Origin of the sequence: Natrinema sp. 1APR25-10V2, from assembly GCF_031626495.1 — an archaeon.
Taxonomy (GTDB): Archaea; Halobacteriota; Halobacteria; order Halobacteriales; family Natrialbaceae; genus Natrinema.
In genome coordinates, this window is sequence record NZ_JAMQOJ010000010.1 from 1 (window position 1) to 55,978 (window position 55,978).

Annotated in this window: 57 protein-coding genes, 3 pseudogenes and 1 riboswitch (1 of these 61 cut by a window edge); of the genes and pseudogenes, 21 read left to right on the forward strand and 39 right to left on the reverse strand. The window is 57.8% G+C overall.

What is annotated here, in order from left to right; genetic code table 11:
* A pseudogene (locus NDO75_RS25310) lies at positions 1-2,307 on the forward strand (type II restriction endonuclease subunit M); the annotation flags it as partial.
* Between the two features lie 8 nt (positions 2,308-2,315).
* Here the strand turns inward: NDO75_RS25310 and NDO75_RS25315 are convergent.
* The 4 genes from NDO75_RS25315 to NDO75_RS25325 all read right to left on the reverse strand — a co-directional run bounded on the left by NDO75_RS25315 (position 2,316) and on the right by NDO75_RS25325 (position 8,262).
* On the reverse strand, positions 2,316-6,122 hold the full coding sequence (locus tag NDO75_RS25315) for a helicase-related protein (RefSeq protein WP_310909359.1): 3,807 nt from the start codon (positions 6,120-6,122) through the stop codon (positions 2,316-2,318).
* A gap of 81 nt (positions 6,123-6,203) precedes the next feature.
* Entirely contained in the window at positions 6,204-6,425 is a 222-nt protein-coding gene (locus tag NDO75_RS27835) for a hypothetical protein (protein WP_071401626.1), read from the reverse strand.
* An 11-nt stretch (positions 6,426-6,436) separates the two neighbouring features.
* On the reverse strand, positions 6,437-7,216 hold the full coding sequence (locus tag NDO75_RS25320) for a hypothetical protein (protein WP_310909360.1): 780 nt from the start codon (positions 7,214-7,216) through the stop codon (positions 6,437-6,439).
* Positions 7,217-7,428: 212 nt separating this feature from the next.
* On the reverse strand, positions 7,429-8,262 hold the full coding sequence (locus tag NDO75_RS25325; RefSeq protein WP_310909361.1) for a TIR domain-containing protein: 834 nt from the start codon (positions 8,260-8,262) through the stop codon (positions 7,429-7,431).
* A 224-nt stretch (positions 8,263-8,486) separates the two neighbouring features.
* Between NDO75_RS25325 and NDO75_RS25330 the strand changes: the two genes are divergently transcribed.
* The gene (locus NDO75_RS25330; protein WP_310909362.1) at positions 8,487-9,515 is read left to right on the forward strand and encodes an orc1/cdc6 family replication initiation protein; all 1,029 of its coding nucleotides are present in this window, start codon (positions 8,487-8,489) and stop codon (positions 9,513-9,515) included.
* Between the two features lie 18 nt (positions 9,516-9,533).
* On the opposite strand, the gene NDO75_RS25335 is transcribed toward NDO75_RS25330, so the two are convergent.
* Entirely contained in the window at positions 9,534-10,220 is a 687-nt protein-coding gene (locus NDO75_RS25335) for an SOS response-associated peptidase (RefSeq protein WP_310909363.1), read from the reverse strand.
* Positions 10,221-10,545: 325 nt separating this feature from the next.
* Between NDO75_RS25335 and NDO75_RS25340 the strand changes: the two genes are divergently transcribed.
* From NDO75_RS25340 to NDO75_RS25360, 5 genes are all read left to right on the forward strand, one after another.
* Positions 10,546-12,435, forward strand: coding sequence for a DUF262 domain-containing protein (locus tag NDO75_RS25340; protein ID WP_310909364.1), 1,890 nt, complete (start codon positions 10,546-10,548; stop codon positions 12,433-12,435).
* A 279-nt stretch (positions 12,436-12,714) separates the two neighbouring features.
* Positions 12,715-13,659 (forward strand): hypothetical protein, encoded by a 945-nt coding sequence (locus NDO75_RS25345; RefSeq protein ID WP_310909365.1) that lies wholly within the window; start codon positions 12,715-12,717, stop codon positions 13,657-13,659.
* A 2-nt stretch (positions 13,660-13,661) separates the two neighbouring features.
* A complete protein-coding gene (locus NDO75_RS25350; protein WP_310909366.1) occupies positions 13,662-13,967 on the forward strand; it encodes a hypothetical protein in 306 nt (101 codons plus the stop codon).
* A gap of 2 nt (positions 13,968-13,969) precedes the next feature.
* The gene (locus NDO75_RS25355; RefSeq protein WP_310909367.1) at positions 13,970-16,135 is read left to right on the forward strand and encodes a type B DNA-directed DNA polymerase; all 2,166 of its coding nucleotides are present in this window, start codon (positions 13,970-13,972) and stop codon (positions 16,133-16,135) included.
* A 1,176-nt stretch (positions 16,136-17,311) separates the two neighbouring features.
* On the forward strand, positions 17,312-18,589 hold the full coding sequence (locus NDO75_RS25360) for an orc1/cdc6 family replication initiation protein (RefSeq protein ID WP_092635370.1): 1,278 nt from the start codon (positions 17,312-17,314) through the stop codon (positions 18,587-18,589).
* Positions 18,590-18,814: 225 nt separating this feature from the next.
* Here NDO75_RS25360 and NDO75_RS25365 read toward each other — a convergent pair whose 3' ends face one another.
* Positions 18,815-19,138, reverse strand: a complete 324-nt coding sequence (locus NDO75_RS25365; RefSeq protein WP_310909368.1) for a hypothetical protein — start codon at positions 19,136-19,138, stop codon at positions 18,815-18,817.
* Positions 19,139-19,276: 138 nt separating this feature from the next.
* On the opposite strand from NDO75_RS25365, the gene NDO75_RS25370 reads away from it, so the two are divergent.
* Complete coding sequence (locus NDO75_RS25370; protein WP_310909369.1) at positions 19,277-20,200, forward strand: helix-turn-helix domain-containing protein; 924 nt, start codon at positions 19,277-19,279, stop codon at positions 20,198-20,200.
* Positions 20,201-20,237: 37 nt separating this feature from the next.
* Here NDO75_RS25370 and NDO75_RS25375 read toward each other — a convergent pair whose 3' ends face one another.
* From NDO75_RS25375 to NDO75_RS25385, 3 genes are all read right to left on the reverse strand, one after another.
* The gene (locus tag NDO75_RS25375) at positions 20,238-20,672 is read right to left on the reverse strand and encodes a PIN domain-containing protein (RefSeq protein ID WP_310909370.1); all 435 of its coding nucleotides are present in this window, start codon (positions 20,670-20,672) and stop codon (positions 20,238-20,240) included.
* Entirely contained in the window at positions 20,673-20,924 is a 252-nt protein-coding gene (locus NDO75_RS25380) for an AbrB/MazE/SpoVT family DNA-binding domain-containing protein (protein ID WP_310909371.1), read from the reverse strand.
* A 91-nt stretch (positions 20,925-21,015) separates the two neighbouring features.
* Entirely contained in the window at positions 21,016-21,837 is an 822-nt protein-coding gene (locus NDO75_RS25385) for a hypothetical protein (RefSeq protein WP_310909372.1), read from the reverse strand.
* A gap of 168 nt (positions 21,838-22,005) precedes the next feature.
* Between NDO75_RS25385 and NDO75_RS25390 the strand changes: the two genes are divergently transcribed.
* The gene (locus NDO75_RS25390; RefSeq protein WP_310909373.1) at positions 22,006-22,383 is read left to right on the forward strand and encodes a hypothetical protein; all 378 of its coding nucleotides are present in this window, start codon (positions 22,006-22,008) and stop codon (positions 22,381-22,383) included.
* A gap of 12 nt (positions 22,384-22,395) precedes the next feature.
* Here NDO75_RS25390 and NDO75_RS25395 read toward each other — a convergent pair whose 3' ends face one another.
* Positions 22,396-23,322 carry an ArdC-like ssDNA-binding domain-containing protein gene (locus NDO75_RS25395; RefSeq protein ID WP_310909374.1) on the reverse strand — a complete coding sequence of 309 codons (927 nt, stop codon included), beginning with the start codon at positions 23,320-23,322 and terminating at the stop codon, positions 22,396-22,398.
* Positions 23,323-23,566: 244 nt separating this feature from the next.
* Here NDO75_RS25395 and NDO75_RS25400 point away from each other — a divergent pair, with 244 nt between their 5' ends.
* Positions 23,567-24,574 (forward strand): bile acid:sodium symporter, encoded by a 1,008-nt coding sequence (locus NDO75_RS25400; RefSeq protein ID WP_310909375.1) that lies wholly within the window; start codon positions 23,567-23,569, stop codon positions 24,572-24,574.
* 36 nt (positions 24,575-24,610) lie between these two features.
* Here the strand turns inward: NDO75_RS25400 and NDO75_RS25405 are convergent, their stop codons facing one another.
* Positions 24,611-24,958 (reverse strand): hypothetical protein, encoded by a 348-nt coding sequence (locus NDO75_RS25405; RefSeq protein WP_310909376.1) that lies wholly within the window; start codon positions 24,956-24,958, stop codon positions 24,611-24,613.
* A 183-nt stretch (positions 24,959-25,141) separates the two neighbouring features.
* Positions 25,142-25,206: riboswitch (Fluoride riboswitch) on the forward strand.
* A gap of 8 nt (positions 25,207-25,214) precedes the next feature.
* Between NDO75_RS25405 and NDO75_RS25410 the strand changes: the two genes are divergently transcribed.
* Together NDO75_RS25410 and crcB are read left to right on the forward strand one after the other, a co-directional pair.
* The gene (locus NDO75_RS25410) at positions 25,215-25,628 is read left to right on the forward strand and encodes a CrcB family protein (RefSeq protein WP_345784928.1); all 414 of its coding nucleotides are present in this window, start codon (positions 25,215-25,217) and stop codon (positions 25,626-25,628) included.
* On the forward strand, positions 25,628-25,969 hold the full coding sequence (gene crcB, locus NDO75_RS25415) for a fluoride efflux transporter CrcB (protein ID WP_310909378.1): 342 nt from the start codon (positions 25,628-25,630) through the stop codon (positions 25,967-25,969). The genes NDO75_RS25410 and crcB overlap by 1 nt, the downstream gene beginning before the upstream one ends.
* A 175-nt stretch (positions 25,970-26,144) precedes the next feature.
* On the opposite strand, the gene NDO75_RS25420 is transcribed toward crcB, so the two are convergent.
* The 3 genes from NDO75_RS25420 to NDO75_RS25430 form a co-directional block, all read right to left on the reverse strand.
* Positions 26,145-27,323, reverse strand: a complete 1,179-nt coding sequence (locus NDO75_RS25420) for a hypothetical protein (protein ID WP_310909379.1) — start codon at positions 27,321-27,323, stop codon at positions 26,145-26,147.
* Positions 27,324-27,514: 191 nt separating this feature from the next.
* Positions 27,515-27,736 (reverse strand): hypothetical protein, encoded by a 222-nt coding sequence (locus tag NDO75_RS25425; protein WP_310909380.1) that lies wholly within the window; start codon positions 27,734-27,736, stop codon positions 27,515-27,517.
* Between the two features lie 82 nt (positions 27,737-27,818).
* Positions 27,819-28,652, reverse strand: coding sequence for a hypothetical protein (locus tag NDO75_RS25430; RefSeq protein ID WP_310909381.1), 834 nt, complete (start codon positions 28,650-28,652; stop codon positions 27,819-27,821).
* 103 nt (positions 28,653-28,755) lie between these two features.
* On the opposite strand from NDO75_RS25430, the gene NDO75_RS25435 reads away from it, so the two are divergent.
* Entirely contained in the window at positions 28,756-29,148 is a 393-nt protein-coding gene (locus NDO75_RS25435; RefSeq protein WP_310909382.1) for a ribbon-helix-helix protein, CopG family, read from the forward strand.
* 45 nt (positions 29,149-29,193) lie between these two features.
* Here the strand turns inward: NDO75_RS25435 and lpdA are convergent, their stop codons facing one another.
* Positions 29,194-30,576 carry a dihydrolipoyl dehydrogenase gene (gene lpdA / locus NDO75_RS25440; RefSeq protein WP_310909383.1) on the reverse strand — a complete coding sequence of 461 codons (1,383 nt, stop codon included), beginning with the start codon at positions 30,574-30,576 and terminating at the stop codon, positions 29,194-29,196.
* 115 nt (positions 30,577-30,691) lie between these two features.
* The gene (gene merA / locus NDO75_RS25445) at positions 30,692-32,146 is read right to left on the reverse strand and encodes a mercury(II) reductase (protein WP_310909384.1); all 1,455 of its coding nucleotides are present in this window, start codon (positions 32,144-32,146) and stop codon (positions 30,692-30,694) included.
* A gap of 78 nt (positions 32,147-32,224) precedes the next feature.
* On the opposite strand from merA, the gene NDO75_RS25450 reads away from it, so the two are divergent.
* On the forward strand, positions 32,225-32,569 hold the full coding sequence (locus NDO75_RS25450) for a helix-turn-helix domain-containing protein (protein WP_310909385.1): 345 nt from the start codon (positions 32,225-32,227) through the stop codon (positions 32,567-32,569).
* Positions 32,570-32,587: 18 nt separating this feature from the next.
* Here the strand turns inward: NDO75_RS25450 and NDO75_RS25455 are convergent, their stop codons facing one another.
* The 4 genes from NDO75_RS25455 to NDO75_RS25470 all read right to left on the reverse strand — a co-directional run bounded on the left by NDO75_RS25455 (position 32,588) and on the right by NDO75_RS25470 (position 36,989).
* On the reverse strand, positions 32,588-33,748 hold the full coding sequence (locus tag NDO75_RS25455) for a hypothetical protein (RefSeq protein WP_310909386.1): 1,161 nt from the start codon (positions 33,746-33,748) through the stop codon (positions 32,588-32,590).
* A gap of 359 nt (positions 33,749-34,107) precedes the next feature.
* Positions 34,108-35,169 (reverse strand): ABC transporter ATP-binding protein, encoded by a 1,062-nt coding sequence (locus NDO75_RS25460; protein ID WP_310909387.1) that lies wholly within the window; start codon positions 35,167-35,169, stop codon positions 34,108-34,110.
* Positions 35,160-35,975, reverse strand: coding sequence for an ABC transporter permease (locus NDO75_RS25465; RefSeq protein ID WP_310909388.1), 816 nt, complete (start codon positions 35,973-35,975; stop codon positions 35,160-35,162). The genes NDO75_RS25460 and NDO75_RS25465 overlap by 10 nt, the downstream gene beginning before the upstream one ends.
* On the reverse strand, positions 35,976-36,989 hold the full coding sequence (locus NDO75_RS25470) for an extracellular solute-binding protein (protein WP_310909389.1): 1,014 nt from the start codon (positions 36,987-36,989) through the stop codon (positions 35,976-35,978).
* 63 nt (positions 36,990-37,052) lie between these two features.
* On the opposite strand from NDO75_RS25470, the gene NDO75_RS25475 reads away from it, so the two are divergent.
* Positions 37,053-37,478, forward strand: a complete 426-nt coding sequence (locus NDO75_RS25475) for a Tfx family DNA-binding protein (protein WP_310909390.1) — start codon at positions 37,053-37,055, stop codon at positions 37,476-37,478.
* 275 nt (positions 37,479-37,753) lie between these two features.
* Here NDO75_RS25475 and NDO75_RS25480 read toward each other — a convergent pair whose 3' ends face one another.
* The 5 genes and pseudogenes from NDO75_RS25480 to NDO75_RS27840 all read right to left on the reverse strand — a co-directional run.
* Complete coding sequence (locus tag NDO75_RS25480; protein ID WP_310909391.1) at positions 37,754-38,371, reverse strand: DUF6166 domain-containing protein; 618 nt, start codon at positions 38,369-38,371, stop codon at positions 37,754-37,756.
* Complete coding sequence (locus NDO75_RS25485; protein WP_310909392.1) at positions 38,368-38,853, reverse strand: HNH endonuclease; 486 nt, start codon at positions 38,851-38,853, stop codon at positions 38,368-38,370. Before NDO75_RS25485 ends, NDO75_RS25480 begins: the two co-directional genes overlap by 4 nt.
* Before the next feature lie 127 nt (positions 38,854-38,980).
* On the reverse strand, positions 38,981-39,244 hold the full coding sequence (locus tag NDO75_RS25490) for a type II toxin-antitoxin system RelE/ParE family toxin (protein ID WP_058984726.1): 264 nt from the start codon (positions 39,242-39,244) through the stop codon (positions 38,981-38,983).
* Positions 39,237-39,515 carry a type II toxin-antitoxin system Phd/YefM family antitoxin gene (locus NDO75_RS25495; RefSeq protein ID WP_310909393.1) on the reverse strand — a complete coding sequence of 93 codons (279 nt, stop codon included), beginning with the start codon at positions 39,513-39,515 and terminating at the stop codon, positions 39,237-39,239. The genes NDO75_RS25490 and NDO75_RS25495 overlap by 8 nt, the downstream gene beginning before the upstream one ends.
* A gap of 46 nt (positions 39,516-39,561) precedes the next feature.
* Positions 39,562-39,744, reverse strand: a pseudogene (locus NDO75_RS27840) (hypothetical protein); the annotation flags it as partial.
* 118 nt (positions 39,745-39,862) lie between these two features.
* Here NDO75_RS27840 and NDO75_RS25500 point away from each other — a divergent pair.
* A complete protein-coding gene (locus NDO75_RS25500) occupies positions 39,863-41,227 on the forward strand; it encodes a restriction endonuclease (protein ID WP_310909394.1) in 1,365 nt (454 codons plus the stop codon).
* A gap of 13 nt (positions 41,228-41,240) precedes the next feature.
* Here the strand turns inward: NDO75_RS25500 and NDO75_RS25505 are convergent.
* From NDO75_RS25505 to NDO75_RS25525, 5 genes and pseudogenes are all read right to left on the reverse strand, one after another.
* Positions 41,241-41,737 (reverse strand): annotated as a pseudogene (locus tag NDO75_RS25505) (hypothetical protein).
* A 16-nt stretch (positions 41,738-41,753) separates the two neighbouring features.
* Positions 41,754-43,649 carry an AAA domain-containing protein gene (locus NDO75_RS25510; RefSeq protein WP_310909395.1) on the reverse strand — a complete coding sequence of 632 codons (1,896 nt, stop codon included), beginning with the start codon at positions 43,647-43,649 and terminating at the stop codon, positions 41,754-41,756.
* A 1,215-nt stretch (positions 43,650-44,864) separates the two neighbouring features.
* On the reverse strand, positions 44,865-45,260 hold the full coding sequence (locus tag NDO75_RS25515) for a hypothetical protein (RefSeq protein WP_310909396.1): 396 nt from the start codon (positions 45,258-45,260) through the stop codon (positions 44,865-44,867).
* A 73-nt stretch (positions 45,261-45,333) separates the two neighbouring features.
* Positions 45,334-45,699, reverse strand: coding sequence for a hypothetical protein (locus tag NDO75_RS25520; protein WP_310909397.1), 366 nt, complete (start codon positions 45,697-45,699; stop codon positions 45,334-45,336).
* Positions 45,700-45,702: 3 nt separating this feature from the next.
* Entirely contained in the window at positions 45,703-46,194 is a 492-nt protein-coding gene (locus tag NDO75_RS25525; RefSeq protein ID WP_310909398.1) for a hypothetical protein, read from the reverse strand.
* Between the two features lie 215 nt (positions 46,195-46,409).
* Here NDO75_RS25525 and panB point away from each other — a divergent pair, with 215 nt between their 5' ends.
* Positions 46,410-47,243, forward strand: a complete 834-nt coding sequence (panB, locus tag NDO75_RS25530; RefSeq protein WP_310909399.1) for a 3-methyl-2-oxobutanoate hydroxymethyltransferase — start codon at positions 46,410-46,412, stop codon at positions 47,241-47,243.
* Between the two features lie 200 nt (positions 47,244-47,443).
* Here the strand turns inward: panB and NDO75_RS25535 are convergent, their stop codons facing one another.
* The 4 genes from NDO75_RS25535 to NDO75_RS25550 form a co-directional block, all read right to left on the reverse strand.
* The gene (locus tag NDO75_RS25535; RefSeq protein WP_310909400.1) at positions 47,444-48,706 is read right to left on the reverse strand and encodes a transposase; all 1,263 of its coding nucleotides are present in this window, start codon (positions 48,704-48,706) and stop codon (positions 47,444-47,446) included.
* On the reverse strand, positions 48,706-48,900 hold the full coding sequence (locus NDO75_RS25540) for a hypothetical protein (RefSeq protein ID WP_310909494.1): 195 nt from the start codon (positions 48,898-48,900) through the stop codon (positions 48,706-48,708). Before NDO75_RS25540 ends, NDO75_RS25535 begins: the two co-directional genes overlap by 1 nt.
* A 305-nt stretch (positions 48,901-49,205) precedes the next feature.
* A complete protein-coding gene (locus NDO75_RS25545; RefSeq protein WP_310909401.1) occupies positions 49,206-49,622 on the reverse strand; it encodes a hypothetical protein in 417 nt (138 codons plus the stop codon).
* A gap of 74 nt (positions 49,623-49,696) precedes the next feature.
* The gene (locus NDO75_RS25550; RefSeq protein ID WP_310909402.1) at positions 49,697-50,359 is read right to left on the reverse strand and encodes a DUF6735 family protein; all 663 of its coding nucleotides are present in this window, start codon (positions 50,357-50,359) and stop codon (positions 49,697-49,699) included.
* A gap of 182 nt (positions 50,360-50,541) precedes the next feature.
* On the opposite strand from NDO75_RS25550, the gene NDO75_RS25555 reads away from it, so the two are divergent.
* Positions 50,542-50,859, forward strand: coding sequence for a hypothetical protein (locus NDO75_RS25555; RefSeq protein WP_173862854.1), 318 nt, complete (start codon positions 50,542-50,544; stop codon positions 50,857-50,859).
* 6 nt (positions 50,860-50,865) lie between these two features.
* Here the strand turns inward: NDO75_RS25555 and NDO75_RS25560 are convergent, their stop codons facing one another.
* Positions 50,866-51,705 (reverse strand): hypothetical protein, encoded by an 840-nt coding sequence (locus tag NDO75_RS25560; RefSeq protein WP_310909403.1) that lies wholly within the window; start codon positions 51,703-51,705, stop codon positions 50,866-50,868.
* Positions 51,706-51,811: 106 nt separating this feature from the next.
* Between NDO75_RS25560 and NDO75_RS25565 the strand changes: the two genes are divergently transcribed.
* Complete coding sequence (locus NDO75_RS25565) at positions 51,812-52,579, forward strand: DUF1889 family protein (RefSeq protein ID WP_310909404.1); 768 nt, start codon at positions 51,812-51,814, stop codon at positions 52,577-52,579.
* Positions 52,580-52,717: 138 nt separating this feature from the next.
* Here NDO75_RS25565 and NDO75_RS25570 read toward each other — a convergent pair whose 3' ends face one another.
* The 3 genes from NDO75_RS25570 to NDO75_RS25580 form a co-directional block, all read right to left on the reverse strand.
* Complete coding sequence (locus NDO75_RS25570) at positions 52,718-53,098, reverse strand: hypothetical protein (RefSeq protein ID WP_026046123.1); 381 nt, start codon at positions 53,096-53,098, stop codon at positions 52,718-52,720.
* A 91-nt stretch (positions 53,099-53,189) separates the two neighbouring features.
* A complete protein-coding gene (locus tag NDO75_RS25575) occupies positions 53,190-53,378 on the reverse strand; it encodes a hypothetical protein (protein WP_049908471.1) in 189 nt (62 codons plus the stop codon).
* 137 nt (positions 53,379-53,515) lie between these two features.
* Positions 53,516-54,397: a hypothetical protein gene (locus tag NDO75_RS25580; protein ID WP_310909495.1), complete on the reverse strand. Its 882-nt coding sequence runs from the start codon at positions 54,395-54,397 to the stop codon at positions 53,516-53,518.
* A gap of 136 nt (positions 54,398-54,533) precedes the next feature.
* On the opposite strand from NDO75_RS25580, the gene NDO75_RS25585 reads away from it, so the two are divergent.
* Together NDO75_RS25585 and NDO75_RS25590 are read left to right on the forward strand one after the other, a co-directional pair.
* Positions 54,534-55,085: a hypothetical protein gene (locus NDO75_RS25585; protein WP_310909405.1), complete on the forward strand. Its 552-nt coding sequence runs from the start codon at positions 54,534-54,536 to the stop codon at positions 55,083-55,085.
* Between the two features lie 17 nt (positions 55,086-55,102).
* On the forward strand, positions 55,103-55,591 hold the full coding sequence (locus tag NDO75_RS25590; protein WP_310909406.1) for a hypothetical protein: 489 nt from the start codon (positions 55,103-55,105) through the stop codon (positions 55,589-55,591).
* Here NDO75_RS25590 and NDO75_RS25595 read toward each other — a convergent pair.
* On the reverse strand, positions 55,588-55,978 hold the 3' end of the coding sequence (locus NDO75_RS25595; protein ID WP_310909407.1) for a transcription initiation factor IIB family protein. The gene runs 536 nt beyond the window's last position; the window shows 391 of its 927 coding nt (coding positions 537-927); its start codon lies off the right edge, out of view — the gene reads right to left on this strand; it ends in the stop codon at positions 55,588-55,590. The two genes, NDO75_RS25590 and NDO75_RS25595, sit on opposite strands and share 4 nt — an antisense overlap.

The window sequence follows — 55,978 nt, forward strand, 5'->3', positions numbered from 1 at the left end:
ATGCAATGCATTGAGTATTTCCAGCGGCTCGAAGCTGAAGGGCAAGGATGGGAGCTAGAATCCAGAACGCGAGAAGAGATAGAGGAAATCGAGTCTGGAAAAGGCTCCTCATCACTGTACGCAAAGCGAACGGCCATACTCAACAATTTGTACGGAGTCGATATCGACGAAGGTGCTGTTGAGATTTGCAAGCTCAGGCTCTGGTTGTCGATGGTCGCTGATATCGAGGATGAACCGAGTGAGGTGGAGCCGCTCCCCAACATCGATTTCAACGTACGACAGGGCAACAGCCTAATTGGTCAACTCGATACGGACATCGAGAGTAACGAAGACGGAGACAGCGATCTCGATTCTTGGGAGGTGAAAACTCGTTTTGAGGACGTGAAAGAGGCCATCAAGAAGCACAAGAAAGCGGAAACCAGTGTTGAAGCTCAAGAATGGCGGAAGGAGGCAGAAGACAGAATAGAGGAACACCGGGACAAATTTGACGAAATCCTTCAGCGAGAATTTCAAGACGCTGGCTTTGACGACATAACGATCGAGGAAATTCGGGAGTGGTCCCCCTTCCACTGGCCGTTGGAGTTCGCCGATGTCTTCGAGAAAGGTGGATTCGACGTGTTCATCGGGAACCCGCCGTGGGACATGCTCTACGCGAATCGCGACGACTTCTTCATTCGCTACGATGAGCAGTTCCGTACCTATCCGTCGGAGGAAAAAGACGGTGTGATGGAAGACCTCCTCTCAAGCCCTGAAGTTGCGTGGGAATGGGAGGACTACAAGGAATCGATGGAAACTCAGGCAGACTTTTTCACGCAGGGAGATGTCTACAAGCTCCAATCTCCGGTGGTGGGCGGTCGGACGATGCCGACAAAGAACGAACTTTCGGCTCTTTTTCTAGAGCGGGTCTTCAGACTCTCCAGAGACGGCGTGAAGGTGAGTCTACTTCTCCCGGGGACTATTTTCGGGGGAGTGATGGGGAAAGACCTTCGAACGCATCTACTGGACCATACAGACATAGAGAACCTCATCGGATTCGAAAATAAGGGGATCTTTGAGCAGATACATCGACAGTACCGATTTGCCATTCTGACATTTGAGTATGGTGGTAAGACCAGTCGACTCCGGGGTATTTTTAATCAACGGAGTATGGACGTTGTCTATAATATCGAGGATGTAGCCGCAGAAATCCCACGTCAAGTGCTTCTCAATTATTCTCCTGAGGGTAGAATTTTCCCCTCGATCACATCACAGGTCGAAGCCGACGTCCTCAGCAAGGTTGTCACTCAACCGCCTCTAGATGAAAATATCGAAGGTGCTTGGTCAGTGGATATGTTGACGAAGGAGTTCGTCGAGTCCACCGATAAAGATCGATTGCAAGATTCCCCTGATAATGCTGATTATCCCGTATACGGGGGAGCGAATATCCACCAATTCGAACACGATAATACCCACACAGAGAGTTTGGACAATCCTCGGTATTGGAGTCGGGGGATGTATGATCCACCGAATAGTGCCCAGTACCGTGTTCGAGAGAAGAAATTCAATCGGGGGAACCTCAAGCGAGCAATCTACGACGCCTTTGGAGGTTCAGAGACGAGCAAGTCCCAAGTTCAATTCGTAGATGAACTACTCGAAGAACACCGTGGTCACGGACTTGAGGAAGAAGATGTCTTGCTTGATTGTACTGAATACCGAATCGGCATTCGAGACGTTTCTCGATCCCGGGACGAGCGGACGATAATAGCGACGGTACTTCCGAAGGATGTCATCTGTCTCCACACCATTAACACGTTCAAGCCGTTCGCTATTGAGCCGGAAGAGGAACACCTCACAGAGTCCCCACTCCGGTCACCCTACGTCCGGCGATTTACGGATCAAGAACTCTTCGTGGCAACGGGGCTCCTGAACAGCATTGCGTTCGATTTCCTGATGCGGACCAAAGTCGAGACGCACATCGTCAAGCGCGAGCTACTGGAATCCCAGCTACCACGCCTCACCGACGGAGATGACTGGTTCCATTATATCGCTGAGCGAGCTGCCCGATTGAACTGTTACGGGGAAGAATTCAAAGAAATGCGTGAGCGACTCGGCGGAATCGAGGCAGCAGTAGAAGATCAAGAACGTAGAGAATTACAGGCTGAAATCGACGCGGCCGCATTCCACGCGTATGGCCTGGAACGTCGTGACGTGAAGTTTGTCCTCGACGACTTCCATCGCGTTGAGAATCCGAAGCTGATGGACGAGATGTACTTCGATCTGGTCTTGGAGAAATATGATTTACTGGATCAGAAGGGGCCCCTACCGTAGCTCCCGAATCACTGTCCGACAACCCCCCAGCATACGAGCTTCGCTTGTACATCACTCTCTCCCATCAGTTTCGTCTGGTATTCAGTAGAGGCTTCGACGTTCTCTTCCAAGAACTCCTCAAGCTGACTGAGGAACTCCCCGGTTGGCCACTCTGGGAAAGAGTTGTACTGCTCGTTCTGGCGAAAGATCTCCCGTAGAATTCGGTCTTCATCCGTGTTCGCCAGCTTTACCTCCTGCAGCCGCTCTTCGATGTCGGTAGCCCATTCTCCTATCGTTTCGAACTCTTCGACAGGAGCCGGCTCATCGGCGTGATTTGGCTGAACGTAGTGAATGATGAAATCGAGGATCGTCTCCTGTTCCTTCGAGAAGGCCTCTCCCTGTTTGAAAGCACCCTCAACTTGGCCTTCTCGAATCACCTCCAGTCGCTCGTCAAGCACTACTTGAATCTCACCACGATTCGATAACACCGTATCTGGATTTCCGGTGATCGGTTCGCCGTCAACTGAAGGGTCAATGTTGAGCGTGCTCACGGGCCGCTCTTTGACCTCGTCGGCGAAGGGTTTGTAGTAGAAAGCACGACGGACGCGACCAAGCGGGGACTCGTGGTCATCATCGTCGAACCAGAGGTGGGCAAGGGCGAACACGCCCGGACGGGGGCCGGCATCGTGGTCAGTTACATTTGTGTAGAGGAATTCCCGTTCTTCGGGCGGGTCATCGAAGAAGTCCTCAGCGTACTCGAAGTCTTCCGCAGTTAGGTCATAATCCTCGTTCAGTTCTCGCTTCAGAAGGTACCGCTCGAACGCAGCGTGTTCATTACTCCCAGCATTGCGGAGGAGCGGATTCTTGCTCGTGTCGTCGAGTTCATTCACGTCGTCAATTTCACGGGACTTCTGGAGAGAGTCCTCAATCTCGTCCACCTGTAATTCCCCGATTGTCTTCTCCGTGTCTACACCTGTCTTTTCGAGAATCTGGTCTTCGTTCGGGTCGAGGATATTGTTCTCCTTTCCGACGATGAGCGCGATATCGTTGATCTTTGCCTGCAGGCGTTTCAGAAGCTTAATCGCCGCCTCGATGTCGCCGTCCGGGTAGAAGTTGTGGACGTGTTTCTCGGCGGTACTCCCGATCCGGTCGACTCGCCCGACACGCTGGACAATCCGCATCGGGTTCCACGGCAGGTCGTAATTGACCACCACATGAACGTCCTGGAGATTAACCCCTTCACTCAGCGTGTCAGTGGCCACTACGTACTGTAGCTCTGAGTCCCCCGACTCAGCGAGCGTTTGCTGGTAGCCTGACGCCTCGGGAGCAAAGCGTTGAATGATGTCCTGTTTATTCTCGTCGCCACCCTTGACGACGGCACTGTTCGCCTCTGTGAGTGGTGAATCCTCGTTGTCACAGAGGGTTCGATAGACGTAGTCTGCAGTTGCCCGATACTGCGTGAAGATGAGCACCTTCTGATCGTGGTTAGTGAGGACATCTGCAAGTCGGTCGATCTTCGGGTCGCGGAACTCGCGGAGTGAAAAGACGGCCTCGTAAAAGTCGCGTGTGGCAGGGTCGACTTCACTCAGGTCACTATTCGGGTAGAGAATCGGATTCATCTCTTCTTCAGGAATATCGGGGAGGACACCAGCGTCGTGGTCAGCGAGCCATTGACGCGTGGAAACCGCATAATCGCTCACATCACCCGCATCACGGGCGACATCACCGATGAACTGCGAGAGGAAATACGAGAGAAGGGTGAGATCCTCCCTGATGTACGTCTTCACCTCGCCGATGGTGGCGTCTGCCAGTTCATCTCCCTCGGTATCAGCTCCGTCTTCCGATTGAATAGCGGTGGTATCGAAGCCGAATTCTTCGAGTGTTTGTTCGAGATCTTCAGCAGCGTCGGCTCCTTCGACAAAGTCACCGAGTTCAGAGTCATCCCCCTCCCGAACAGTTCGGAGCATATCAATGTCTTCGTCCTCGGGAAGTTCACCAAGAAGGCCGAGAAGCTGTCGTTCGCTCTGATGCAGCGTCTCGATCGACTGGACGAACGCGTACGTTGAGGACTCAAGCCGTTTGAGGAGGTTCAGCTTGTAGAGAGCTTTCAGCGTGCTCCCTGCTTTCGGGTTTTTGACTGTGATGTGGGGTAGGTGGAGGGCGTCCATCACGTCGGGAAGCATCCGATATATTGGCTGGTAGGCCGCCGGCAGGGAGTACTGTTGCTTGTTGAGTTTCGGCGGCTTGAAGCTCATCTCGAAGTCTTCGCTGTCCTGTATCTGGTCTTTGACGTGCTTGCGCGTCCGGAGAACCATCACTTCGTTAAGGATATTCGATATTTCAGAGGAGTGTCGCTGGAGCTGCTCGGTGATTTCTTGCTGTTCGTCGTCGCCGACTTCCTCTTTCCCGGCTGCGATGCGTTTTCGCGTCTCCGAGAGCTCGATATATTCGTCGAACGCATCAAAGTCGAGTGACGCCTTGTTCCGAAGTTCCTCCGGGCTGGTGAACAAGCTGATGAGGTTCTTCAGGTCGGTAGCGCTGTTATTGATCGGGGTCGCGGTCAGCATTATCATCGTCTTTCCGCGGAGTTGCCTGAGATTCGCGTGTCGTCGCGTCCCCTTGTAGTCGTCATCGTGGTCCGGGTTCGGTCGCCACTTCCCGTAGTTCCGGAACCGGTGAGCCTCGTCGATAAGCAGGACATCGAACTCATCTTTGAGGTCCTGCACCTCGCCGTAGGAAAGATTCTGGAACTTACTGATACTCATCACATCAAGGTGCGTGCCGTCCACCTCTAACCCGAAGTACGGATTGCCGTCTTTGTCAGTGTCGTTCTGGAGTAGGTCTTCCCACTGATCAGTCAGGTTTGCCGGGACAATGAGGAGACAGTGGTCGCCACGTTGGCGGTAGTCGTGGAGGAGTTCACCTCCAATAAATGATTTTCCCAGGCCGACCGAGTCGGAGACGATGCACCCGTTGAACTGTGAGAGCTTTTCCTTTGCACTCTCGTACCCGAGCTTCTGGAAGTAGTACAGTGGGCTGTCACGGATGTTGACGTTCCCACTCAGTTCGTCATAGGCGAGCAGCTTGTAGAGCTCGAACGGTTCGAGATATGTACCCAGCTCCTCGGATGACGTCTCCTTGTCGGACTCGTCCTCCTGCTGTTCCTTCCAGTCCTGGTACTCCTCGCTGTTCTCGATGATTCGGATGATCTCCTCACTGAACTCCTCGGCGTTGGCCCACTGGTTGTCGTACCACTCCTCGAACGCTTCGGCCTTGTGTCGATCCTGACTCGTGAGGTTCAGTTCGATGTTGTTCTGGTGGCCGCTCTTGGTGAAGTTCGAGGAGCCGACAACGGTAGCGCATGGGCGGGTGTCTTCATCCTCGTCTTGTCCCCAATCGTCGTCGTCTTCGAGTGGTGCTCGAAATGATGCACCCTTTGCGTGGAAGTAACCGTTTTCAGGATTTCGCACACGGACGCTCACCTCGCCTTCGGCGATAAAGTCTCGTAGCCGGTCTAGTCGCCCGATCTGAGCGTTATTCAGCTCCGAGATGCTTTCTCTCACCTCTCTTTTGAGCTCCTCTTTGAGATTCTGCCCCTCACCGATTTCGTCAGCAGTTCCCCTATTCGTCTGACGACCCATCAAGATCCGAAGTGGAGCGTGGCCGAGTTCCTCGGGGTCAGCCAGATTTTCAAGGTCTTCCCGGTAGAGGTCGAATCCTGAGAGATAAAAGTAGCCAGTTGCGATACGGCCTTCCTCGATCTGGGGAATAATCCGCTTGTAAGCGTCTTCTAGTGTTCTATTGGCGTTATCGACAAGCGGAGGAAGCGAGAGCATCGTAATGCCGAGATGTATTCAGTACGCTAACTTAGTGTTTAGTGAACTTAGACTACAGAGGTGGCACCAGACAATAGCCAATCAAACTGGCCGAAGATCCCGCCAGCGGACGTCAACGGTGTCACCATTGGCGATTTCAACCCGGAAAAGATAGCCTTCTCGTTGATCACCAGTCACAGTTCCTGCATCGTCTGAGAGGATCTCAACGATTGTTCCTCGACGTCCATGGAGACGCTCGTGATCTGGATCTGTCACGTCCGGGATATCGATTCGGACCGTGTCTCCAATATCGAATCGTTTCATAGTAGGTGTCATCAGCTCCGAATCCAGAATAGCCCTATCGAACCAGCCATAACGGTCGCACCGGTTATTAGCCCGACTGCCGTCGGAGACGGCAGAGAATAGCCTGCATTCGTGAGCAAAGGAGTTAGAATGAACCCGCCAGCGTATCCTCCGACAGTAAGATATCCAGCGGCAAGGAGACGGACAAACCACTGTTCGACAATCGTATGCGAGCGGTGATCTGGGTCGTCATCAGGTCGGGGCTCAACGATTTCCGGATCGGGCTTTTCCCGCTTGAGGTATCGCCATTCATCAAGATACATTCGGGCAGGAAGGGCAGACTCGATTTGGTTGAGAATAGCATATCGGGCCTTGTTCAGCCGGCGATACGACTGTAAACTCTGATACCAAAAGTAACAGATCAGACTTCCAAATCCAGAGGCGAATAGAACGATTGCAGCACTCGTAGTCGTCAAATTTCCTCGGGCGAGAGCGAAGAGTCCGGCTAGTATCGACGTCAAAATCAAGCCGAAAAATCGGTTCATCTGGACCCGCTGATTCGCAGTCTCGATTGCCACCTCTCCATAGTGGATGTATTGATCCATCAAGCGATCCGTCTCTTCGTCGTTCAGATTCGTTAACGGCCCATTCTCTACGGCATTGGGCTCGGCCGATTCGGCCGGATCTCCCCCAGTAACCTCTTCGGGGTGTTCCGGCTCTGTTTCAGGCGTGTCTTTGTCCTCGGTATTTTCGCCAAGATTTGCATTATTCGGCTCGCTCTCGCCAGAGGTCTCGTCAGTTGATTCAGACATATTCCGCTAAGGTGTCGGCGAATGATGCTTTGCGCCATTCTAAGAATAGGGGACCGTAGAAACAGTTCAGATCCAAACGCTGTTCGGTCGCCATTATGCTTTCTGCGTAGTGCCTGTACTGATTGATGAGCGTCTTATCACGCTCTGGCCGTCTGGGTGAAGATCGTGTACTGCCATCCCTCTGTCTTGGGCCATACTCGTCCGAGGGTAGATCATGCATGCTTCGCGATGGCGTTTACGATAGACTTCTGCCGCCAACCGACAATCTCATCGGCTTCCTCCTTTACCACAGCTGGAAGTCGCTCGTTCCCGTTCGGTCGCACACCGATAATAGGTTTCTCGAAATGGTCTGCCATCTCAATCTCCTCCTCGATCCACTCGCTGTGCGAGACGTACATCCCAGCGACGACGACGACCACATTTGCCTGCCCAACCTGCTGGTAGAGCTGCTGACGAAGATCATTCTTATCTTCAAACTCCATCGGATCGTCCTCTGGGACACTGAAGTTCTGCCAGTCCAGCCGATTTTCATCATCGAGGAACTCCTCAATGCGTTCACGCTGCTCGGAGTATTTCCACGAGTGACTCACAAACACCCGATACGGCCGATCTTCCAGAGGGAGACGCGGCTGCGTCGACGTGCCGGTTTCATCTGTTGTTGAACCAGATGAAACTAGGCCACCAAGTCCTTGAGCGCCCTTGTATGTGAAATAGCCTGCCACGGCGGCAGCGATAATGAGTTCAGGGGCGTCGTGCCAAAGGTAACGAAGTGGATCATCGTGTGGATCATGATCAACTTGTCCACCTTTCCAGTCGGCGTATCCGGCGAGGAGGTCTTTTCCGAGATCGACGACATCGGTGTTTTGTTGGTTTGTGGTTGGAACGGATGTCGTATCGGAGCCTCCAGTAGTGTCCTCGAATAGGCCGGCAAACGGATCGTCTTCCCCGTTTGATTTGATAAGGGCATTCACGTCAAGGCTTCCGGTGGGGCTTTGAACCTCGACGGTCGGCACGTTGGTGACAGGGTCGTTTTCGTTTGGTGTCACACGCGATACATCGCAATTTGGATATTTAAACCCAAGGGGATATTTGCTATTCAGGAAGGTTCGTGTTTCCGCGGATTTCCGAAAAGCCACCACGACAGATTCCTCCCGAATCACCACAAAGAGACCCGGTATTCAACCGATGGCCAATTGGTGAGATTTGCTTTCCGGAAACAACCCGGTCACGTATTTATGGTCTGACGCAGAACCAGTCACTCACTAACACAATGATCCGCGATGCTCGCGTTCTACGCGCCGGGTTCGTCCCTCGAGAAGTTGAGCATCGCGACGCCGAAGTCAACCATCTCTCCAGCGTTCTCGAGCCCATCACGAACGGGGAACCCGCCGACACGGCCATCGTCACTGGACCCAGCGGCGCCGGCAAGACCTGCATCTCGAAATTCGTCACGGAACGACTCCGGGAAGAGGTCCTCGACGTCGAGACGACCTACGTCAACTGCTGGCGCAACTACACCCGGTTCCGCACGCTCTACCAGATCCTCGACGACCTCGGCGCGACCATTGACATCCACCGACAGTCGACGCCGCACGACGAACTTGTCGACCGCCTCCAACAACACGACGGCCCGCGAACCGTCGTCATCCTTGACGAGGTCGACCAATTGGAGGACCCCAGCGTCATCTACGACCTCCACAGCCTCCCGCAGTTCGCAATCATCTGCATCGCGAACAAGGAAGAGGAGCTGTTCAGCCGCGTCGACGACCGCCTCGTGAGCCGCCTGCGCTCCAGCGAGCACGTCCGGATGGACAAGTACCACGACGAGCAGCTGTACGACATTCTGAGTGCGCGGGCGAAGTGGGGCCTCGATGAGGACGTCATCACCGACGACCAGCTCTACCGGATCGCCGACGCGGCCGCCGGCGACGCACGCCTCGCAATCGGCATCCTTCGAACGGCCGCCGGCAAGGCCGATCGCGAGAACCACGAGCGCATCACCGACGACATTCTCCTGGACGCCGCCGAGGATGCTCGGGCCCAAATCAAGCAGAAGAGCCTCGATTCACTCACGCCGCACCAGCGCGTCGTCTACGACATCGTTCGCGAGCACGGCCCGGTCGGGCCAAGCGAGATCCACGAGCGCTATACCGAGGACGTCGAAGACCCACGGACGAAACGGACAATCCGCACGTACCTCTCGAAGATGGAGCAGTACAACCTCCTCGAGGCGGAGGGGACGAGTCGGGATCGAGAGTACTCGCTCGTCGATTCAGCGGCGGCGTCGCCGATGCAGTGACCGTAACCCCGTCAGCTATCAGGAACTGAACTCGTCGAGGCCCGATTGCTCGTGGTCTAGCGGCTCGATGACCTGGGGATCGTCGTTGCCTGGGTTGTTGACCCGCGTCGAAATCTCGTAAGCGTCTAGATCGTCCTTCGGATACGGCTGGCACAGTTCCTTGCGGGTGTCCGGGTCTGCGGCGAGCCAGTCAGATTCCGCGTCCTGCGGGAGGACGACCGGCATCCGGTCGTGGATTGAGTTCATCAGGTCGTTCGGCTCTGTCGTAAGAATCGTGACGCACGAGATCGTCTCGTCGTCACCCTCCCAGACGTCCCAGAGTCCGGCCATCGCGAAGGCAGGGTCGTCTTCGCGGTGAATCCGGTAGGGCTGTTTCGACCCGCCGTTCGGCGATTTCCACTCGTAGAACCCTGACGAGAGAACCAGACAGGGGCGGGATTCCCACGCCCGCTCGAAGACGCGTTTCTCGTCGGCAGTCTCGGAGCGAGCGTTGATGATTCCCTCCTCGGGCTCGTCCGCCCAGAACGGAATCAGCCCCCAGTGGTAGGCATCGATCTCGTCTGGAGTCTCGTTCGTGATGATGTAGAGGTCCTCGCCAGGCGCGATGTTGTATCGGGGTGTATACCCGCCGTCTGCGACGACCTCGGCGTCGAAGCGAGCCTCGAGGTCTGCTTGGTCGATAAAGAGCGAGTTTCGGCCACACATACCAGAGGGTTCGGAGGGAGGCATCTTCAACGTGGTCGCACAGGACTTCGTGGCACCGACGTACATAACCAACATACGCCCCGTCATTCATAGAGTGGTGGTTAACGGAGGCAGTACTAGACAAGTCTGATTCTGGAAACTTCACGGAACCGGACGCACGATCCCAAAAATTCGGCGACTAACTCACCCACACCGTAACTCAGCAGCTCAGCCAGGCCTTCGAATTGATCCGGGGCAGAATATACCCGGAATTCGATGGGCGACGACAGAGTATAAATACTCATCTTCCGTTCTGGTGACCATGTCCAGATAGGTCTCGGATTATTTGTCTGAAATAAACGACCATATCTTTCTTCCCGGCCTCCAGCGGGAGTTTGTCTGGAATCCCAGGCAGATTGAGGAACTGTTCGATTCATTGATTCGAGACTATCCAATCGGAGCCATAACTAAATGGAGAGTTCGAGCGGCCAATATTAGCGACTACAACTCGTATAATTTTCTGCGGATGTATGTCGCTGATGACTATCGGCCACCGGATCCAGTTTTGGCAGAATACGACCTCTATAATCAGGAAGTTGAAGACAAAGAACCGGAGATTCTGATCATAGACGGCCAGCAGCGGCTGAACTCACTCTATATCGGGGTCGAGGGCGGAATTACCGTATACAATGGCGGACGAGGGAAGCCCAGTGATCAGCTCCAGTACTGGGAAGGCCAGCGGCTGTGCGTTGACCTATTCGGCCACCCAGAGTACGATCACGACGATACAGCAGGCGACTACGAGTTTGAGTTCAAATCGACAGGGAAGTTTGGAGGAACGGACGATACCGGTTATTCCATGACTGGCGACACGCGACACCTGTGGATGCCGGTCGGGGAGTTATGGAACGGAGGCGACGACGGGGGCTCCGGGAACTCCACGGTGCTTGAGGGAAGAGCACTTAGCGAAGTCGTCGATGAATACGTGGACACCGCCGAATTGAGGGCGGACAACGAAACCCGCTACCAGCTGCGCAGTATTTCGATGGCCGTCGCGAGAGACATTACGAGCAACGTTCTACAGGACGATCTCGAAACAGACAGTACGAACAAGGATAGGTCCGAAATTCCCGAGATATTCACGAGGCTGAACATGGAGGGCTCTGATCCGAAGCCCTACCAGCTCCTCCTCTCAAAACTAATGAGTTATTGGCCGTACGCGGAAGAGGAGGGCGAGCGAATCAATCCTAGGGAGGTCATCCAAGATTGGATTGACGAATTTAAACAGAAGTTCCCTGAGTATGAGCAAGAAATCGACCGGAAGCTGTTTCTCCGATATACAGCATACTTAGTCGGAACAGACCTCCTCCGAAGCAATCTTAGTAGTATCGATGAAGATAGAATGGACGAGATGCGCGAGCGGTGGCTGTATAATGAGCCTGTCGTCGCCGGACGGCGATTCGAGTGGTTCCGGTCATCGCTCGAGAAGGCTTTCCAGACAGTAATTGAGAGCGGGATTCGGAGCTCGGTTATGAACACGATGCCCATTTTCGCACTACTTGGCGTGTTCTATTACCAGAATCCGGACGCTGAGGTCTCCGACGCGAACCGCGAGAGTGTTTTCCAGTTCGTCGCAAGAGCCCTCTTGCTGAACAAATACTACCAGGTTCTGACCTACGGCAAGTGCCGCAATTGGATGCGATACCTTCGCGAATGGGAACCAGAACCCAACGAGCCCATCGTTTTCCCAGGAGAGGAGCTATTTGAATCGGAGAACATCAGCCCATCTGCTGAAGATATCCGTCGAGTCGTAGCCAACGCTCGTTACGAGAGCAGCCCAGGAGAGCCTGTATTTACCGACACAGATGTCACGGCAGTACTCGGCCTCATTGAGGAATCATATACGCAATCGGCGTCCACCAGTATTGGCGACTACTCGGTTGACCACATCTACCCGAAAAGCAGGGCAGAATCCGTATCTGAATCTATAGGAGAGACTGTTGATCTTAATCGAATCGGGAATCTACAGCTGTTGCCACACGAGATGAACGAAGAAATCAAAAGCGACCAGTGGCCCCACGGCTGGTTGGACGACCTCGGCAACGCCGAGTCTGAGCGTATCCAACGTGTAAATCAGTATCCCGATATCGAGCCCACCCCGGAGAACGCACAGGCGTTTATCCAGGCTCGCGAAGAGCGGATTACCGACTACTTGATTGACAAATACGTGAAGTGAAGAGAGAACTGCACGTCGCAGTCCTATAGAATTTTCACAGAAATTAAACTGAGACAACGGGCTACTGAGCTCCTCACGTATTAACCAACAGACCAAGGGAGTATGCATCCAATTGTTGGTTAACGAAGGAGGCGTCTCATATCGGAATTGTTCTCGGAAGTGTCCATTCTAACACGAAAACACGCAAACAGCGACGCCACTTGTTGTATTCAGATCGGTTCCCTGAAACGCGGAAGTGACACGCCGCGGCTTATCGGAAAGGTGGGCATCTAGTTGAGTATGCCTAATCACTCTACATCGACATCGAACCGGTTGTCGATCGACCAGCCGACACGGGGCGCTGACCGCAATCGGTCCCTCGCTGACCAGGCCGATCCGGCTACGGACGAGATGCTGTTACCGCAGCTCGACGACGGCATCACGCTGCTCGACGTCGAGGGTGGCCGCGGCGTCCCGATCCTGCAGTCGCTCGTGCTCGACCATCTCCTCCTGCACGACGGGCCCGCCTTCTGGGTCGACGCAAATGGTCACGCGACAACGACGACACTCGCCCAGATCGCGCCCAGTCAACGGTTGCTCAACCGAATCCACGTCGCACGCGGATTTACCGCGTACCAGCACTACGGCGCCGTCTGTGATCTCCCGACGGCAGTGAACAAGTCGATCCAAATGTCCACCACCGATGCCGGGGCGGCCGGTCGACGGGCACCAAGTCGCGACGAGGACACGTCGCCCCATACCCCCGCCCTCATCGTCGCGCCGGCCGTCGACGCCCAGTACCGCGCCGACGATACCCTTGGCGAGACTCACGCGAAAACCCTCCAGGCCCGAACCCTTGCCCGGTTAGCGACCTACGCCGAGGGGTACGACATCCCGATACTCGTTACGCGAAACGAACGAAACGAATTCACCGAGCCGGTCGCGACGGTCGCCGACCACCATCTGGAGTGCGAGCAAACTCGGATGGGGCCACGGGTCGTCGGCGAGGACTTCGAGACGCTCGTCTATCCCGTCGACGACGGGGCGTACTACCAGACGACGTTCGCGTACTGGCGGCAGCTGCTCGCGGCACGCGCCACGCAGGTCGGCGTGGAACCGACGACGCCAGCGCCGTCGACTCCGGAGGGTGTCGGGACGGGCGTCACAGCTGACGGTGAGACGGTGGCGGCAACCGCGGACCCCTTGCTCGATGCGTGGACGGCGACCGGGACAGGAGGCCGATAGCGATGGGGCGCACGAACCCGACGTACCGAGATGCGCTGCGGGCCATCGAAGAGCGCTGGGCGGAGTTCCGCCGGGCACTGCGGCGTCGCAACCAGCCACGGTTCGACCGGCTGTTCGAGTACGCCCGCGAGCACGCCGACGCGAGCGGGCTGTTGAACCACCAGAACCCGCTGCTACCGGCGCTGTTCAGCATCGATCTCGAACAGGAGGGCCGCCTCGACGACCACGAGGAACGCCTCGAGAAACTAGAAGCCGCGGTCGCAACAGGCGATGACCAGGAGGGCGCTCCACCGGACGCGAACCCGTGACGATGCCGTTCAGTATCGACTTTCTGGACGACGGCCGCGTCCTGGAGTGGGAGGCAACCGCCGACGGCGCCGTCGCAACCGAGCGCGATGACTACACTCCACGCTTCTACGTCGCCGCTCGCGACCCGGCGTCCGACCTCGACCTCACGACGCTCCAGTCCGTGTACGACCAGCACCCGGATGTCGTCGCGGCCGAGTTGGTTGCGCAACGACCGGGCTTTCGACGAGACGAGGAGGCCGTACTCGCGGTCGACGTCGCCCACATCGACCGCGTCACCCCACTCGCCCGGCAGGCACGCCAGTTGTCGGACTATCCAATCGGGGATCTCGCCTGTTTCAACGTCGACTTCTCGCGAGAGTTCCGGTACTGTCTGGAGACCGGCGCCGATCCGACGCCGGCGAGCGAGCTGTCGACGCTTCGGCTCAGCGTCCCAGTGACCGAAACGAGCAACGACGTCTATGGGGAACTGTCTGTCGCCGGCGACACCGTCACCGGCTCGCCGACGGATATCCTGACCGCCGTCCAGGGGGCGCTCGAAGCACACGATCCGGACGTCCTGGTCTGCTCGACGAGCGAGATCGTCCCGACCCTGTACGAGATGGCGACGGACGCCGGCGTCGACGACTTCTCGCTGAGTCGGTGGCCGGACGTCGATTATCAGCAGCTCGCGAGCCGGTCGACGTACTCGAGCTACGGCCGCGTCGGTCACTCCCCGGCGCGGTACAACGTGCCCGGCCGGGCGATCATCGACCAGTCGAACACGTTCTTCTACGGGGAGACGAACCTCGACGGTATCCTCGACCTCGTGTCGCGCTCGAAAAAGCCCGTCCAGGAGCTCGCGTGGGCGTCGATCGGGAACGTGCTCACCGCGATCCAGATCTGCGAGGCCCACGACCGCGGTGTCCTCGTGCCGTGGAACTCCTGGCGCCACGAGTTCTACAAGCCGATGGGGACGCTCCACGACGCCGACCGCGGCGGCTTCATCTTCGTCCCCGAGGTCGGGCTCCACGAGAACGTCCACGAACTCGACTTCTCCTCGTTGTACCCGAACATCATCTGTACCAGAAACGTCTCACCGGACGTCATCCGGTGTGACTGCCACAGCGACCGCGACGACGTCCCCGGCCTCGGGTACTCGATCTGCGACGACCGGGGCTACCTCGTCGACGTGCTGCAGCCGATCATCGACGCTCGCGACGAGATCAAGGCAGCCATCCGTCGCGAGAAGGAACGGGACGACCCCAACGAGGACCGCTTGGCGGAACTCGAGGGGCGGTCGGGAGCGCTGAAGTGGATCCTCGTCGCCTGCTTCGGCTATCAGGGGTTCAGCAACGCCAAATTCGGCCGCATCGAGTGCCACGAGGCAATCAACGCGTTCGCTCGCGAGATTCTGCTGATGGCGAAACAGCGGCTGGAAGCCGGCGGCTGGCGCGTCGTCCACGGCATCGTCGACTCCATCTGGGTGACTCCGGACCCCGACGTCGACGACGAGGACCGCGAGGACCTCCAGACGCTCGCGACGGAGATCACGGAACGCGTCGAGATTCGGCTCGAACACGAGGCCCACTACGACTGGGTGGCGTTCGTGCCACAGCGCGAGAGCGACGCCGGCGCGCTGACCAAGTACTTCGGGAAGGTCGCCGGCGACGACGACTTCAACGTCAGAGGTATCGAAGCCCGGCAGCGTTCGACCCCGCCGTTCATCGAGGACGTCCAGCGGGACTGTCTCGAACGGCTTGATGCGACTCGATCTCCGGACACCGTACTCGACTGTCTTCAGGACGCAATCAAGCGCCTCCACGCTGGAACAGTGCCGGTCGAGCAGCTCGTCGAACGGAATCGTGTCTCCAAGCCGCTGGAGGGATACACGCAGAACACACAGAACGTGGCGGCGCTGAAGCGGGCTCGAGAGCAGGACCTCGCCATCCACCCGGGACAGGACATCGAGTACGTAGTTGTCGACGACGAGAAGAGTTCGCGAGAGCGGGTCGCATTGGCTCACGAAGAGGTAGAGTCGTACGATGCGTCGTACTACGAGACGCAACTCGTCAGAGCTGTCGAGAGTGTGCTGTCACCGCTCGGCTGGGATCGGACGGAGATTCAACGCGAGATCGCGGAAACTCGGGAAACGGACTTGGCCGCCTTCACCGAGATTAAGAGTGGTTAACCAACACCATCGAGGTATCGAGAGATTTGTTGGTTAATACTGAGTGGAGACACGGAAGGGACTGGATATCGCCCACACACCCCTCGTCCAGAGTGAAAACCAATCAGAGGTGTGGGGTGAGGTCCACGGGAAACGAGGGTTCTCGTGGCAGAAGATGAGGAAGAATCACGGGAAGACTGCCTGAGACGGGAGAACACGGAAGAACTGGAATAGCAAACACGAGCAGCGGTTCGAAACCACCCGGACGAATGCCGCCTTCGTCCTCTTACTCGTGCTGAATGCACTTGGGGAGTGGTAGGAGGCAGGTAGTAATAAAACCTCTAGATAATTCTAAGGGAATTGGTATGTTTGGAGGAGATTCGACTGTGTGACGACTGCTGTTCGAGGGATACTCGTCTCACGTCTTGTGATTTCGGCACTTCCCAGCCGACTCGTCGTGTGGTTTCCGCCGGGTCAACCGGGGGACTCTCATAGCGTTTCACTCTGGACGAGGGGTGTGTGGGTTCGATTCCGTCGCCAGTGTATTATGAGACGTTGAAGGAACAATCGTCATCCTGACTATTCGCCAACCAGCTAAGCGGCATCAAAGCCGAAATCGGGATTGGTATCTCCCGATCTCCCTCGTCAACCGTAATCAAGACACAATCCCGACAGTTCCGACTGGTCCCTGCTTTGCTTCGGCTGGAGATCTGGCCTGCGTCTTCACTCTTGATTGGGGGTGCCGACAAACGCCCGTCACCGTCACTCGAGGTTCACACTCCACTCCAGCTCGTCACACCGGCGCTTTCACTCTGGACGAGGGGTGTCTGCCGTGCGTCAGACGCCCAATGCTGTTGTGTCCTCTCATAGAAATGATTGATTACCCGGCTCGGGAGATACACTCTGGACGGGGGGTGTTGCCTCAACCAAGTACTCTGCTCACCGGGTGGAGGGCTATTCACTCTTGACCAGGGGTGTGTCAAACCCGCTCCAGTCCGGCGTTTTCACTCTGGATTGGGGGTGTCGGTCTGCGTCGGTAACTCTCGCTCCGAATCCGATTTCACTCGGGACCGGCTCGATCCTTTGTGAGGATGATACGGCGGCGATAAAACATCAGAAGACGACCATAGCCCGATTTACACTCTGGTCGAGGTAGCCAAATCATTAAGTAGGTCCCATCCGCGATATCTGATATTGATGGCTGAGGAACCATCCCAACTCTCTGACTTCGACGGCCGCTACGAGGATCCCGCTGACGATCCCCTCTTCGACTTTGATGAAGACGACCCCGACCGAGCCAACATTTTCGCTCGCAAGGAGCTGCTGAAGGTTGGCCACGTCCCTGAAAGCGGACGTATCGTCGGCCGAGATGGCGAGATCAAGGCCGTGGCTGCTGAACTCAGGCCAATCGTTCGTGGCGATCCACCCAACAACGTGATTATTTACGGCAAAACGGGAACCGGGAAGTCACTAGTTGCCCGTCACGTCACCGAACGAGCCCGGCGAGCCGCGGAGTCGAACGGTGTGTCCGTCGGCACGGTCTACGTCGACTGCGCGCAGCATAACACACAGACACGCGTCGCGAGGACGGTGACTCGTTCACTCAACGAAACGGACGAGACTGACTTCGATATTCCACGCGCAGGGATTGGCAGCGGTGAATACTACGACTATCTCTGGGAGATTCTGGATACTGCCTACGAGTCAGTCATCATCATTCTCGACGAGGTGGACCGACTCGATGACGATGATATTCTTATGCAGCTCTCGCGGGCTCGCGAATCGGGGAAAGCAGATTGCCACCTGGGCGTCATCGCAGTCAGCAACAAGATCGAGTATCGCGACCAGCTGAACGAACGCGTCAAGTCCAGTCTTCGCGAGGAAGAGTTCGTCTTCCAGCCCTACGATGCGAATCAGCTGCGCGAGATTATGAAGCACCGACGGGACGCGTTCCACGATGGCGTTCTCTCGGATGATGTGATCCCGCTGACCGCGGCACTAGCCGCGCAAGAACACGGTGACGCCAGAAAGGCAATCGAAATTCTTCGTCACGCCGGCGAACTGGCCGAACGAGAAAACGTCGAGACGGTCGTCGAGGAACACGTTCGCGATGCTCAGGAGTGGGCTGAAATCGATCGGTTCGAGGAGCTTCTCCGTGGATCGACGACCCAGGTCAAATTCATCCTCTATTCTCTCGCGCTGCTCACCGAAGAGAATCCGAACGAGGATGGATTCTCGACCAACCGGATTTATGAACGGTATCAGGCGACGACAGAGAAGGCTGACGCGAAGACTCTCAGCGAGCACCGCGTCTATGAGCTGTTGAAAGAGCAGGCGTTCCTCGGTGTCGTTGAATCAACTCGGACCGGTGGTGGCCGAGGTGAAGGCAGTTATCTCGAGCACCGGCTGGTTCAGGATACCGGCATCGTGCTGAAATCTGTCCTCCGGGACAGCCGGCTGGAAGACCTGGCCTAGCTCCCGTTTCGGTCGCTGACCACACCCCTGATCACGAGTGTATCTCTCGACACGTCGGAAACGTAGAGTGGGTATCTTTCCCCCCAACTTTACCCGACCGGGCGGACTTGACCCATTCACACTGAGGGGTATTCGATGGAGTGATGCCATTCACACTCTGGGGAGTGTCATCTGCTACGCACCTAATTGCGCTGATCCAAACAACCAGCTACGGTTCAATCCCCTCTATTCGTCGGGACTGACGGGACCTTTATACTGAGAACGGACCTTCTCTCCTTCTCGCCACTGCCAGTAGTAGTAGCGATTGTCGTTGATCTCCTTGATCGTGATCGTCGCTTTGGCAGGAACGTCATCCGGGAGATCGTCTGGTCGCTCTTCGACCTCTTCTTGATCTGCCGACTCCTCGAGACGGGCCTCTCGTTCCTTGTACTCGGCGAGCGCCTCAGCGTACGTCGCAACGTCTCGGAGCTGTTCCGGGTCCGACTCGTTGAGCGTGTTGACGATCTCCGTCGGGAGGTTCGCTGGTGGGGTCGGGGGTTCGTAGGACATCGGCTATTCTCGTGTTAACCAACACGGCCCACGAATCCATAGTTTTGTTGGTTAAGACGATGGAGACGGTTCTCGCGATTGCTGGCTGTAACACTACTCGAAACTTCTTTTTATAGAAGTTTCGTACTATGTTACACCGTGCTCCGGCGCATCGAACTCGAGGTCCTCGCCACGGTTGACCGCGGCGACACGATCTCCGAGCTCGCGACGAAGCTCGACCACAGCGAGAGCTACCTCTCCCGTGCCGTCGCCGACCTCGTCGAGAAAGGGCTCGTCTACACGGAACGCGACGGTCGCCGAAAACGAGTCGTCCCGTCTGATGCTCGCGCCGTCGAACTCTACCAGGACCTCGTCCGCCAGCACTCCCACATCGACTTCCCCGAACTGCTGACCGGCAAGGCACTCGAGGTGCTGTACTACCTCAACCAGCCGCGAACTGTCTCCGAGATTGCCGACCAGAGCGACAACTACCGCAACACGGTCAACCGGGTCCTCAAGCGGTTTCGCGACCGGGGTCTCGCCGGGACCGTCGACGGCCACTACGAGTTCAACGCCGACTTCGACCGCCTCCACGAGTTCGCCCGTGAACTCGCACACCATCTGCATCGCCAGCGCCTCGAAGCCGTTGCCCCGAAGGGTACGATTCTTTGGGAGGACTACGACGAATTCCTCGCCCAGACCGAGACGGAGATCGACGCGGAGGCGTTCCATGAGACCGGCCTCGCTCGGTTCGCAGCCTTCGACCTCCAGTTCCTGCTTACCGGCCATCGCTACTACGTATACTCCGAGGAACTTGACGAAGTCTCGCCGGCGGAGCTCTGCTGTCACACGCTGCTGATCGACGACGGCAGCCGCCACCGCTCGTACTGTCTCCTCCTGCTCAGCCACGTCGACGTCGACGAGGCGGACCTCCGAGAGCGGGCGGCGAAGTATGGCCTCGAAGACGAGATCGACGCCTTGCTCCGCTACCTCGAGACGCACGGCGAGGTCGACGACGACCGGCTCCCGGAGTGGGACGATTTCCGGGAGCTGGCGGCTGACTACGAGGGGCGACTATCCTGAGACCGAACATCGTCACCAGCCGTGCCGTCTGCCAGCGTCAGTTCGGATCGTAGGGATTCGTTGCTGTATCGAGTCGATAGACATCCTCGACAGCGTCAAAATCGTCATCAAACGCATACATGTAGCCGAGCCCCTCGGTTTGCATATACGCGACAATGCAGGCATCGACGAAGGAGAGCGGTTCGTGTTGGCGAAAGAGGGCCTTCCCTGTCGCGAGAGCATCGGTGGTGAGTGAGCCGATGTGGAAGCGGGCGTTTTCTTCGATGCGATCGAGGAGATCCACGGCTGCGTCGTGGCCGGCATGGGTCGTGAGGCCGTTGAGCGTTTCAGCGAGTACGTAGTCGAGGACGACTGCCTCCGGGAGCGTTCCATTGTCGATGCCCTGGAGCACGGGAAGCGCGGCATCGTGGGATCCATCCCGCCGGTATGCGGCGGCAAAGAGGACTGTCGTATCGATTAGTGCCCGAGGCATTTACTCGACGTCGACGCCCCAGGCGTCGTGATCGCTCGTGACATCGGTCGGCTCCTCACCAGCGTAGCCGTCGAAGTCGGCGAACGTGCCCGTTTGCTGTTGGATCACTTGGACCCGAATGCTCCCATCGTCTTCGAGATGCCAACGAAGGTGATCACCATCGTCGATATCGAGTTCCCGGCGAATCCGGGCGGGGATATTCGCTTGGTTTCCAGACACCTTGCTTTCGGCGTCAATTCTGTCGCTGCTCATACCTCCCGGTATGTGGCCGACCGTAAAAAGCCTAGTGTGCCGTCACACTACCCAGTACCAGAAGAGCGATTCCGACGAAGAGGATAGTGATCTACCCTGGGGTTGTTGGGAGCCGGCCGTCTGGTCGGGGAACGCGGCCCTGTTTGATCTCGTGATCGACGCGCCGCAGGTGTTTGCAGCCGCCTCCGGGTGAGCGCTGTTGCCAGTCGGGACAGGTACACGACTCGTCGATGACGTCGACTTCGTACCGGTTCCCGGACGCAGACTGCACCTCGTAGCGGCCACCTTTCGAAAGGAGCGAGACATCCATCGCTTCAGCGACGGCACGCTTCGTGCGGGGCTCGAGATCGTCCCGTGACTGTGCGTTCTCGTCGACGACCAGCCGGTCGCGAACGTCGCCGGTTCGGCCACCGTCCGGAGCGACGGCTTCCGCAGGGCCACTGAGCCGCTCGTGGAGCACTTCCTCCACCGGATGGCCTTCCGGCCACAGGTAGTGGACCTCGCGGCGCTCCCGGTGGTCGTAGGAGCCGCACACGGCTGCGCTCCCAGTCCAGACGCGCCAGGCCCCGAGCGCGGCCATCACGTCGACGATGTCGCGGGGAACCGTCTGGTGGTCGTCCGGGAAGAACACCCGGAAGCGGGTATAGGCTTCTTGCGGCGGGACGGTCTCCCACCAGTCTTCGCTCGAGCTCCAGCTATCGAACATCGCCTCGTCGCTCCCGTAGCCGACGGTCACGCCGCCGGTCGGTGTCCAGTCTGCTGGGAGGTGTTCCGCCTCGCCTTCGAGCACCCGGAGGACGGCGTATCGGAGGTATTCGTGAGCTTGGTTCTCTGTCGTTCGAGCTACCTGGTCGTGCTGCTCGGCAACGTGCTCGGCTTCCTCAAGAACCGTCATGAGATAGGGATCTGTCATCATTCGACGGAGGTCAGAACGCGCCTCCGCCCCTCCGCGGGCGCAGAAAAACATCCAGCAGCTGGAAGCCGGCTTTCTTAGCTCAGAACTGCCGTCGCATATCTCCCACCCGGCATCTAACATAGAGGAGCGAAATTTAATGCGGTACTGGTTACAATATCATACAAGATGCTCCGGGGACTAATCGCGCTTCTGGCATCGCTGTATACCGAGGTCGTGAAGGTTGCAAAATGGCCATTCAACCCAACGAACGGTGCGGGGCAGTACGTCACCCCCTCAAACCGTCATTTTCTGACGGGCAAGGCGAATCTCGTAGTGACTATTGGATACCGTCTGGGTCAAGCAGGGGTAAATTTCGGCAAGGCGCTTGTTTTCGATGTATTGGCTCCATTAGTTGATGCGATAATTGGGATTGCGAGTGATCTCTACCACTCAAATCCAAACTATACTCGAATGGCGCTCCGTGGAGGGTTTTCAGCGGTTCAAACAATCTTCGCGGTAGGAGCAGCTGGTCTAATGCTACTCGTCGGCCTGTTCCGAAAGTGAGTGGCGAGAGGTTTAGTGCTCCAGAACGTCGATGAGTTCTTCCGCTGTCCGACTGACTCGTCCGAGACGCTCGCGAACGACCTCGGGATCGTCCGACTCCCACGCAGCGAGGTAGAACGCCGACCCGCTAGTGTCGAGCCCGCAGTAGCGCCCGACGACGTAGGCGACCGCCTCGGCTTCAACTTCGCGTTTCGCCCGCTCGGTGTCGTCGTCGACGTCGAAGTGGAGCAGGGCGTGCGCGTACTCGTGAATCAGCGTCCGCGCAAGGTCGGCCTCGTTCTCCCGATCACGCACCTCGACGAGCGGCTGAACGTCGACGAGGCTCAGCTGCTCGCAGATGCCCTTCGCTTCGCCGTGGGTCCAGTCTTCGTCGGAAACGATTCGCACCGTCACACCGAGCTCATCAGCGGCGGCAGTCAACTGTTCGACGAGGTCGCCGGCGTCCCCGGTCGCTTCCGTGTCGAGTTCGGGAAGCGGTTCCCCCTCGGTCTGGGAGACGTCGAACACCGGCGCGGGCTTGAACCCGACTAGGTCCTCGGACCACTCCTCGGGCGGCGTCTCGTCGTACTCACAGTCACTGTCCTCGTGGTAGCTCGGCGAGTTCTCGCACTCCGGGCACTGCTTGGTGATGATCGGCGCCCAAATCCAGATGGCCGCCTCGCCCTCCTTGACGTGGCGGTCGAACTCCTCCTGCCACGTCCGGTAGCCTGCTACCCGGGTCGCCTCGGGACACTGCCGCTTGATGAGAAGCGTGTTCCGGTAGGAGTAGTCGTGGAACCGACTCTGGACATCCAGCCACTCCTGGAACTCCGCGCTGGCCTGCGCGTCGTCAACGCCGGCGATGAGGTCGTCGATCCACTGCTCGATGGTACTGTTCATCTCGTCGGATCGCGTGTCGGTCTGCTCGAAGGAGACCGACGAGTCTCTGGTCGTAGCCATTGTGTTCACCGAATCGAGTTCACGGCGACTGCGGCAGTTCAGAATGCGCCGCACCCCTCAGGGGCGTCTAAAAAACATATCTCCACAGCCCAACTAACAGGTTTTAGCGGCTCTGCGGGGGAACACTCAAAGAACTGTTACGACAGGTCGGCCACCGATGGGGACTTACGACTGCTCCCACCATCTCTACAAAACGAGGGCCCAAATTGATCGACGTTGCTACTGGTTCCCCTTCCACTCATCTATGACCATACTCTCGAAACAGTGGATTCAGCACAATCAGGTCGCGATCTACGCCGTCGCCGTCCTCCTGGCGATTGGGGTCGGGCTCGGGCTTCCTGGTGGGAGGTCGGTGCTGGAACCGCTCATCAATCCCGTGTTGGCCGTGCTGTTGTACGTCACGTTCCTCGAGATCCCGTTCGTCCGGATTCGGCGGGCCTTCCGGAACGGCCGGTTCATGGCGGCTGCGCTGGGAATGAACTTCCTGGTCGTGCCGGTCGTCGTGTTCGGCCTCACGCGGTTCCTCCCGCAGGAGCCGGTGATTCTCGTTGGCGCGTTTATGGTGTTGTTGACACCGTGTATCGACTACGTCATCACGTTCACCGAACTCGCCGGCGGTGACGCCGAACAGATCACGGCCGCGACGCCGGCGCTAATGCTCATCCAGCTGTTGTTGCTCCCGCTGTACCTCTGGCTGTTCATGGGCCAGCAGGTCGCCGAGTTCATCGAAGCCGGGCCGTTCATCGAGGCGTTCGTCGTCATCATCGCGCTGCCACTGACGCTCGCGTGGGCGACTGAGTACTGGGCAGAGCGCTCCGAGCGCGGCGCTCAGTGGCAGAATACGATGGGGTGGTTGCCGGTTCCGATGATGGGGGCGACGCTGTTCGTCGTGATTGCCTCCCAACTGCCGCGCGTGCAGGATTCGATCGGACAGATCGCGTCTGTCGTTCCCGTCTACGTGGCGTTCTTGGTCATAATGCCGTTGCTCGGCCGATTCGTAGCGGGAGTACTCGGGATGGAAGCTGGCGAGAGCCGGGCGCTCGTCTTCACCTCCGTCACCCGGAACTCGCTGGTCATACTTCCGCTGGCGCTCGCGCTCCCGTCGGGCTACGCACTCGCACCAGCGGTCGTCGTCACCCAGACGCTCGTCGAACTGACGGGGATGGTCGTCCTCACGCGAGTCGTCCCAGCGTGGTTAGTGCCGGAGTCGCCCAACGCACTTCTTGATCTTGATGTTGGGCAGAGTGATTGAGCTACGTTCTCCCGCGATCCAGACTATGTACTTCGGTCAGCGGAGCTTGTGTCGTTCGTCTGCAAAGCCAACCGAGACGAGGTACTCAAGGAACTCGTCAAACCGCTCGACATCGCCAGGCGTGTCGGTCGCAAGGTGACGCGCCCACTCGATGGCCCACTGAAAGGCGGGATCCGTGCCGCCCTTGCCGTGAATGTACCACCACCGGGCCGCTTTGAGAACCACTATGGGATTCGTCGGCGGGTGCTCACTGGCGAGGCCACGGGTGATGGACTCGATTTCGTCAGGGACGTCGGCGGGATCGATCTCCGCTGATTGCGTGTTGTCGATATCGACTGGAATGTCGTCGATCGAGACGTTGTCGGGACTCTGTTGTTGACTCACTGGAAGTCACCTCTGAGGGCTATCGAAGGAGCCCTCGCCCTCTCCGGGGCACGAAAAACAGTCGAACCAGATGCCCTCTACTGTCAACTCCCAACGGTGATTTACGCCGAAATCCTGTTTTCAGCGGTCATTCAATATTCTGGAGAACGGTGCGTTTATTTGTCCGATCGCCGGAGATAGAAGTGAAACACGGGCGATGGAGTCCGCCTTCCCCAACCGCCGATACGGCTGATGACTCCTACTTTTGGCTCATCAGATGCTACGGAGACAACTCATTCGGCACGGGGAAGCGATCGTATTGATTGCACTTGGTGGAATCGTCGGTGCGAACCTTCGATACGCTGTCGGGGCAGCAGCGGGTGACGCACTCCTGGTTACACTCCTCGTCAACACTCTCGGGAGCTTCGGACTTGGATTACTCCTCTTTGATGCTCGAGCAGATGAGTTCCTCACGAAACGGCTGCGTTATGTCTTCGGGACGGGCTTCTTCGCTTCATTTACGACCTACAGCACGTTCGTGGCCGACATTGCGTTGACCGCACCGGAACTTGCAGTCCCCTATATTATCGCCAGTTACGCATCCGGGTTTGGCGGAGTCCTTGTCAGTCGAAAAATCGTGGCCACCACGTCTACAACTGCAATTCAGCCTCCAACGCCGGGTGATGACTAATGGAGATTCTCCTCATCAGTATTGGCGGGGCAGTCGGTGCAGCTCTGCGTTATATGGTCGGGCAGCTGATCGACAACACGTCGTTTCCGTGGGCGACCCTCGTCGTAAACGCACTCGGGAGCTTCATCCTCGGTTCAGTCATTTTTGGGGTAAGTGATTCCGACATCCTCCTCCTGGTGAGTGTGGGATTCTGTGGGGCGTTCACGACATTCTCGTCCTTTAGCTTTCAGACCGTTAGCCTCTGGGAGCAGGGTGATCAGAGAGCTGCATTCTTAAATGCGCTCGGCAATCTAGCTGTCTCTCTGCTTGCATTCGGCGCTGCGTGGGTTCTCAGAGCCTAAGGACTGAGAAATTCCCGCTCACCAGTCGGTTCGGGAAGATCGGGGTGAGAATCGAACCCCCTCTATGTCACGTCGGCGGGAGGTAGACGCTCTGCTCGCCGGCGATCTCCATGTGCTGAACGTGGAACTTCACTTGTTAGTCAACTACCGGTTGGACTGGCAGCCGTTCGAGACGTCAGTGGCACGGGATACAGAGAGTCAGCAGGTTACTCGGCACATCTGCATCGTCGACCGACCGGTCTGGATCGGTGTAGAACCGCCGTCGTGGAATCCGGTGGTGAACCGGAAGATCACGCCCAAATCGGTCTCGGTGCGTTTCACGGTCCATACCGCAACGGAGACAGGATTCGTTGTCACGGTGTATGATTTCCTCGCGAATCTGTGGCCAGTTCGAGCCAAACGGGACTGTCTCAGTATCTGACTGACGGTAGCTTTCTAAATAGTCCGGATTGGCCGCTTGAAGCGCTGTTCGCCACGCTCCGAATTCGCGCTGATACGGATCGATGGTGAACTTCCCGTGTTCGTTCATTTCCGTTGTTGTCGGTGGGTGGCCCAGATCATCCGCGACTGCCCGCAATTCGGCTAATAACTCCTCCCGTGGAATTCGCCACCGCTCATTCGGCTCGAAACCGGCAACTCGTAGAGCTTCATTCCACGAACCGAATCGCTCCTGATAGACTGCTGCACTCCATTTCCCCTGGTTCCGCATCTCATCCTTCCGAGGGACATGGCCTAGCTCCTCGGTGAGACTGTTGAGTTCGGATATCAGATCTGCCTCGCTCACATCCCACACGGAGTGGACTTCCAATTCCGCTTGCCGAAGAGCACGATTCCAGGTCCCAAAAGCTCGCTTGTACGAATTCGAGGTGTAGGGGCCACTCCGGTCCATCTCATCTGTCGTGGGTGGTCGACCCAGTTTCTCAGCGAACCCGTGTAAGGCGGTAATGAGTGTCTCCTCGGAGAGGTTCATTTCGACGTTCGGTTCAAAACCGGCCGCCCGTAGTGCTGAATTCCACCCTCCAAATCGCGTGTAGTATGTGTTTACTGAATACTCTCCGTGAGTACTGTATTCGCGCTCTGACGGAGTTCCCCCTACCATGTCGGCAACTGATTTGAGATCAGTAAGAAGGTCCTCTTCGGCCGTCAGTGGTCGTCCGTTAGGATCGTTCGCTCCGGTTTGAAGTCCGGCAGCTTCGAGTGCGTCATTCCACGACCCGAACCGATTCCCGTACGTCTTCGAAGCATGAGGCCCTGAATCGTCCATCTCACTCTGCGACGGGGGACGACCGAGTTCCTCAGCGAACTTCTGGAGCCGGTTGAGGAGTTCATCGTCTGAGTACAGCTTCTTGCCCATGATTTCTGAGTAGTTGAGTCACTCAGTTTGGTCCCGGCTCGGTATTTGAATGTCCGTTCTGAGGTCTGCGATGCGTCATCCTATCGATGCTGGCTGCCCCGCACCCATTCAGGAGCCCGAAAAACCGAGGCACATTTGATTAACCAACAATAGGGGAAACTCACGCGGAGAGTGTTGGTTAAGAATAGAGCTTACTCTTCGTTCTCACGCAGCTCTTCAGCCTTCCACTTGAGCCGGCGCAGAATCTGCGTTCGATTCTGGTGGGCGTTCTCGTAGGCAACACACTCCTGGAGGGTTTCCATATCCGGAATCGTCGCGATCCCTGCCTTGATCAGGCGCGTGTTCGGTGCTTCTAGCCGTTTCTCCGGTGGAAATTCTGCAGCTGATTCCGATTCATGTGATGGGCCACTCATTCTGGATGCCTCCACCCTTTAGCGGCGCGAAAGACCTCACAGAACACAGGAAGGTGAGAGACCGGAAACTCAACCTCCCGATTCAGAAAATGCCGGCGATGAAGCCGAGTCCCATGACGACGAGAACGGTCGCTGAGAACAGCGGCAGGTACGGTGTGTACTTCTCAACCGTTTCTTCGTACTCCTGATACCCAGCGATCAGGAGCATCGTCAACCCGACGATACCGATGATGACTGTCAGCGCATACGCGGTCATCAGTTCCAGACAGTATGTTGAACCGGCACACAGCCCGATAATCTCGAACTCCTCCTCGTGGGCGAACCCGAGGACGAATGCGAACCAGGCGATTCCAAGAAGTCCGCGGTCGGCGTCTGTAGCTGGATCGCCTCCGTGATCGTGGGAGTGCCCGCCGATTCCTCGAAGACGAGTTTTCACCCGTGTCAGTAACCTATCCGAGGAGTATTCTTGTGTGGATGATGTGGCGTGGTCGTGATGGTCTGACCTTCCCTCCGTCTGTGTATCGTGGTCGTGTCCGTGGCTGTGCCCGTGTTCGTCCTCGTGCTGGTGAGAATGGCCGTGTGTGTACTCACGAATCCCGAGTCCGATGAGTAAAACGCCTGCAACGATACTCACTGGACCGCCGATGGTAATGCCGCCAAAAATCGAGATCGGCTCGTTCACTTGGGTCAGCTCAAAGTAGGATTTCGCGTAGAAGAACACGCCAACCATCGCTAGACTGCTGATGAGGTGGCCAATGCCGATTAGCGAGCTGGCGGCGAATCCGTAGAGCCACTTGTTGGATTGATCGAGTGCATAACTCGCGGCGACCGGCCATCCGTGTCCGGGCTCGATGCCGTGCACGAATCCGAGCGCAATCGCGCCGACCAACAGTGGAAACGCCTCGCCGTGGAGCATTCATCTATCTCTCGATCCTTGCGCCGTATAGCGGTTGTTAAGACTAAATCAGGAATTCCGTAATAATCGAGGGGTCAAGACAGTAGGGGACCAATTGGGGAGTATGCGCACGAGCTTGAACGTGTCTGAGGACATTCTCGAGGAGTTCGATGAGACGTGGCAGGCTGAGGGATTGGACTCCCGCTCGCGGGCGATTCGTGAAGCGATGCAGGAATACATCGAGGGGCACTCACAACTCGAAGAGGTTACGGGTGAAGTCGTCGCTGTACTGGCGTTCGATTACCAGCACCACGAGGTGATTCACGACATCCATTCTGCCCAGCATCAGTTTCAGGACGTCATCGAGACGATGAGCCACACTCATCAGGGGGAGTGGTGTTTGGAGACCGTCTTCTGTCACGGCGATGCGGCGCGGGTTCGGGAACTCGTGTATCGGCTCCGTGACTTCGATGGGGTCGGTCGCGTGAAGACGATGCTCCTCCGACCGGGTACCTGACCTTCCCGGGGACAGCACGACTAATGAAGGTGTAACTCTCGGCTCTCACGAGGGTTTGTGAACTCCACCGGCAGCGGAGTTGATACTTTCAGGGAGCGTGGGGTGAATGTGCATCGTTTCGGCAATCTGTTCCGCAGTTGCGCCGAGTTCGATGGCGAGAACGAGTTCGTGGACGATTTCGGCACCTTGTTCACCGACGACGTGGGCGCCGAGTAGCTCGTCGGTGTCGGCGTCCGTGACGAGTTTGACGAATCCCTCGGTCTCACCGAGCGCCTTCGGCTTGCCCTGGTCGGCGAAGTCCTGGCGGCCGATCCCCACCTCGTACCCCTCGTCCCGGGCTTCCTGTTCGGTTAGCCCGACGTGGCCGACCTGTGGGTCGGTGAACACCGCCCACGGGACAGTTCGGCCCTCAGTGCTGATCTCTTTACCTTTCGCGAGGTGCCGATACAGGAGGTCTGCGTCGTCGCGAGCGGAGTGGGTGAACATCGGCGGCCCACTCACGTCGCCGATGGCGTAAACTCCGTCAGCAGTCGCTCTGAAGCTGTCGTCGGTCTCGACGAATCCCCGATCGTCGAGCGACACGCCGATATCTTCGAGCCGGAGACCGTCCGTATTCGGTGTTCGGCCCGCGGCGAGGGCGACGTCCGAGACGGTGATGGAAACGTCGTCGTCAGCATCGGCGTCGACACGAATACCGTCGTCGGCCTCCGCAAGTGCCGTCACGGGCGCACCGGTCTGAACGGTGATTCCCTCGTTTTCGAAGGCGCTCTCAATGACCCCGCTCACCTCTGGATCTTCTTGTGGAAGGAGGCGCTCACTTCGCTGGAAGACGGTGACGTCAGCGCCGAACCGGCTGTACATCTGGGCGTACTCGCAGCCGACGTAGCCACCGCCGATGACGGCCAGCGAGTCGGGGACTGAGTCGAGGGTGAGCAGGTCGGTGCTGTCGTGGACGTCCACATCCTCAAGGCCGTCAATCGGTGGCTTCGCTGGGCGAGCACCCGTATTGATGACGACCCGTTCGGCTGATAGCGTGCGGTCGTCGACGCAGACCTTGTGTGGAGATTCGAAGACGCCATGGCCCTCGACGAAGTTGATGTTCTCGTTGCCCTCGACGTTCTCATAGGCCCCCTCGCGGATGCTCTCGACGACGTCGTCCTTGCGGTCGACGATTACGTCCATGTCGGCCTCGATGGCGCCGTCGATGTCGATACCGAACTCTTCGCTCCGGCGAGCGAGGTTTGCGACCTCTGCGCTCCGGAGCATCGTCTTCGTCGGGATACATCCACGATTGAGACAGGTGCCGCCGAGGAGGTCTTCCTCGATGAGCGCCGTCTCCATCCCGGAATACGCACACTTCATCGCGACCGGGAGGCCAGCCATCCCGCCGCCGAGGACAAGCAGGTCGTAGTCGTATCCGTTACTCATTGATCTGCCCTCCACAGATGGTGTCGTCGCTAGCCGTTGCTTCTCGGTCTATACACAATGCGGACGTCACTGTATTCTTGGCCTCGGTCATGATTTGGATGATGCTGGTAAGGGGTTACTCGATACAGCAGCTCATCGTGGTCGTGTCCCGGCGGAACGCCTGACAGGCGTGTTTGAACGCCTCGGAGAACGTCGGGAACGGGTGGACGGTGTCGATGATGTCGTCGATGGTGAGGCCGAACTTCACCGCCAGCGTCGCTTCCATGATCATGTCGGCGGCACGGGGGCCGACCATGTGGACGCCGACGATTTCGTCGGTCTCGTGGTGTTTGACGACTTGGACGAGTCCATCCGTGTTCTTGACGGCTTTCGCTCGCGGTACGTCCTCCATCTGGACGGTCCGACAGGAACAGGTGCCGTGTTCGTCCATGTACTCCAGTTCGGTCGTCCCGACGGCTGCGACCTCGGGACTTGTGAAGACGACTGCGGGGACCGCACCGTAGTCGATGCTGACGCCTTCATCGCCGAAGGCGTTCTTGACGGCGTGATTGCCTTCCTTGGCGGCGACCGTCTCCAGTTCGGGCTCGCCGATTACGTCGCCGGCGGCGTACACGTCGGGATTCGTGGTTTGGAAGTGCTCGTCGACGTGGATCGTCCCGTCGTCGTTCGTTTCGACTCCCACTGATTCGAGGCCGATACCCTCGCTGTTGGGCTGAACACCGGTCGCGACGAATAGTGCGTCTCCGGTCACCGTCTGCTCGGCGCCCTCGACAACTGTCTCGACAGCGACGCCCGATTGGATTGCTTCGACCCCGCCGTCAGTTGCTGATGTGCGCACGCGCTGGAAGTCGTTGCCGGTGACCACGTCGATCCCCTCGTCTTCGAATGCGCGCTGCATCTCTCGTCCGAGCTGGCCTTCCATTCCCGAGAGGACACGCTCGGAGCGCTGGAGGATGGTCACGTCGACGCCGACGCGGTGAAGAATCTGCCCCCACTCGAGGGCGATATAGCCGCCTCCGATGATGACGATGCGCTCCGGGAGGTCCCGCTCTTCGAGGATGGTCTCGCTCGTGTAGTACTCGACCTCGTTGAGCCCGTCGATGGACGGCGCCCAGGGCGAACTTCCGGTCGCGACGAGTGCTTTGTTCCCGGTGATTCGGGCTCCTTCGTCGGTTCCTTGGACGACCTCGATGGTTGTGTCGTCGACCAGCTGGCCGTAGCCCTCGTAGATGTCGGTCTCGAAGTGCTCAGCTACGTCGATGTAGTTCTCCTGGCGGAACCGTTCGACGAGTTCGTCGGTTCCGTCGAATGCGTCGGCCCAGTCAACGGTCGGCTCCTCGGGGTATCGAACGGCGTCGAAGGGGTTCTCCGACGCTGCAGCGCCGCTCTCGGCGACGGCAAGCAGATGCTTACTTGGAACACAGCCGACGTTCACGCAGGTCCCACCGATCGGCAGGCCGGTGTTCACCATCGCCGTCGAGAGATCTCGGCGGCTTGCTTCGGTAATCGCGGCGAAGGCTGCGGCACCGCCGCCGAGGATCACGAGATCGTATTGAGAGTCGCTCGTCACGCGTACTATTACTTTACGACGGGAAGGGTTTATACTTCGGAGTCCAAAGCTATGGAGGAAGTTGGAGGCCGCAAAGCTATGGCAGATACCACCTCATCAGCCCCCGTCTGTGACGTCGACGGCACGTGCTATTGTCCGCTTACGGGTGTCATCGACACGTTGAGCCGGAAATACGCGATGCAACTCGTCAGTATCATCGGCGCGCACGACTCACTGCGGTTCGCGGAGATCGAGGACCACCTCCCGACGGCGAGCACGTCCACGATCTCGAAACGCCTCGACGAGTTCGAGGAGGCAGGGCTCGTCTCACGGACGCAGTACAACGAAATTCCGCCGCGTGTCGAATACGCGTTGACTGACGACGGCGACGAGGTTCGAACACGACTGGAACCGTTACTCGAGTGGGCAACTGAAAACAGCTGAGCTCCGACAATTCGAGGTTCAGCCCATCGCGTCTTGGAACCGCTCACGGAGTGCATCCTCCCGCTCCTCGAACTGGTCCACCTTCTCCTGCAGGTCGTCGCTGACGCGCTCGATGCTCGCGAGTGCCCGCTCACCGGCGAGCGACGCCTGCGACCCGTCGTCGCCGTCCGCCTCCAGCTGCTCCTCGTAGGCTCGCTCGACGCGCTCGATGGTGCCCTCCGGGTTGAACAGGATATCGTTGGCCGTGCGGACGTAGCCGTCCAGCGACGCACCCTCCTTGCCCTGAAAGAAGTGGGTCAGCGCGTACGTCGCGCCGGAATGGAGCGTCCACATATCGATCTCGACGGGGGAGACAGCGTTGGCCTCCGCATCGCTCGCGGCACGCTCGGCCAGGTAGTCCGGGAACCCCAGCAGGCTGTAGAACTCTGTGACGGTGAACGGGAGCTCCGAGAAGTCGAGGTCGATGTCCTGGGCATCACGGATGAACTCGAAGAGGTCGTCGGCGACGAGTTCGACCTGTGCGAGGATCTCCTCCCACCAGGTCCGGAAGTTCCGCACGTCGCCGACGTGCTTGATGACCTCCTTGTCGGTGAGCGACCGCATCGTATTCGAACAGTACCCGTCCTGGGCGAATCCCTCCACGTAGACGGCGTGCTCGCCGAAGAAGTCGTAGCCCGACGTGACGCCCATCGTGATCGGGTCCGACCGGCCGGGGAGGCGCACCTCGAGGCCGTCGAACATGATGTCCATGTGGACCTCGCCGCCGCCCCGGTAGCGTCGGATCTCGCCGAACATTACGTCACCGAGTGGCGTCCCTTCGACGGTCTCCTCGCGGAGGACCTCCTCTAGCGGCCCGTAGACATCGACCGGGTTGATGATTGCGTACGAGTCGGTCGGAATATGGAACAAGGAATCCATTTCGGCGTCCTCCTCACGGGCCTGCTCTCGAGCGCGACTCGGCTCGACGAGCGCGTTGAACCGCTCCGTCTCGACCCACTCGTCGGTGTATGGATTCTTGTAGGCCACGGTCGACTCGACGGCCTGCGGGAGGTCACGAATCGCCTCGGCGAAGGTCACGGAGTCGCTGCCCCCGCGACGCTGTCGGTACCACTCGGGCAGTTCGGTGTCGGTACGTCCATCGACGCCAGCGAAGATGGTTCTCGACTCTGGGTCTTTCATTTCGGTCACCTCGACGCAGGAACGCTCATCGACGGCCGCCTGCCTCGTCTCGCGCCCTGCGCCCCTCTGCCGGGCGCAACAACAACACCACGTTAACCAACACTATGTCTTAGGAAGGAGAGAATGTTGGTTAAATAAACGTCCAGTCCAAGATTTTGGCCGCTGAAACAACCCGGTACTAGCCTGTTGAAAGAGGAATTCCGCCGGTGACGTGTTGGGTCAAGTTACGATAGGGCATCGGCGGTACGCTATTGTCGCTCGTTGTACCGCTATGTCCTAAAATCGGCCAGCTCTACACGTGTGGATTTCTCCTCTAAGTGCCCCGTCAAGGGGATGATTCTACGAGTGTTGGCGGGAAACTACTGGCGTTCCGGAATCAAGTGGATCGCCTCTTGCGGAATTAGTACTTGGACCTCTGAGCCGTTTTCGAGCGCCAGCTGCTCGAACGTCGGCGGGCGAACGTTTGCTGTGAGTGTGAGCGCCCCCGCTTCAACCTCGATTTCAACCCGGTACTCACTTCCCTCGTTCAACCACCGAGCAATCGTGCCCGTGACTGTGTTTGTCGCTCCGTCACCGTCGGCAAGAGTGGGCATTTCGACCTCTACCCGTGATGGATGAATACAAACCGTGACGGCCGATGCGGAGATATCTGGCGCAGTCGTCTGGAACTGAATATTCCCGACCTGAACTATCACTCCGTCTCCGCTTCGGTCCGTCACTGTCCCCTCAAAGAGATTCTCGTTCCCAGTAAAGCGAGCGACGAAACGATTTGTAGGCTGCGTGAGTACCGTCGACGGCGAGCCAATCTGTTCGAGGGTACCGTCTCGAACGATGGCGATTCGGTCACCGAGTGCCGTCGCCGTCCGCTGGTCGTGTGTGACATAAAGAACCGGAATCTCGATCGACTTGAACAGGCTGTGTAGTTCGTCCCGGAGCCTCTTCCGGATCGGTGCGTCGAGGCTCGACAGCGGTTCGTCGAGGAGAAGGACGTCCGGGTCGGTCGCTAGCGTTCGTGCGAGGGCGACCCGTTGTCGTTCCCCACCCGAGAGCTTCGGGGGCTTTCTATCAAGGACTTCCTCTAGTTCGAGTAGGATCGCGAGTTCGTCAGCGCGATCGCTGGCTGTAGCTGCGTATTCGATGTTTTCTCGGGCGGTCATGTGGGGGAAAAGCGCTCCCTCTTGGAACACCATCCCCACACGCCGGTCTTCGAGCGACAACCCGACCAGGTTTCGTCCATCGAGTCGAATTGATCCAGACTTCGGAGTAGCAATACCAGCGATCAGCGAGAGCAAGGTTGTTTTCCCACTGCCAGATGGCCCTAGAACGGCGAGCACTTCGTCCTCAACCGCCAAGTCAACGGGACCGAAGTCGAACTGGCCGTAGTCTTTGCGCAATCGAGAGATTTCAAGTGTCATTCCCATGGATTCGAGGCGATAGTATTGAGAATCAATAGTGCCGTGGCAGCGATTAGTACCAAAAGTATCGCTACCGGGTAGGCGTTATCCAGACCGAGTTCGATAAACGCCACCCAGATTTGGACCGGCATCGTCCGGGGATAGTACGCCATCATCATCGTCGCGCCGAACTCGCCGATTGCCCGTGCAAAGGCGAGCGTTACACCGGCAAGAATTCCTGGGCCGGCCAAGGGTAGCGTCACATGGCGAGCGGTCGTCAGTCGGCTTTTCCCCAACGAGCGAGAGGCATATTCGAGTGTTTGATCGACGCTTTCGAATGCCGCTTTTGCTGTCACGACTACGAACGGCGACGCAACAAACGTCTGGGCGAGTATGACCCCAGCGAGCGATCGTGTGAGTGGAAACCCAGCCGTGATCGCGGCTTCCCCGAGAGGTGATCCCGGCCCGAAGACGGTAAGCAAAACGATACCGCCGACTGTAGGGGGAAGTACCAACGGGAGGACCACGACTGCGAGGACGACCTTTGTCACAGCCCCGTCGGTGCGTGCGAGCCAGTATGCGAGTGGCAAACCGAACAGCGTGGCGACGGCTGTGCTAATCGATGCCGACAGAAGCGACGTTGTCGCCGAATCTACGACGGTTGGATTGTTCATCCGAGCAAGGATCTCTCCAGCCGATACCGAGAGAAACAGCGACACCAATGGAACGATGTAGTACAGGAGTAGCACTCCCCCAAGAATGAGCGCAACGCTGAGCCAATCAAGCCCAAACGTATCCGTTGTAGATCGATTTGAGTGTGTGTCTGTTGTCATTCAAATCAGGACAGTGATGTCTGAGACTGTCGACGATAGCTCTTTGTCGGGTCCGCTGAGCTGGGATTGATTCTCGTTAGTTTGGTCAGTAGCCTGCCTGATGCGTTGGGGAACGTCGCCCGAATAGGCAGGGAACTGTTCGCGCAGGAGAAATCCATGTTCTTCGAGATAGTTCCCTGTCGTAAGTGCGTCGAACACGGAAACTGCGGCGTCGCTCATGTGCCGAATGGTTGAGCCATAACTAATGAGCCCACCCTGGATTTCCTGGCCGCTCGGCAGTGTATACGAGGTCGTTGAGTACCAATCCTCGGCGTACTCTGGATTACTCAGATTGATCTGATCCGGTAATTCGATGTATTCGTACTCGCGTTCGACGGCCATATTGCGGTAGGCGAAGGCGGCGTCGATAGAGCCGGTCTCGAACTGGCTGATTAACGACGTTTCGGGATAGATCTGATCTTGCTGGAGGATCCCCTCTCTGAGATCCGTTGCCTCGTTATAGTACCGTGAGGCGAGGTCGAGCATGAAGAGGGTCCGATAACCAAGTGGGTCTTGATCAGGGTCGGTACGGCCGATATTCACGTTCCCGTTGACCATCGGTTCGTACCAGCTTTCGGTTCCGGCCTCGGCCAGGCGTGCCCCACCATCTGTATCTGGATTATACGCGATGACGACTGAGTTGCTGGTAAACACGGAATGCCACGACGGTGAGAGTGGTTCTGCAAAGAGCGCCACGTCGGCGACGGAGACGATATCCGGATCGCGTTGTCCTTCGTCGATCATTCGAGCCACCGTCGCAGAACCATGGGCCTCGACTTCTACTGGGATGTCCACAGCAGGCTTGAGCCCGTTAGCTAGTGCGTTCTGGAGACTTCCAGCTGCGAGGATGGTGACCGGCGTTGATGGGCTCCGATCTCGACTACCCGCACCTGTACAGCCCGAAAAACCAGCGACAGCCGCAGTCCCGGCAGTAAAAAGAACTCGCCGTCGCGTAGTCAGAGATCCATCATTCATCCATACGAGATAGAGAATAGTTTGAGAGAAAAGCCTATCTCAAACACATCTGTTTGACTCTGTATGAGCTCTACTGCATCAACGACATTGACCGACCGGCAGGTGGAGGTACTTGAGCTCCGGGAGCAGGGTCATACGCAACAAGAAGTGGCGGACCAATTGGGGACGACCGATTCGAATATCAGTGCTATCGAACGAGCGGCAGAACAGAACATCGAGAAGGCCCGTCGGACATTGGAACTCGTCCGGACGATCCGGTCGCCGATCCAGTTTTCCGTCTCTCCAGGGACGAGTTTTGATGATTTAGTTGCCAGCGTCTATTCACACGCAGACGAAGCTGGTATCAAAATTGCATACTGTCGTCCGGAACTCTATACACACCTCTATGGGGTCCTCAAAGAGTGTACGAACCAGAATGAACTGAAGACGACCATCGATGTCGGAATTACCAATCAAGGCGAGGTGAGAGTCTTCACTGAGGACTTCTGAGCGGGGTTTGGCCGTTGAATATTGTCGAACTGTCTTCCGCCAAAACCAGAACACTGGTAGAACAATTCTGCTAAGAGCGCAGAATGCAGATATCCCGTCCCGTACGAACCAGAACTACCGCTCTCATTAAGGGCGCCGAGGCCAACGAATTAGGCCCATATAATCGATCCCTTCTCAACAATACTGCTGCCCCATCTCGCGCCCGATTTTCTCGAGCGCCTCGACACCACGTTCGAGGAGCTGGTGGGTGGCTCGCGCCAGTCGAAGCGTCTCCATCAGCACTCCCCCTCCGGCGGCTCGATGAGGTCGTTGCTCTCGTCGGCGAGGTCGCGGATAGCCTGTTCAACGTCGGCATCGACCGGAATCGTCCGAATAGCCAACGGCGCTGGATAGGCGCGGTCTCCCTGACTGCACAGAATGACGAGGCACTCGTCGGTTCCCTCCCCGAGCACGATGTAGTGGTCGCGATCAGCGCGCTGGAAGACCCGCCGGTCGGGACGGGAGACGGTTCGCCAGTTCTCGGGAAGTGTTGGCGACGGACGTCCGCCGTCGGGAAGCGCGACGACGTCGTCGGTAAGGGTCGCCATCGCGGCGTCGATCTCCTCGCCGGGGAGGTGCCAGCACGCCGCAGCACCGTCGCACTCCAGCTGCGAAACCACCTGATTCCGGAACGCGATGTAGTGTTGACGGGCGACCTGCTCATCGTCGTAGTAGTCGAGAAGGAGCGCGCACGCAAGCTGGGCGGGCCCGCTGCCCCGGTACCCGACCTCGAAGCCACTCGGACTGTGGTTGACGAGATCGAGACTGCGGTCGGGCGTGAGTTCTGTGTCCTCGGGACGGCGAGTGATAACGAGCTCTCCTCGTCGACGTCGGCCGACGTATGCCGTCGTCATTTGAATCGCCCCCGTTCGTCCCGCTCGCGATCAGAGACATCCCACTCGTGGTCGGTAGGCTTAATCTCGGACCCGAAGCCGTGTCGTTCGGCGTGTTCGGCGCGACTGAGGAGTTCGAGATTCTCCGGCCTATTGTCGAACCGAATGCCGTTTTTATGATGAACGTGCTTGTCCGCGACGGCGTCGAACCCGCGCTCTGCTACCATTACGAGTCGGTGGATACCGACGGAGTCCGTCGTCCCACGATAGTTCGAGGCGCAGATGACGTAGCCACGGTCGGTGAACACGGCGGGATGCCGTCGCCGGTTCGGGGCCGCTTCTCGTGCGTCTCGACGTGGGATGTCGAATCGCTGCATCCACTTCGAGACCGTCTGTTGTGTACAGTCCAGTTTGTCCGCGATCTCGACCGTGCTCAACTCCTGTTCCCAGTAGAGTTCGTAGAGGAGCGATTCGTCTCGCCAGGGGTACTCTGAATCGGTCATGGATCAATGACGGGGAGTGAATTCCCCCGCACCCCTCTCGGGGGCAATAAACACTACCAACCGGAATCGTACTTGAATTTCAGACCGGGTTCGTCACCGACCTGGGCAGGTCTGTAGACCGCGTGTGTTACGGTGGGAGGTGACGGTCGTAGATATTCCGGCGATGCCCGACCGCCTCAACGATCAGGACATCCTCATCCCGGTCCCACGTGATGATCGCACGGTAGTCGCCAGCACGAAGCTTGTAGTATGGATACCCGGTGAGCTTTTCGAGACGATGAGAGGTCCAGTCTTTCGCCTCGTCGAGTTTCTTCACCAACCGCTCTTGGGCTTCCGATTCGAGTCCCTCCAGCAAATCAAGTGCTTTCGGTGTCCACTCGACCTCAGTCATCGATGCCCAGCCGCTCCTTCACGTCGTCCTGCGACACCGTCTCACCCTGCTCCCGCTGCTTGCGGCTCTCGGCCAGATGTTCCAGCGCTTCCTCGGACAGCTGCGTTGGCGGGTTGACAGCGTCTCGAAGCGCGTCGCGGATGAACTCGGATTTGTTCGCGTAGCCACGCTCCTCCCAGACGTCGTCGACCTGAGCCAGCAGCGACTGTGGCACCCGGACGTTGATCTTCTCCATTTCACCGTCGCCGCCGGCGTCGCTGTCAGTGCTCATATGCTGTGATACGCCTGTATCACGTAAGTAGCTTCGGTTGAATTTGCGGACTGTGGTTGACGAGGTCCAGACTGCGCTCGAGGGAGAGTCGCCGATGCTCCGAGAGGTTCAGCACGACGGCTTGGCCGTCGACGCGGAAGCCGACGTACTCGACTGCGTCTCGGTGGGACTGATCAGGCGATGCGACTGGAACCGATTCCGAACTTGCTACAGGTACATTCCCGTTCATTCGTTGCTCGCGGGCGGTTCGGTGACCCCCGCACCCCTTTCAGGGGTTCCACAAACAGGACGGCGTAGCGTTCGGCAACGTATTTGGCAGTTGCAACGTACTGTCCACATAATTGAGGATGGCTGTACTGGACGATCTCTCGGGGTTCGAGTTCGAGGACGTGATGGAGGACGTGTTCCGCAACCTCGGCTACGAGAACGTCCGTCAGGCCGACCGAACCGCCGACGAGGGTCGCGACGTCATCATGGAGGAGGTCGTCGACGGCACCCGGCGCGCGATCATCGTGGAGTGCAAGCACACGGGGACGGTCGGACGGCCGGTGGTCCAGAAGCTCCACTCCGCCATCGCGACGTTCGACTTCGACGGCCCGAAACGCGGGATGGTCGTCACGACCGGCCGGTTCACGAACCCTGCTCAGGAGTACGCAAATCGACTCCAGCAGAACGACGACCCACACCCAATCGAGTTGCTCGACGGCGAGGACCTCCGGGAGATCGCCGACGAGATCGGCCTCGACCTCTACAACGGTCGCATCGAGATCCTCTGCGACGAGACGCTACGCCCGTACGACCCGGCCGCCGAGGTCGACACCCCCGTCGCGGAGGCGTTCCGCGACATCGAGAACATCGAGGCTGCCGACCTCCCAGAACCACACTCATCGGTGACGTTCCGCCCGGTGGTCGCGGTCACCGCGGACACGAACGCCGTCTTCGAGACATCGGTGGGCGTTATCCACCGGATCAACGACCGGACGCGATTCGTTGCCCACGCCGAACGCGGGCAGCCACAGGTCGTCGACGAGGACGTCGCGACGCTGGTCACAGAGAACCTCCACGCGACGGTCGACCTCGACGCCGAGCAGTTCGGAGAGGTATTCGACGACGTCGAGGAGCGGCGGTTCGGCCAGACTCAGACGGAGTACAAGGAGTGGGCTGTCGAGCGACTCCAGCAGCACCACACGACGACGGTGACCTACACCGGCGACAACAACGTCACATACAACAAGACCTGCGAGCCGAACCGCTCGGACATCTCCGTCCAGTCGATCGAGACAGTGTACCTCCCCGAGGTTCGACAGACGACCGAGCTCCAGGAATACACCTACCCCTACGAGTACTACGCGGCAGGACCGTCAAGGGTGACTGCCGAGGACGGCATCCATCGGTGCGTCCACTGTGACACGAGCGGCGTCGATGAGACGTACACCTACTGTCCGAACTGCGGGGCCATCGCCTGTACCAGCCACACGAAAACGGAGCGGCTGGAAGGCGAGCCGGTCTGTACGGGCTGTGCGGTGACGGAACGGTTTGCGCTGAAGACGAAGTACTTCTACGATGACCAGAACCTCGAGGCGTTCCGTGAGGAGTACGCCGAGATGCCGCTCCATGAGAAGGCGATGGAGAACAAGTGGCTGGCCGGGGGGAGCGTGGTCGCGACGCTGCTGCTCGTCGTCGGACTGCTCGTCATCGGCGGTATCATTTAGACCGGTCACATTCTCACGTCGGTTCAGTAGCTAACTCTTCGAGTGCGTGCTTCAACAGGCCATGGAACTGCCAGCTGGCCCGCTCGAAGGCCTCGTCGGTTGGGCCGTCCAGCGGGGGAACGCGGAGTGACCACTCACCTTTACGGTCCACTCGGCGGGCTCCTCGAACGGGTTCCGTGACGGGCGTTCGACAACGTAGAGGTACTCCTCGTCGCCATAGATGCCGTTGGCCGGATTCTCGACGCCGTGGCCCAACAGGAACAGCGGTTGGTCGAGGTGTTCCATATTGGTCGGCTCGAGAAGATCCGCTGGCCGCGCTTCGTCGATCGTTCGGTCTGGGTCACCATCCAGATATAGGTCGATCGTCGAGAGTTTGTCGAGGAACATGAACGTCGCTGCCGTATATACTGGACCACGTTCGGTGCTAGTCGCATCGAGAGGATCCTTCAGCTGCGCGAGATCGCGAAGAACGCTCTCTGGGGAGCCGACTGAAGGATGAGACCGAAACACCGTGTTTGGTCCAAGTTCAATTTTTCAGAGCCCCCATTTCTTCCAAGTGGTCGCGGAGGTCCTGATACACATAGGCACACGAACCTTCCGGATCAGTTCCATCTGCAACGGTACCAAGAGTGTCGAAATCGCCAACGATGACAATTCGTTTCTTGGCACGGGTAAGAGAAACGTTGAGACGCCGTTCTCCCTCATCTGGCTTAGTGAGAAATCCAGTTCCATGCCAGTCATTGCTTCGAACAAACGAAACGAGGATCACTTCTTTTTCAGAGCCCTGGAAACTATCAATTGTATTAATTTCTACACTCTCGGCATCCCCCACACCAGCATCCGACAATGCGTTATCGATTTTCGTTATCTGCGCATTATATGGAGTGATCACACCAATATCAGATGGGCTGACACCATTGTCTATCAACTGAACTACTTCAGTCGCTATCAATCCTGCTTCGCCACGATTATATTTAGACCCAGTTTCCTCTTTGACACCCTCGTTGTTCGAGACATCGTACCCGACTACAGGGTCTAACCCATCCACGGTCCAGGTCCTGTTTTCTTCCCCGTGCTCCAAGGCATCGTCATAGAATTGTTTGTTCGGGAACGAAGCGATCGCTTCGTTCATTCGGTACTGCTTCGACAATTGCGTGGCGATGTGCTCGCCGTAAACATTCAGCAGGTGCTCGAAGAGCGAGATGTGAATCTCCTCTTCTTTTGATGAATCATTAGCACAGAACGGAGGCAGCTGCTTTTGATCACCAGCAAGCACCACTCGATCGCCTTGAAGGAACGGAATCAGCGTAGACGGTTGATCGGCCTGTGTCGCTTCGTCCACAACCACCAGGTCGAAGGGATTAACGTTCAACGTCGCAGCTGCACTGGTCGTTCCTGCCACCAGATCAGCTTCAGCAGGATCGATTCCTGTGTAATTCTCTTTAACAATATCACTGTCTGAACGCGAGCCAATACGAGAAATGGTCACTTCGGAAACTTCCTGCTCGTATGCATGTAGACTACTTTCATCTATATCGCCTTCAGAACTCTCTCCGATCAAGAGATTATCTATCGCCGTGTTTGAGTCAGTACAAGCTAAAACCCGGTCTCCTCGAGCAATCGCTAATTTGATAATGGCCGTGAGTGTTCTCGATTTCCCGGTTCCTGGTGGTCCCTGAATGTAACAAACATCGTTCGTGCCTAAGGCTCGTCCAGCAGCCTTCTTCTGATACTCATTCAGATCCTGTGCGTATATCTCACCAATCGAACGAGGGTATTCTACAAGTGGTTTCCTTCCACTGACCAGCTCTATCGTGTCCTCGTCTCGCTTCGCCGCATCGATCGCGCTCTTTTTTCTGTCGTACGGTACCGCGTTCAACAATTGAACGATATGGAATGACCCGGATTCGGTGAATAAGTGTTCAAGTTCGCTCTCGTGAAAGTTTCTTTCCGGCTTCGGGGAGATGTAAACACCATCGTCTGCGACATGCTCAACTTGAGCTTTCATAGGCAGCGTGGTGTCGCCATCGACGCTCCCAAATATCACTTCGTCACCGTCGTGAATGTACGTTTTATGGCGGAGGTCCCTCGTTTCCCTAGAAGGAGCATGATGGAATCTGAATTGGAAATCGCTATCTGGATGAGGGTCTCTCCCACCAGGGAATAAATTCCTAAGCACCTCTTCCTTTCGAGAAAGTCTCGAAATTGGTAAATTACTGTAATTACCCCACGTTTCTTTAACCTTAGAGTGCTTTTCCCGGTGAAGGAACCGCTGCATATCTTTGAAAACCTCATAGGTATCTGACTCCGCTATGGGGTTTTCCGCTGTGTAAGTGCTTTTGGAGGGACGCGCTGTTGTGGTTGTAGGTATTTGAATATCCGAATCAATCTCGCCTATGTTTCCGAACCCAGAGAGGGTCAACAAGCACGAATTGTGATCCGAAAGATCACTAAGGGATTCCGAACATACTTGACAGTCACCGGTGGAAAATAAATCCAATTCGTGGCTAGATTCGATATGCGAGAATAGCTTATCCGGATCGCTAGGCGAATGATTGCATTGCGGGCACGCCCACGTCGTCTTGTTTTTGGTCGGGAGTTCGTTCTCCGTTTCTCTCGAAAGGCACGGATAATGTGCTTCAGCATGCTGTATAGCATCTCCACAGATGATACAGGTATTCACTCTAGTGATCGAATGGAGATGTGATGACCGAATGTGCCTCTCCGTAACACTAGGATTTAGAAAGCCCTGACCGCAGATGAAGCACTCTGCTGGCGCGAACGATACCAACTGGGAAATAGACGGACCATGAATATCCTCATCAGAACAAAGCAAATGATTGCTTAGATCGCCGTACGAGAGTTCTTCGTTGCAGTGAGGGCATTCGGTAGTGAAGCTATCGGCTTCGAAGTGGTCACGCCAAATATGCCATCTCACAGCACCTTTGTGCTCGAAATAGGATTCACAGTATGGACAACGGTTGTTCCCGGCCTCAATTGGTTCGACTGAGAATTTCTCACCAAAGCACGTAAGATGGCCATTCAGTCCTTGGGGTGAACCTGGAGGTTCGTCGCAGATTGTGCATGTGGGATTCTCCCCGAGGAACTGTTTTCGTTCGGTTGCTGAATGAGTACTAATGTGATCGCGAGTCTCTTCCTCTGAGTATTGGAGTTCACCACAAATTGGGCAAATTCCACTATCGACGTTTAGGTTGGTCCAGATAGTTTCTGCTTCGATGGTTGAGAAGCAGGGTAAATGGTAGGTGATGTTCTCTTTTTTGAGGGGGTATTCGCATCCGGGGCAATCTTGAGATTGGCTAGAAGGGTGATGTTCATGCCAGAGATGATCACCAAGATCGGCCCATGTAGGCTCGCTCTCTGCGCAAAACGGGCAGCTGAGTACAGCCATTGAGACTTCATCTGTACTACAGTATAATAAGACCACCCTTCACGCATTGTAAATCAGACTGGCAACATTTGTGATTTCTGCCACTGCGCGCAGGCCCCACCATTGAAAGTGTATCCCTGCGGTGACTAATTATTCTTGACGTGGATTGACTCTCTGTCTAGGCGATATTCGCATGCTCAATTCGCAGAGTCGCTGAAATCTGTCTCGGAGTGAGTTTCAACAAGGTCATTACGCAAGATGGGACACCTCGTCTGGCTCGGCGACGTCGTCGAACTCTCCACGCTCCACAGGTTTCCAGTCCTCACCCGGCTCTGGACTCCACCAGTCGACCTTGTAGGCGCCCGGTGCGCCGAGGATCTTCACGCGCGCCGACCCATCAGGCAGGTCGCGACGCAGTTTCTCGTCGACGTGGAGGTTCCAGGTCGTGGCAGTATCGAAACAGGCGAGCACGGCCTCCTCGTAGCCGCGTGTCTCTCGAGATTCTTGGAGTTCGACCTGGGTGTTGCAGTTCTTGCAGAACACCCCCTCGAAGGGGATGTAAGTGAAGACCTCCTGCCCGCAGACGGGGCACCAGAGGAACTCGAACAGTGCCTCGCTGTGTCGGTCAAGTACTTCGAGGGTCATTGGTTGACTAACCCGGTCGTACCGGGCCACCACCTCGTGCCCGGCCGAAAAACAGCGCCCAGCGCTCACCCACTCACCGCTCGGCGCCGTAGACGATGCGCGAGGGGGCTTCGTACCCACAGTCCGGACAGTCGTACCAGCGCTGTACCTTCGCTCCATCAGCTGTCTTCTCACCGACGAGGATGTCGTCGTTCGGACACTCTGGGCAGTTGAGGTCCGGCGCGGGCCGCTCCCGGAGCTCGTCACGGAACGACATCGCATCCTTCGTCTCGTATCCCCGCGACCAGACCGGGTAGCCGTCGACGAGAATTGCCCCGCGCCACTTGTACCGGTAGGAGTCCGGGGCTCGATGCAGGACGGCTCGCGCACCGGTCTCGGTGTTCCGATACGCAAGCGTCGGCGAGCGGCTCTCGCGTCGCCAGTTGGTGATGCGAGGCATTATTCAGAAATGGACGTCAGCGGGCACGATCCATAGCTCTTCACTCTCCTCGAGGAGTCGGTCCAACTGTCCACGGTGGCGAATGCCGGTTCCGTGTTCGGTGTACAGGAAGATCGTCGGGCCGTCGTACGCACCGACTTGGTGGAAGGCGTGCCGGGCGAGGTCCTCGTCGCGCATGATCTCCTCGTCGGAGAGCTCGTCGATGGCCTCCTTTACCCGGTCGATATTACGCTCGAATTCCTCCTTCGTCGCCTCCCAGCCACGCTCGAGCAGGTCCTGGCCGTCATCGGAGTCGACGGGGGCTGCAGTCGGTAACTCTCCCCATCGCGCCTTCCCCGCAACGGACGTGTCCTCCTCATCGAAGGTCACAAAATAGTCGAATACTGCGCAAGAATGCGGCTCAGAGCCGACTAACCGATTGAACACCGTTTTCCCCGCAGCCAGTGCTTCGTTTTCTGTCGATGCCTCTACGAGCGCGTAGATGACCATATGCATCTGAACCACTCCAACGCCCGTCGGTACAGTCACCGACGCGCGCCATTCTCTTGCTGGCGCGAATAGACAGCTACCGGAGAAGACGATGATTCAGAGGCAGTACGGAACAGGCCTCATTCAGAAGGATAAATTCGCTCAGTACAGATGATCTATCATCCGGCCAGTACAGAAGCGATGGAAGGAACATTAAGCAATAGCGATGTAAGTGGTCGACCATGGGCCGCACATCAATCCCTGATATCATCGAGAAGTACGACAACGGCGAATCCCTCACGATGTTGACGGCGTATGATGCCCCGATAGCGCGGCAAGTCGATAATGGCGGCGTCGATATGATTTTGGTCGGGGATAGTGCCGGCGACAATCACTTGGGATACGATGATACACTCCCGGTGACGCTCGACGAAGCATTGTCGAATACCGCTGCCGTCGATCGAGCTGTCGAGGACGCCATGGTTATCGGAGATATGCCGTTTCTCTCCTATGGCACCTCGCTCGAAGAGTCGGTCAATAATGCTGGCCGGTTCATGAAAGAAGCAGGCGCTGACGCTGTGAAACTGGAGACAGCTCCGTATGGAGAAACGACGATCGAGATCATTGAACGCCTCACAGAACTTGGGATGCCAGTTGTCGGCCATATCGGGTTGACTCCCCAGCGGATGAACCAAATCGGGGGCGGATACGTGCAAGGTCGCGGTGACGAGAGTTCAGCGACACTTGAGGCATTGGTCGAGACTGCAAAACGCATCGAAGAGGCTGGCGCGTTCTCGATTATTATCGAGGCGGTCACAGAGGAAACGGGAAAACAGGTTACAGAGGCAGTTGATGTTCCTACCATCGGAATTGGTGCTGGCCGCTACGTTGATGGGCAAGTGTTGGTCATTACTGATGTACTGGGGTTGAGTGGGGAATCATACAAACTCTCGAAACAGTATGCTGACCTCAGTACGATTGTACAAGATGCAGTTGAAACGTATGTGGACGACGTTCAAAACGGGGAGTTCCCTTCGTCGGAGAATGCATTCGACCCTATTGATGGGAGAGAGTAACCATCGGCGGTCTGTTCGCAAGTACACTGTGTGGCCAGTTCAGCAAAAGACGCCTGAATACAACACTGCGTACTCCTCTTAATCAAATAGGGCCAATCTCCCTGATTGCGCCAATTCTCTCGTCCTCGTCGAATGTAACATATTGACGTCCACCTTGAAGTAAGGATCCTCCACGCTGGACGATGGTCCACGGGAGTGACTTACGGGTTTGTGCGCTGTTCGTTGGGATTTGTCCCGAGCTCAGGGGCGTCTGTGGTCGAACGCCACTCGTGATTGTCCCACTGGAACCGCACGGGCCGCGCCATCGGCCTGACTTGCTGCTCGGTGTTCCGCCGGAGGAACGTCTCTGCGGCTGTGAGATCGGCGTGTCCCTTGAACCCGCAGGGACAGGTCAGCGTCTCTCGATGCCGAACTGTCTCGTCCTGCTCTCCGCATTCCGGACACGTCTGGCTCGTCCATGCCTCACTCTTCTCCACTACCTCGATCCCATACTCCTCACAGACGGACCGCAGCTGATCGACGAACTGCTTGAACGCCCAAAAGTTCTCCAGCTTTTCGTTGATTTCAGGGGACGGTTGGATTTCGATGACGCCGGTGAGGTCGCCGATGTACACCGTTGCGATCCCCTCGTCGTGCAATCGTTCAACGAGGTTACGGATGAGGGCCTTCTGGGCATGGGTCCGCCGGCGGGAGCGTTTGCGGTAGAGCCGGCGGATTCGCTGGCTCGTGTCCCGCTCTGGCGGCAGCTTGGCCGACAGGCGCGCGATCTCTTCGGTCGTCGATCGGAACTGTTTGAACAGCTTCTCACCGTCGTAGAGATACTGCTCCCCATTCGTTGTCGTACACGCAACGAGGTTGTTGGCACCCAGATCGAGGGCGGCTTCTTCGGAAGCCAGTGGTGAACCCAGTTCCGAGTCGTCGACTGTGACTGGTTGATATGCTCGATAGGTGTCTTCAACCTCGTCGTATTGAATTTCCAGTCGGCCCTGTTCGCCGGACCACTTTGGATCGCCACGCACCTCCAGCCGGAGCCGTTCGTAGTACCCCAGTCCATACTTCTCTTTGAGATCCTGGCCGACCGGAATTTCGACCCGGGAGTAGTCGCCCCACTCGATCTCGTACGAATCGTTCCGAACGAACAGCCGGAGATCTCGCCCGTCCTCTTGATTCCCCCAGTAGCCCGGTGGGGACGCGTCTTCACAGCTTTCCAACAGCGCGAAAAACGACTTCCAGGCGGCGTTGTTCTTTCGTGTCACCGTCTGGACGCCGGCAGCGCCGAGTTGGCCTTTGTACTGTCTGCGAAACTCATCGGTCTCCCAGATGTTCTCGTCATCGAAGAACCGCTGGCGGCGGGCATAGGTCAGCTCGTTCCAGAAGCTCGCCGTCGCGTCCATGACGTCTTGTAGGAGGGCCTCATCCGACTCGGAGAGGGGACGTACCTCGAAAGTATTGGTCCGTTTCATCACTTGCTTACTTCCTGCTGGTCGGGTTGCTCCCACCGGCGCGGGATGTAGCCGAACTGTTCGATCTCGGCGGCCTGTTCTCGGAGAATCCCGACGAGGACTTGCTCTGGAACACCTGCCTGTGCTTGTTCGACCAACAGACTCTGAAGTCCCTCACGGGCGTCCTCGACGGCTTCGAGATCGTTATCGCCCATCGATGCGCTCCCGGGTATCCCCGGTTTCGTATTTGAATGTTGGCGACGCCGTCTGGCTCTGAGAGTTACGGTGACTTCGATCGAAGACGGCGCCGGCGTGTGTGGGTCCACGCCGACCAGGCGGTCGAACACCGACTTTCCGGTGGCCAGGGCGTCGTCGTGCGTCGATGCCTCTACGAGTGCGTATATCACCATATGCATCTCGAACACCTCGAAACGCCGACGCACCGGGGGTCGTTGCTCGCTCCAGCTGCGCCGGCACCCATCGCCGGCGCTCGAAAAACTCTCCTCGTGACGACGGATTCTCAGGCCTCGTCCGCTCGTTCGACAGTGATAGTCAGGTCGCCCGATTCGTAGTCGGCCTCGAAGTCGACGGCGAACGCGTCCGCCTCGTAGGCGGCGTGGTAAGCACGGTGGCGTGCGAGCGAGCCAGTTGCCTTGAAGTGGAAGAATGCGGCTGCCGTGTAGGGCTTGCTCTGGGTTTCGACCTGCGACTCGACGGATGCGGGGAGCGCGATTTGGGGCGTCTCCGTGTCGATACTCGCAGCGAACTCTTTCGCTTCCTCGACGGTTGCTTGCGAATGTGCCGGTGTCTCGCCGGTGAGCACGTTCACCGGGGTTTCCGTCTCGTCGGTGAACAGGACGTCTTCGAAGGTGTGTGTCCCGAGGATCGCCTCGGGGTCCAACTCGCAGTCGTGAAACGGGTCGTCGTCTGAGGTCATCGAATCACGAGCCTATGGCGGGGCTCACCCATTCTGACCCCTGAAAAACAGGACCTGTCACGAAGCAGATCGAACTAGGAGTGGTTCAGGCTCGCCTTCTCGAAGGGTGACTCTCCGGTCGGAATGAGCAGCTCCTGTCGGTCTCCAACTCGCTCGGCCAGCTTCCGTTTCAGGTACTGTCTCGCCGTCGACGGCGTGAAGACGCCCTTGTCGAGCATATCGCCGACGACGTCTTTGAGGGCCGCGAACTGGCCCTGTAGGTGGCCGTCGCCGACCGGCTCGCCGTCGTACCAGCGCACCGTCGCGAGCGCGCCGTTCCCGACTGTCTCTCCCTGTTCGACCGTCTCCGAGTCGTACTGGAGCCCGAACCACAGCGTCCGATAGGCGGTCACCTCGAACGTCGTCGACACCACGAAGAACGCCTCGTGGTGGAGGTAGTCGAGATGGTCAGCGACGATCCTGTCGAGGGTGAGCCCGGTGGCACGAGGCTTCGGTTCGACGACCGTCGACGGTCGATCCTCGCCAGCGAGGTAGCCGTCGACCGCATCTGCCTCGAGGCCATTGGCAAGCTCTGCGAGGAGCTGTTTCGCCCACTTAGAGTCGGTGTCGTCGCCACCGAACGGCGATTCAGCCGAGATTCGGTGCTTGAGCTTCAGGTTCGCTGCGCCCCAATGGCTGTAGTGGAGCGTGTACTGTCCGTCCGTGCGTTCGTACGCAACAAGTGCGCGATGTCCCATCGAGCAATCACCTCACAGGGCGACCGCGACTGGATCGCCCCGCACCCCTCCCGGGGGACGAACAACGCTACCAGTAGTTGCTATCGAGGCTTCTTTATTCGGGATGAGTAGTGAAATCGGGGCGGCTAAATCGGTAAGTAGAATTGCTTAGTTATTTGAACGAAGTCAGTGTAAATGCGTGTATGGATATTGACGCCGGCGAGTTCAAGAAGAACATAGAGAAGGCGTTAGAGGAGCAGTCAGGGCTCCGGATGAACGAGCAGAATGAGATCCCGTTCGAGCAATTGTTCACAGAGGAGTTCATGCAGCTGTACACAGAATTCGACTCTTTCGAAGCGTTGCTTGAGGCAAGTCAATGGGATGTTGAGGACGAGGACGATTTCGAGGCCATCCCGGAGGATGAGTTCGATACCTATGTCGACGAGCACACGGATTTCCCATCGTGGGAAGTTATGTCTCAGACTGCGGCTCAGCGGTTCCTTGAACGTCAATTCAACTGAAGTGGGTTACTGACTGACCTGCCGCCCGAGCTTGGTGATCTCCGCCTCACTGTACCCGCCGTCACTCGAATTGATGTAGGCTTGTGTCTCGACGTATCCTTTCTCTCGGAGCAACCAGAGGTTATGATCCACGACGTCTGACGACCGGCCCACTGCCTCAATCAACTCGTCACGATCAACCCGTGGATAGGTAGGTTCCGATCGGTATGACTGGAGTAACACGTCCAGGATTTCATCCTGAACCGCGTCATCCAACAAGAGTTCCTCACCCAACTCTTTTGCTCGCCACAGCGTCGTCGGTGTAATCGTCAGTGACCGCTTCCCTGGCCGCCGCTTGAAGAACCCATCATCCTTTGAGAACCGCCACACCTTATCGATCACGTCCTCATCAACGTCCTCGAATTCATCGTTGAGATAGCTGCGTAGCCGTTCACCTTGTGGACTCGGCCAGAACGTAAACGGCTGCTCTGTAAACCTACGATATGACTCACGGATCAATTCATTCTGGACCCGCCGCTCGGTCGCCGATAACCCCTCTGTCGCACCTACGTCATGCTCCGTCGATGCCCCATCTCCATCCCCATTCACCACATCGTCACTGGTATCGGACCGATCAGTCCCGTCCACGTACTCGCCAGCGTCCTCCGACTCGACTCTATTGTTCGACGTGTTGTGGACTTGGATCGCTAGAATACCCAGAGTGCCTAACATACCGATCACACCAGCAATCTCCACGAGCGAAAAAGGTGTATAGACGGTTCCGATCCCTGCGAGAATCAAGGCAGCAAGCCAGGCAAGGATGAGCTTCCCGATGAACCGCTCAGTCACGTACTGCCCAACCGACATCCTATCACTGCAAGTATTCACAGACCAGTATTATAAGTCGTAGGAGAGCAGCCTCAATCAGACATACCCACCTGATTTTTCAAGAGTTGCTGAGAAGTACCGAATTATGAGTCAAAACGACAGGACATCTTGGTTCATCGATTCCGAGGGGCCAAATGAGGAGGCTGTCGAACTGGCCTTCGCGTGGGTGCAACAGCTCGGTGAGCAGCATGAAGAGAAACGAGATGCTGTCTTGGCAGTAAACACGAAAAAGCAGCTGGACGGTGTCGTATCTACTGTGATCGGTGACCAGGCAGCAAAGGCGTTGAATAAAAAGAAGCCGGTCGGCGTCGGTGAAGCAGAGATCCAGCTGATGACGAAACGGATTGATCCATCGGGGTGGCAAAGCGGTCCTGTCCTTGCTATCTACCCAGACAAAGACCTGCTGGACAAGATTGACGGAATGTATGGTGTGACCGATGTGCTCGTCGTGCCTTGGTCGAAGGACACCGTCCAGTTCTGGATCGATACCTGGGGCGCGTCAGCACTCCAATCAGATGCGAGTGGCGATGCACCAGAAATCGATAATCCGGTCGCCAAGGAAGCTGTCGACACGCTCGATGCATTGGTCAACACCTCGACTGGGATTACGCATTCGTCAGATCGTGCTACCTGTATCGAGATCTTCAAAACCCTCCATAGCAACGGCATCAGCTTCGATCCTGAAGCAATCAGAGCCCGGTTAGTCGCTGAAAAAGGCTGGAATCCGGATTATGCCGATGACGTAAAAGAGGTCGCCGAAGGCGTCCAAACGGGGAAACGCTTCCAGTACGACTCTGGCCGTCTTAGCAACGACATTATGAACCAGTGGAAAGACGCCGCAAATGTTAATTAATCCAATATAACTGCCGGAGATCGTTTTCACTCCGTTTGCTCACGTCCCTGTAGTGACCGCTCTGATGCATCTATGCTCTGTACTGACCAGCTGTTTCAGCTCTCACTCTAAATAAAGAAACAGTATCGGAAACTACTGCTACTCGTCGATCGGGTCGGGGGAACTGAGGTCCGCGTGGAGGACTTCGCCGTCGCGAACGACGTACCGCTTCGCCAGGACTGGGAAGCGGCACTTGGTGAACCCCGCTGTCTGGATATCGAACTCTTCGTCGGCTTCGAGGTGGTCGGCGAGTTCTCGCAGGAATTCGTGGGTCACGATGCCACCCTCGTAGTCCGGGAGGCCGTTCTCCCGCGCCTCGTACACCTCGAAGTCGTCGTACCCCCAGATGGTGAGCTCTCCGTCTTCGGTCACCTCCCAGTCGAGCGTCCCGAAGCAGTAGCTCTCACAGAGCTCGCGGACTGCCTGCGGATCCGATACGATCGCACCAGTCGACGTCGTCGCAGCTTGCAGTGTCGCCATGTCTGGACTTCACGGGGTCGCCCCCGCACCCCTGTCGGGGGCGATAAACTGACGCGAGAGGTGCCTCCCGAGGCGTGGCCGGCGACGCCAGTTAGGAATCTGCGTGGGCGTCCGCCCCGGCTCCGTCGCCCGGCCGCGTGAGAAGGCTTACCTCTTCCAGGAGGTCTCTCGCGGTCTCGACTCGCTCTCGATCCGCGTCGTCCAATCGGTCGACGTCGAGTCGGTTGAGATTACTGAGTATACGATGCATCCGGTAGCCCTGTTTGAACTCTTGCTCCATCGGAAGCGCCTCACCGCTCGCTGGCGCGGAAAGACCCCCATCGAGACTGGCGTCGGGCTTGCAAGAGCTCGCTGCCTTAACCAACGAACCTCGACGCTACTCGCAGGGTGTTGGTTAATCGACGCCCAGCACTGGCGCTACTCGAGACTGGGTCCGTAGCGAGCCGAGCCACACACCCGACACTCCCAGATCGGTTGTCCGGTCCACGCCTCATCCGGGACCGACTCGTGGGTCTTGAACCGATGGTCGGTCGCCCGTCCACAGGTTTGACAGTCGAGTTCCTGCGTCGTCGGTACCGACGACTCTTGCCGATCAGCCCCAGCTTCGCCAGTAGATTCGGTCAGCGCCATCGCTGGAACCAGCCACACCGCGTCGACGGCGTCGTCGAGGACCGCGTCGAGACGCGACTCGTCGCGGATGCCGTCCCCACGCTGATCATAGAGCCGCGTCGGGGCCTGCTCCTGGCGCTCCGACGCTCCCTGCCCGTGCCACCCAGTCCGGTCACGGGCGGCACTGAGAAGGCGCTCTCCCTCCTCTGACGATACCTGTACCGCGTCGGGGAGTGAGGGCCATTGCTCGACCAGCTGGCGCGCCGGCGCCTCGTCGAGATCGTAGATGAGCGTGTAGTCGTCGACGGCCGGCTCCGCCTGGTTGGCAGAGAGGAGGTTCGCCGCGGCGCCGCCCTTTGCGACGGCGCCGTAGAACGTGGTCGACTCGACGACCAGGTGGACGATGCCGAGGCACGTCGTCGACGCTGTCTCGTTCGTGCTAGTGGCGTCACTCCCGAGATGGTTGGTGAGACAGAACCGGCATTTCGTCTGGCCGTCTCGGACTGGCGCTCCACAGGACCGGCACTCGCTGTCGTCTGCCGTCGGCGCATCCGGGTAGCCACCAGAGCTCGTCGCGGCTCGTTGCCGCCGGGGGGCACCCTCACAGCCGTCGTCCAGCCTCGTGTCCGGAATGTGGGACGCCTCGCCGGTCGGCCGCAGTTCCTCAAAGTCAGAATATCGGTCGTGCATCGGTTGGCTCATAGCTTCTGTCGGTTCCGTATTTCAACGTCCGGACCCCCTCTTTCGCAATAGCCTCTTGATTATGCGAGAGAGTACAAACATATATGGGAGTTCAGCACCAACACTGTCGTAAGAGGTGCCAAGCATGTCCGAATCCTCGCGAGATGGGGTCCAGTCGTGGAGTGAGTCGATGAGCGCCCGTGACCGTATTCGAGCGGTCGCCGAGACGCTTCGCGAACCGCGGTCGGTCAACTGGATCAGCGAGCAGGCCGACGCCGCCTGGAGCACGACCAACGAGGAACTCCAGGATCTCGTCGACCAGGGCCAGCTGCGCCGCGTTGAGGCCGGCGAAACCACGCGCTACCAGCCGGACTACACGCGACTGCTCTTCGAGGAGATCCGTACGCTCATCGAGGAAAACACGCGCGAGGAGCTGCGGAGCGAATTGGCCGCGATCACCGAGGAAATCGAGGAGTGGCAGGCGACCTACGACGTCGAGACGTGGGAGGAGCTCGAACAGTCGCTTGCTGATGGAGATCTCTCAAGTGGCGAGCTTCGCGAACGCCGCGACGTGATTGCGTTCTGGCGCGAGAACGAGGAGGACCGTCGCCTCATCAAGCACGCACTAGAACTCTACTCCGACGTCGAAGCCGCTCGCGAACAGATGACCGACGTGGCTGACCGCGCCACGAGCTAATCCTCCTCTCTCACAGTATGATCTTTCTTGCCGGTCGCGACCGCTATACACAGCGCACCCTCCTCCGCGACGTTCACGACCGATTGACGAGGCAGGCTGGGTGTGAGGACGTGCGCTATCGCCCGTCTCGACGCCGGCCCCGGTACGTCATCGCGGATGTTGACCCAACGACGTTCCTGAGTGACTCTTACAACGCGGAGACCGCACGGCTGGAGATTCGCTTCTGGTACCCCGCCGGCGTCGACCACGAATACTACCGCATCAACTGGGTCGAACCGGAGCGGAACCTGATGCTCGGCTTCCACCAGGATGTCGACCATCCAGCCCTTGGACCCTGCCACATCCAACTCAATCACGAAGACACGCCGGTCGATCGGCATAGCGCGACGTTTCTCGATGCGCATCCACTCGCCGTCCTTGATGACCGACTACAGCAACTTCCGGCGGCGGTAGAGGCGATTCGCTGGGAGAATGGCACGCCCTCGCTTCCTACCTGGCCTGTCTAGACCGCGAGTTCATCGAGCGTTTCGTGATGCGTCCGGACAGTCGTTGGCGTGACGTTCCCTGTCTCCGCGACGTCGCTTTGCGTTACCCACTGCCCCTGTTCCTGCCCCGCTTTGTAGAGGCAGGCCGCGGCGAACCCGGCCGGATGAACGCCCGTCGTGACGCCGCACTTCTCGGCCTGCTCCGCGAGGGTTCGGGCCCGCTGTCGGATCTCGTCCGGACACTCGAGGTCTGAAGCGAGGCGCGGCACGAACATGCTGGGGGAGACGGGCTCGGCAGGGAGCCCCAGCTCTTCGTTTAGCGTTTTATATGCGTTCGTGACTCGCGACTCCGCGACGTGGGCCATCTCATTGACGTCATCCACCAACCGCGAGAGGCCGTTGCACCGG

Bases quoted from the DNA above. Each gene is read 5' to 3' on its own strand.
- NDO75_RS25560 (WP_310909403.1), bottom strand. From the start codon at position 51,705: ATGTCGGTTGGGCAGTACGTGACTGAGCGGTTCATCGGGAAGCTCATC.
- NDO75_RS25455 (WP_310909386.1), bottom strand. From the start codon at position 33,748: ATGAAAGACCCAGAGTCGAGAACCATCTTCGCTGGCGTCGATGGACGT.
- NDO75_RS25590 (WP_310909406.1), top strand. From the start codon at position 55,103: ATGATCTTTCTTGCCGGTCGCGACCGCTATACACAGCGCACCCTCCTC.
- NDO75_RS25360 (WP_092635370.1), top strand. From the start codon at position 17,312: ATGGCTGAGGAACCATCCCAACTCTCTGACTTCGACGGCCGCTACGAG.
- NDO75_RS25575 (WP_049908471.1), bottom strand. From the start codon at position 53,378: ATGGAGCAAGAGTTCAAACAGGGCTACCGGATGCATCGTATACTCAGT.
- NDO75_RS25475 (WP_310909390.1), top strand. From the start codon at position 37,053: ATGAGCTCTACTGCATCAACGACATTGACCGACCGGCAGGTGGAGGTA.
- NDO75_RS25380 (WP_310909371.1), bottom strand. From the start codon at position 20,924: ATGAGCAGCGACAGAATTGACGCCGAAAGCAAGGTGTCTGGAAACCAA.
- NDO75_RS25495 (WP_310909393.1), bottom strand. From the start codon at position 39,515: ATGAGCACTGACAGCGACGCCGGCGGCGACGGTGAAATGGAGAAGATC.
- NDO75_RS25585 (WP_310909405.1), top strand. From the start codon at position 54,534: ATGTCCGAATCCTCGCGAGATGGGGTCCAGTCGTGGAGTGAGTCGATG.
- NDO75_RS25450 (WP_310909385.1), top strand. From the start codon at position 32,225: ATGGCAGATACCACCTCATCAGCCCCCGTCTGTGACGTCGACGGCACG.
- NDO75_RS25420 (WP_310909379.1), bottom strand. From the start codon at position 27,323: ATGGGCAAGAAGCTGTACTCAGACGATGAACTCCTCAACCGGCTCCAG.
- NDO75_RS25425 (WP_310909380.1), bottom strand. From the start codon at position 27,736: ATGAGTGGCCCATCACATGAATCGGAATCAGCTGCAGAATTTCCACCG.
- NDO75_RS25570 (WP_026046123.1), bottom strand. From the start codon at position 53,098: ATGGCGACACTGCAAGCTGCGACGACGTCGACTGGTGCGATCGTATCG.
- NDO75_RS25480 (WP_310909391.1), bottom strand. From the start codon at position 38,371: ATGACGACGGCATACGTCGGCCGACGTCGACGAGGAGAGCTCGTTATC.
- NDO75_RS25545 (WP_310909401.1), bottom strand. From the start codon at position 49,622: ATGACCTCAGACGACGACCCGTTTCACGACTGCGAGTTGGACCCCGAG.
- NDO75_RS25525 (WP_310909398.1), bottom strand. From the start codon at position 46,194: ATGCATATGGTCATCTACGCGCTCGTAGAGGCATCGACAGAAAACGAA.
- NDO75_RS25375 (WP_310909370.1), bottom strand. From the start codon at position 20,672: ATGCCTCGGGCACTAATCGATACGACAGTCCTCTTTGCCGCCGCATAC.
- NDO75_RS25400 (WP_310909375.1), top strand. From the start codon at position 23,567: ATGACCATACTCTCGAAACAGTGGATTCAGCACAATCAGGTCGCGATC.
- NDO75_RS25535 (WP_310909400.1), bottom strand. From the start codon at position 48,706: ATGAAACGGACCAATACTTTCGAGGTACGTCCCCTCTCCGAGTCGGAT.
- NDO75_RS25335 (WP_310909363.1), bottom strand. From the start codon at position 10,220: ATGTGTGGCCGAAACTCGCTCTTTATCGACCAAGCAGACCTCGAGGCT.
- NDO75_RS25515 (WP_310909396.1), bottom strand. From the start codon at position 45,260: ATGACCCTCGAAGTACTTGACCGACACAGCGAGGCACTGTTCGAGTTC.
- NDO75_RS25540 (WP_310909494.1), bottom strand. From the start codon at position 48,900: ATGGGCGATAACGATCTCGAAGCCGTCGAGGACGCCCGTGAGGGACTT.
- NDO75_RS25330 (WP_310909362.1), top strand. From the start codon at position 8,487: ATGATCCGCGATGCTCGCGTTCTACGCGCCGGGTTCGTCCCTCGAGAA.
- NDO75_RS25435 (WP_310909382.1), top strand. From the start codon at position 28,756: ATGCGCACGAGCTTGAACGTGTCTGAGGACATTCTCGAGGAGTTCGAT.
- NDO75_RS25350 (WP_310909366.1), top strand. From the start codon at position 13,662: ATGGGGCGCACGAACCCGACGTACCGAGATGCGCTGCGGGCCATCGAA.
- NDO75_RS25320 (WP_310909360.1), bottom strand. From the start codon at position 7,216: ATGTCTGAATCAACTGACGAGACCTCTGGCGAGAGCGAGCCGAATAAT.
- NDO75_RS25460 (WP_310909387.1), bottom strand. From the start codon at position 35,169: ATGGGAATGACACTTGAAATCTCTCGATTGCGCAAAGACTACGGCCAG.
- NDO75_RS25565 (WP_310909404.1), top strand. From the start codon at position 51,812: ATGAGTCAAAACGACAGGACATCTTGGTTCATCGATTCCGAGGGGCCA.
- crcB (WP_310909378.1), top strand. From the start codon at position 25,628: ATGGAGATTCTCCTCATCAGTATTGGCGGGGCAGTCGGTGCAGCTCTG.
- NDO75_RS25485 (WP_310909392.1), bottom strand. From the start codon at position 38,853: ATGACCGATTCAGAGTACCCCTGGCGAGACGAATCGCTCCTCTACGAA.
- NDO75_RS25385 (WP_310909372.1), bottom strand. From the start codon at position 21,837: ATGACAGATCCCTATCTCATGACGGTTCTTGAGGAAGCCGAGCACGTT.
- NDO75_RS25355 (WP_310909367.1), top strand. From the start codon at position 13,970: ATGCCGTTCAGTATCGACTTTCTGGACGACGGCCGCGTCCTGGAGTGG.
- NDO75_RS25430 (WP_310909381.1), bottom strand. From the start codon at position 28,652: ATGCTCCACGGCGAGGCGTTTCCACTGTTGGTCGGCGCGATTGCGCTC.
- NDO75_RS25410 (WP_345784928.1), top strand. From the start codon at position 25,215: ATGCTACGGAGACAACTCATTCGGCACGGGGAAGCGATCGTATTGATT.
- NDO75_RS25500 (WP_310909394.1), top strand. From the start codon at position 39,863: ATGGCTGTACTGGACGATCTCTCGGGGTTCGAGTTCGAGGACGTGATG.
- NDO75_RS25550 (WP_310909402.1), bottom strand. From the start codon at position 50,359: ATGGGACATCGCGCACTTGTTGCGTACGAACGCACGGACGGACAGTAC.
- NDO75_RS25465 (WP_310909388.1), bottom strand. From the start codon at position 35,975: ATGACAACAGACACACACTCAAATCGATCTACAACGGATACGTTTGGG.
- NDO75_RS25555 (WP_173862854.1), top strand. From the start codon at position 50,542: ATGGATATTGACGCCGGCGAGTTCAAGAAGAACATAGAGAAGGCGTTA.
- NDO75_RS25520 (WP_310909397.1), bottom strand. From the start codon at position 45,699: ATGCCTCGCATCACCAACTGGCGACGCGAGAGCCGCTCGCCGACGCTT.
- NDO75_RS25580 (WP_310909495.1), bottom strand. From the start codon at position 54,397: ATGCACGACCGATATTCTGACTTTGAGGAACTGCGGCCGACCGGCGAG.
- NDO75_RS27835 (WP_071401626.1), bottom strand. From the start codon at position 6,425: ATGAAACGATTCGATATTGGAGACACGGTCCGAATCGATATCCCGGAC.
- NDO75_RS25365 (WP_310909368.1), bottom strand. From the start codon at position 19,138: ATGTCCTACGAACCCCCGACCCCACCAGCGAACCTCCCGACGGAGATC.
- NDO75_RS25390 (WP_310909373.1), top strand. From the start codon at position 22,006: ATGCTCCGGGGACTAATCGCGCTTCTGGCATCGCTGTATACCGAGGTC.
- NDO75_RS25490 (WP_058984726.1), bottom strand. From the start codon at position 39,244: ATGACTGAGGTCGAGTGGACACCGAAAGCACTTGATTTGCTGGAGGGA.
- NDO75_RS25315 (WP_310909359.1), bottom strand. From the start codon at position 6,122: ATGCTCTCGCTTCCTCCGCTTGTCGATAACGCCAATAGAACACTAGAA.
- NDO75_RS25395 (WP_310909374.1), bottom strand. From the start codon at position 23,322: ATGGCTACGACCAGAGACTCGTCGGTCTCCTTCGAGCAGACCGACACG.
- panB (WP_310909399.1), top strand. From the start codon at position 46,410: ATGGGCCGCACATCAATCCCTGATATCATCGAGAAGTACGACAACGGC.
- NDO75_RS25470 (WP_310909389.1), bottom strand. From the start codon at position 36,989: ATGAATGATGGATCTCTGACTACGCGACGGCGAGTTCTTTTTACTGCC.
- NDO75_RS25345 (WP_310909365.1), top strand. From the start codon at position 12,715: ATGCCTAATCACTCTACATCGACATCGAACCGGTTGTCGATCGACCAG.
- lpdA (WP_310909383.1), bottom strand. From the start codon at position 30,576: ATGAGTAACGGATACGACTACGACCTGCTTGTCCTCGGCGGCGGGATG.